Genomic DNA, 57671 nt, shown 5'->3' on the forward strand with positions numbered 1-57671 from the left:
GCCGAGCCGCGCCTCCCGGCCCACGACGGACGACGCGAGGGACAAGACCGACGCGACCACCACGGAGCCGCCCACCGACACCGGTGCGCAGTTCGTCCAAGAGGAAGCGCACGGCCTCTTCCGCACCATCCGCGCGAACCGGGCCGTGCTCCTCCGGCTCGGCAGCGGTGCCGGCCTGATCGGCGCGCTCCGCGCCGGCCGCCAGGTCATCCTGCCGCTCTGGGCGGTCAGCGTCGGGCTCGACGACTCGACCGCAGCGCTCGTCATCGGCATCGCCGGTGCGGTCGACTTCGCGCTCTTCTACACGAGCGGGCAGATCATGGACCGATGGGGCCGCCTGGCGAGCGCACTCCCCTGCATGGTCGGGCTCAGCATCAGCTACTTCCTGCTCGCGTGGTCCGGACACCTCGACGCCCGGGTGGGCTGGTTCGTCGCGATCGCGATGGGGATGTCGCTCGCGAACGGGGTCGGGTCGGGCATCCTCATGACGCTCGGCGCGGACCTCGCGCCGCGGGACCACCCGGCGCCGTTCCTGGGCGCCTGGAGGTTCACCGGCGACTTCGGGCAAGCCGCTGCACCGCTCCTCATCTCCGGCGTGACCGCCGTCGCGTCGATCGCCGTCGCGAGCGGGGTGATGGGGGTGCTCGGCCTGGTCGGCGCGGGCATCCTGTTGCGGTACGTGCCGCGGTACCTCCCGCGGAAGCTGCGCTGACCGTCCGCCGAACGGCCGGTCGGGGCAGCCCAGGAGGCGCGGATCCCGTCCGGCGCGCGGGCGGCGCTCGGTAGACTGCCGCTGCTCGCGGGAGTGGTGGAATCGGTAGACACGCAGGATTTAGGTTCCTGTGCCCCTGGCGTGAGGGTTCGAGTCCCTCCTTCCGCACCAGAAGTTGCGTCCTCACGCATCTCATACCACCGAGGGACGTTGCCGTCATCGGCGGACGGTACCCTCGTCCTGCGGGACGCCTCCCCGTGTCCCCGCCTCCACGACCGGAAGAACCATGCACTCCGTCGCACTCGCCCTGATCCCCTGGCTGGATCCGCAGTACATCCTCGACAACTTCGGGGCCATCGCCGTGTTCGTGGTGTGCGCCATCATCTTCGCCGAGACCGGGCTGCTCGTCGGCTTCATCTTCCCGGGCGACAGCCTGCTCGTCATCACCGGCCTCTTCGCGTTCGACCGCGGTGGCGAGATCGGCGGCATCCCCGTCTGGATCGCCGCGCTGATGATCGCCGCGTCCGCGTTCCTCGGCGGCGAGCTCGGCTACTACATCGGCAAGAAGGCCGGCCCGCCCATCTTCGAGCGTAAGGAGAGCGGGCTGTTCTCCAAGGCGAACGTCGACCGCACGAACGCGTTCTTCCACCGGTTCGGGCCCCTCGCGGTGATCCTCGCCCGGTTCGTCCCCGTCGTGCGGACGTTCCTGCCGATCGCCGCCGGTGTGGGCCGGATGAACTACAAGAAGTACTCGCTGTACAACGCGATCGGCGCCGTCGTGTGGGGCGTCGGGGTGACGTTCCTCGGGTACTTCATCGGGCACATCCCGTTCGTCGCGCACATCGTCCGCGAGTACATCGACATCATCCTGCTCGCGGCCGTGGTCGTGACGGTCGTGCCGATGGCGCTGACGTACTTCCGGAACGCGCGCAAGGCGAAGCGCGACGAGGCCGCGGCCGAGGCGGGGACCGAGCCGCAGCGCTGACGGTCCGTCCTGCCGGACAGGAGGCGCGGTGCCGGCTGGCACCGCGCCTCCCGTCCGTCGCGGGCCGTGCCGGCCCGCGCCGGCCCGCCCGGACCGCTCGCGTCGCCGAGCGGGCGAAATACGTCCCCCTCGGCGCCTCCCGGCGGCATATTCCGCCCGCTCGCCGCACGCCCGCCGCGCCAAGCCGCCGCCCAGCCGCCGCCCGCTCCGCCGAGCGGGCGAAGTACGTCCCCCTCGGCGCCTCCCGACGGCCCTTTTCGCCCGCTCGCCGCACGCCCGCCGCGCTGAGCCGCCGCCCAGCCGCCGCCCGCTCCGCCGAGCGGGCGAAATACGTCCCCCTCGGCGCCTCCCGACGGCCCATTTCGCCCGCTCGCCGCACACCCGCCGCGCCGAGCCGCCGCCCGCTCCGCCGAGCGGGCGAAATACGTCCCGCTCGGCGCCTCCCGGCGGCACATTCTGCCCGCTCGCCGCGGGCCCGCGGCTGCGCCGGGCCCTCGCACAACCAAAGACAACCCGAGCCACGTCGCGACGTGGCTCGGGTTGTCTTCGGTTGTGCGGACGCGCGGCCGCGCAGCCGCGCGTCAGACGCCGAAGTACTCCCGCACCACCGGCGCGATCCCGCGGAACGCCTTGCTCCGGTGCGACAGCGCGTTCTTCTCCTCGCGCGTCAGCTCCGCCGACGTCCGGTCGGCGTCGTCCGGCCGGAAGACCGGGTCGTACCCGTGCCCACCGTCGCCGATGGGCTCGGTCGTGACCTCGCCGTTCCAGACCGCCTCGACCACGTGCTCGGTGCCGTCCGGCGTGACGAACGCCGCGGCGCACACGAACGCCGCCGTGCGCTCGACGACCCCGTCGAGGTTCCGCAGCAGCAGCGCGATGTTGTCCGCGTCGACCCGCGTGCCGGCGTACCGCGCCGAGTGGATGCCGGGAGCACCGTCCAACGCGTCCACCGCGATGCCCGAGTCGTCGGCGAGCGCCGGGAACCCCGTGTGCGCGACCGCCGCCCGGGCCTTGATGAGGGCGTTCGCGGCGTAGGTGTCCCCGTCCTCGACGGGCTCCGGGCCGTCGTACCCGACGAGCTCGACGCCGTCGCCCAGCGCCGACCCGAGGATCTCGCGCAGCTCGACGACCTTGCCCTGGTTGTGCGTCGCCAGGACCACCGTGCGGGAGGTCACGCGAGCCCCAGCACGGACTTCTGGATCGCCGCGAGTGACTGGTTGCCCGCGAGCCCGAGGTCCAGCAGCACGTTGAGCTCGTCGCGGTCGAAAGGTGCGTGCTCGGCGGTCCCCTGTACCTCGATGAACTTGCCCGAGCCCGTCGTGACGATGTTCATGTCGGTGTCGGCGGCGGAGTCCTCGGTGTACGCGAGGTCGAGCATCGGCTCGCCCTTGACGATCCCGACGGAGATGGCCTGCACGCTGTCGAGCAGCGGGGTCGCCTTCTTCGCCACGAACCCGCGGTCGCGCCCCCACTCGATCGCGTCCACCATCGCGACGTACGCGCCGGTGATCGACGCCGTGCGGGTGCCGCCGTCGGCCTGGAGCACGTCGCAGTCGATGACGAGCGTGTTCTCGCCGAGACCCTTCGTGTCGACGACCGCGCGGAGCGATCGGCCGATCAAGCGGGAGATCTCGTGCGTGCGCCCGCCGACCTTGCCCTTGATCGACTCACGCTGCATGCGCTCGTTCGTCGAGCGGGGCAGCATCGAGTACTCGGCGGTGACCCAGCCGGTGCCCTTGCCGGCGAGCCACCGCGGGACGCCGTTCGTGAAGGACGCGGTGCAGAGCACCCGGGTGTTGCCGAACGAGATGAGCGCGCTGCCCTCGGCCTGCGTGCTCCACCCCCGTTCGATCGTGACGGGACGGTGGTCGGTCGCGGTGCGGCCGTCGATGCGGAGCGTGTCGCTCATGGGGTCCTTTCGATGCGGGGCAGCGTGATGGCCCCGGTCTGGAGGTGGCCGACGCTGGAGACCTCGGGGCCGAGGAAGCGTCGGGCGAGTCGGATGAAGCCGTTCTTGTCGTCGCCGGTCGCCTCGAACGAGTAGGTCGGCGGCTCGGTGGCAGCGCGTTCGAGCCCGTGCTCGACGAGTCGTCGGTACACGTCGTTGGCGGTCTCCTCGGCGCTGGAGACGAGCGTCACGTCCGGGCCCATCACGTACTGGATCGCGGCGGACATGAGCGGGTAGTGGGTGCACCCGAGGACGAGCGTGTCGACGTCGGCTGCGCGGATCGGTGCGAGGTAGCCCGCAGCGACCTCGCGGAGCGCTGGGGAGGAGGTGTCCCCCGCCTCGACGAACTCGACGAAGCGCGGGCATGCCGCGAGGCTCAGACTGATGTCCGACGCGACCGCGAAGGCGTCCTCGTACGAGCGCGACGCGATGGTGCCGACCGTGCCGATCACGCCGATGCGTCCGGTGCGGGTCTGCTTGACGGCGGCGCGTGCAGCGGGCTGGATGACCTCGACGACGGGGATGCCGTACGCCTGCTCGTACCGTTCGCGGGCGTCCCGGAGCACCGCGGACGAAGCGGTGTTGCACGCGATCACGAGGGCCTTCACACCCCGTTCGACGAGGTCGTCCATCACCTCGAGCGCGTAGCGACGGACGTCCGCGATGGGCTTCGGGCCGTACGGCGAGTGCACGGTGTCGCCCACGTACCGGATGCTCTCGCGTGGCAGCTGGTCGATGATGGCGCGGGCCACCGTGAGTCCGCCGACCCCGCTGTCGAAGACTCCGATCGGTGCATCCGTCACGACACCAGCGTACCGAGCGTGCGGGCCCGCCCGCCCCGCGAGCGGGCGGAACACGCGCCGCTCGCCGCGCCAACACGACGGAATCCGCCCGCTCGCGAAAGCCGCCGGTCCAGGAGGCGCGACCCGCCCCCGCCAGGCCGCCCCGCGCCTCCAGGTGGCCCCCACCCCGCGAGCGGGCGAAACACGCACCGCTCGCCGCGCCGACGCAGCACATACCGCCCGCTCGCCTTCGTGCGGGCCCGCCCTCCCCGCGAGCGGGCGGAACACGCACCGCCTACCGCGACGACCCGGCACATACCGCCCGCTCGCGAAAGCCGCCCGTCCAGGAGGCGCGACCCGACCCCGCCAGGCCGCCCCGCGCCTCCAGGTGGCCCCCACCCCGCGAGCCGGCGGAACACGCACCGCCCGCCGCGACGACCCGACGGAATCTGCCCGCTCGCGCGCGCCGGCCGGCGGATCCGTACCTCCGAGCCCGGGCGACACTAGTGTCGGAGAGGTGACCAGCGCGCTCCTCACGGACCAGTACGAACTCACCATGGTCGACGCGGCCCTCAAGGACGGCACGGCCGACCGCCGGTGCGTGTTCGAGGTCTTCGCCCGCCGCCTGCCGGACGGGCGCCGCTACGGTGTCGCCGCGGGCCTCGGCCGGTTCCTGACCGCGCTGACGGACTTCCGGTTCGGCGACGACGAGATCGCGTTCCTGCGCGACCGCGGCGTCATCGACGCCGGGACGGCCTCGTACCTCGCTGACTACCGGTTCACCGGGGACATCCGCGCCTACCGCGAGGGCGAGGTCTTCTTCCCGAACTCCCCCGTCCTCCAGATCGAGGGCACCTTCGCCGAGGCCGTCGTGCTCGAGACCCTCGCGCTGAGCATCTTCAACGCCGACAGCGCGATCGCGAGCGCCGCCGCACGCATGGTCTCCGCTGCCGACGGTCGACCGCTCGCCGAGATGGGCTCCCGGCGCACGGGTGAGTGGAACGCCGTCGCCGCCGCCCGGGCCGCGTACATCGCGGGCTTCGGGGCGACGAGCAACCTCGAGGCCGGGCGCACCTGGGGCATCCCGACGATGGGCACCGCGGCGCACGCGTTCACGCTCCTCCACGACTCGGAGGAGGACGCCTTCCGGTCGCAGATCGACGCCCTCGGGACCGGCACGACGCTGCTCGTCGACACCTACGACATCGAGGCCGCGGTCGACACCGCGGTCCGGCTCACCGACGGCAAGCTCGGCGCGGTCCGCATCGACAGCGGCGATCTGCCGTCCGTCGTGGCGTCGGTCCGCGCACAGCTCGACCGGCTCGGGGCGACCGACACGAAGATCACGGTCACGAACGACCTCGACGAGTACACGATCGCGGCACTCCGCGCGGCACCGGTCGACTCCTACGGCGTCGGGACCTCCGTGGTCTCCGGATCGGGCCACCCGGCCGCGGGCATGGTCTTCAAGCTCGTCGCACACCGCGACGCGAGCCACCGCGACGCGAGCCACCGCGACGCAGCCGACGGCGGTGCGGCCGACGACGGCTGGGTCCCGGTCGCGAAGAAGTCGGCCGAGAAGGCCACCGTCGGCGGACGCAAGCAGGCCGGCCGCCGCCTCCGCAACGGCATCGCCACCGCAGAGGTCGTGCTGACCACGGGTCAGGTCGGGCCGGACGAGCGCCCGCTGCTCGTCCCCGTGGTGACGAACGGCGAGGTGGACCCGGCGTTCCTCGGCGTGCAGGGCGTCGAAGCGGCCCGCGCGCACCACAAGATGGCGAAGGCCGAGCTGCCCGCCGACGCGTCACGCATCGGTCGGGGCGACCCGGCCATCCCCACGCTCGTCATCTGAGCGTCGGCGTCACTCCGCCTTCATCTTCTCGTAGATCGCCTTGCAGTCGGGGCAGACCGGGAACTTCTCGGGGTCGCGCCCGGGGATCCACTTCTTCCCGCACAGCGCCTTGACGGGCTTGCCGGTCAGGGCCGACTGCAGGATCTTGTCCTTCTTGACGTAGTGCGAGAAGCGCTCGTGGTCGCCGGGCTCGATCGCCTCTTCCTCGAGGAGCTTCTCGAGCTCGCGGTCCATCACGTCGAGGCCGCCACCGGGTTCCGTCATGCTCATGCGTCCAGGGTACGACGACCGGGCGCGCGCCGCGACGGTCCGCAACGCGCGGGGGGCGTGGCCGACCCGTGACGGCCTGGAGGCGCGGGGCGGGGTCGACCCGCGCCTCCAGGCCGTCAGGTGGTCACCCCGCGAGGCGACCCGGCTCAGTTGCGCTGCGCTGCGGCCAGCAGGTCCGGCCCGTGGCGGTCGAAGAGGCGACCGCCGATCGCGACGCCCGCCGCCAGCACGACCACGCCGACCAGGACCCCGACGACGAGGGTCAGGACCCCCCACGGCTCCGGGCCGTCGACGAACGCGAGCACCGCGAGCCAGGCCGCGGGGACGGAGCAGACCAGGATGCCGACCACGATCGACGACTGCGCGACCGAGGCGAGGACACCGGCGGCCTGCGGCTGCTGGAAGGGGTGGTCGCCCGGTCGGACGGTCGGGTACGGCAGCAGGACGGACACGACGCTCGACAGCCCGAGGCCGGACAGGAGCGCGCTCGTGCTCACGCCGACCAGCAGCGGGAAGGCCGTCCAGTCGCCGAACAGCCACGCGGAGACCCACGAGCCGGCGACGAGTGCGGGGATGCCCACGGTGAGCACCGGCACGAGGCGACCGAGTCGGTCGCTCCAGCCCGGGGCTCCCGAGGCGACGTGCAGCCACACCGCGGTGTTGTCGTACGAGACGTCGTTGTGCGGCAGGAAGCCCGCGATGAGCGCCATCAGCGGCAGCGGCACCAGGGCGGTCCAGTGCCACGGCACGCCGGCCACCCCGAGCGGGATGACGACGAGCGGGACGAACACGATGATCAGGTAGGACGCGCGGTACCGCGGGTCGCGTCCCCAGTAGGTGAGGGCCCGTGCCGCCACCGCGCCGACGGGCGTGGAGCCGAGCGTGTCGAACCATCCGAGGCCCCGGTACCGACGGGTCCGCGCTCGGCCGTCGACGGTCTCGAGCGCCCGGCCGACCACGGCCCACCAGGCGAGGCCGAGCAGGGCCACGACGACCACCGCGATGACGAGCTTGACGATGCCCTCGCCCACACGGCCACTCGCGACGTCGGCCGGGACGGCCCAGGCGGCGCCCCACGGCGTCCATCCGGCGATGTCGGCGACGCGCTGCATCTCGGCGCCGGCCGGGTCGAGCCAGTCGACGCGGAGCAGGAGCGAGACGGCCGGGATCGCCAGCACGACGATGACCAGCGCGACCAGCCAGCCGGCGTCCCGCGACCGGTGCGGTCCGATCAGGGACGCACCGACGGCGCTGCCGACGCGGATGAGCAGGGCGCACGTGGCGATGGCGAGGAGGGCGGCGACGACGCCGAGGACGCCGACACCCGCACCGCGCATCCACGCGACCGACTGCGCGACGGCCACGACGGCGACCGCGACGACCGGGACCCCGATGAGTCCGGCGACCCCGAGCCCGACCGCCAGGTCACGTCGGCCGATGCCGAACACGGTGAAGCGCCGCGGATCGAACTGATCGCCGCGCCCGACGACGAGCGGGACGACCGTGAACGCGAAGGCGATGAGCGTGCCGACCGGGACGACGACCGAACGCGCGACCTCGGGTGCGGCGTCACGGAGCCCGACGACCTCGATCGCGACGAGCACCGCGGCGACGAGTCCCGCGAGGCTGCCGAGCACGACGAGGACCGACCGACGGGCGCTCCCGCGGACCTCGCCCGCGAGCAGGTCCGCCCTCAGCCGGAGAAGCTGTGCAACCATTCCATGCTCTCTGCCACGACGCGGCCGCCCGCGAGTTCGACGAACTTGTCCTCGAGGCTCTTGCGCCCGCGGACCTGCGCCATCGTGCCGGAGGCGAGGACCTTGCCGCCGACGATGATGGCGACGGAGTCACACGTGCGCTGCACGAGCTCCATGGAGTGGCTGGAGAGCACCACCGTGCCGCCCCCGCGCGTGTAGCGACGGAGGATCTCGGTGATGGTCGCTGCGCTCACCGGGTCGACGGACTCGAACGGTTCGTCGAGCACGAGCACCCGGGGCGAGTGGATGAGCGTCGCCGCGAGGGCGATCTTCTTCGCCATGCCCACGGAGTAGTCGGCGACCTGACGGCCGAGCGCCTCGCCGAGACCGAACGCCTCGGCCAGGTCACTGCTGCGCTTGCGCGCGGTGGCACCGTCGAGCCCGCGGAGGGTCGCCGAGTAGTACAGCAGCTGCGCGCCGGTCAGCCGGTCGAACAGCCGGAGCCGGTCCGGCAGCACGCCGAGGTCCCGCTTGGCGGCGGTCGGGTCGGCCCACACGTCGTGGTCGAGCACCGTCACGCTGCCGGCGTCGGGGCGCAGGAGTCCGGTGACCATCGACAGGGTGGTCGTCTTGCCGGCGCCGTTCGGGCCGACGACGCCGAAGATCGAGCCCTGGCGGATCTCGAGGTCGACCTCGTCGACGGCGAGGGTCTGGCCGTAGCGCTTCACGAGGCCGTCGGCGCGGAGGACGACGGGCTGCTGGGGCTGCTTGGCCGTGGGCGCGGGGCGCTTCGTGCCGCTCGGGCGCTTCTTCGCGGACTTGGTGTCGGGCGCCGCGGTGTCCGCTGCGGTGTCGGCTGCTGCCGTGTCCGCTGCGGGGTCCGTGGCGGTTGCGGTGTCCGTCGGGGTCGCGCGGTCGGTCGGGGTCGCGCGGTCAGTCGCGTCCGTGCCGGCGGTCACGTCCGTCTCGTCCGCCCCGTCGCGCGGTCCAGGAGGCACGGTGCCGGTCGTCCCCGCCGTCTGCGTCGGGCGGGTGGCACGTCCCTTGCCGCCGCGCGCCTTGGCAGGGCGGCGACCGGTGGTCGTCGGCGCCACCGCCTGCGCGGCGACGCGGTCCGCCCCCGTCTCCGTCTCCGTCGTCTCGGTGGCCGTCGTGTCGTCGGTCATCGTGTCCTCAGCGGAGGCGTCGTGTGCATCCCCGTCCCCCATGTCGTCGTCAGCGGCGTCTCCCGCCGCAGTGGCGTCGTCGTCCTCGGTGGCAGCGTCGTCCGAGGTGTCGTCGTCGCCGTCAGCGGCCGCTTCGGCCTCGGTGTCGGCGTCCGCTTCCTCGGTCAGCCAGGCAGCGTCCGACGTGGCGTACACGTCGTCGTCGTCCCCTGCTGCTGCGGCCACCGCCCCACCGTACCAACGCTCACCGGACAGCGGGGGACGCCTCGGGCGCGGTGTCCCGAATCCCCGGTGCTGTGTCACGAATTGAGCACGAAGCGGCCGAGACCGTACCCCGGTGGAGGGTCGTTCCGTATCATTCACCGAGGCACGACGAAGTGTTCACCACTTGGAAACCTGCCCCGGCCGGTGTCCCCGTGACGATCCCTCCCTGCGAATGCGCGCAGAGACGGCGGTCTTCCCGGGCAGATCGGATCTTCCGGGAGCACACTCGACGAGGCCCGCCCGTGCCCCAGGGCGCGCGGGCGGACACCGGAAGGGACCAGCATGACCACGCAGATCGTCATCCTCGCAGCGGGGATGGGCAGCCGCCTCGGGCGCAGCCTGCCGAAGCCGCTGACCGAACTGAGCGACGGCCGCACCATCATGCAGCAGCAGTTCGACAACATCCGTGCGGCGTTCGGTTCGAGCGCACGCGTCACGATCGTCGTCGGCTACAAGTCGGAGTACATCGTCGAGGCCTTCCCCGAGGCGAACTTCGTCTACAACGAGTCCTACGACTCCACGAACACCTCGAAGAGCCTGCTCCGCGCCCTCAAGGCGACGGGCAAGGGCGGTGTGCTCTGGATGAACGGCGACGTCGTCTTCGACCCGCGTGCCCTGGTGCGTGCGGCCGACATGATCGACGAGGACCGCTCGTTCGTCAGCGTCAACACCGACAAGGTCTCCGACGAAGAGGTCAAGTACACCGTCGACGCCGAGGGCTTCATCCACAAGCTGTCGAAGCAGGTCGTCGGTGGCCTCGGCGAAGCCGTCGGCATCAACTACGTGTCCTCGAAGGACAAGCAGGCGCTCATCCGCCAGCTCGGTCGCGTCGACGACCAGGAGTACTTCGAGGGCGGCATCGAGGCTGCCATCGCTGAGGACGGGCTACTCTGGAGCCCGATCGACATCTCCGACCTCTACGCGGTCGAGATCGACTTCGCCGAGGACCTCGAGCGCGCGAACAACCTGTTCGCCTGAACCAGCGTCAAGACCCCCTCGGCGGTTCCGCCCGAAGGGAAACCGTGACCACAGCGAGTGCGCCGACCGCGCCCGCGGCTGCCGCACCAGCGGCGTCCCGGAGCGCCGGTCGGCGCTATCGTCATGCCCTCTGGCTGCTGACGATCCGAGACCTCCGCGTCCGCTACTCGACCTCGGCGCTCGGCTACTTCTGGTCGATCCTCGACCCGCTCGTGATGTCGGCGATCTACTGGTTCGTCTTCACACAGGTGTTCCACCGCGGGTCGGTCGGCGAAGAGCCGTACATCGTGTTCCTGCTGTCGGCGCTGTTGCCGTGGATGTGGTTCACCGGTGCCGTCTCGGACTCCACGCGGGCGTTCATCAAGGAGACCAAGCTCATCCGGTCGACGACGATCCCGCGCAGCATCTGGGTCGCCCGGGTCACGGCGTCGAAGGGCATCGAGTTCCTCCTCAGCCTGCCGGTCCTCGCCGTGTTCGCGATCGCGACGGGGGCGCACTGGCACTGGGAGATCGCGCTCTACCCGCTCGCGATCGTGCTGCAGTGCGCGCTCGTGTACGGGCTCGGCCTGATCGTCGCGCCGCTCGTGGTCTTCTTCCGTGACCTCGAGCGTGCGGTGAAGCTCGTGCTCCGGTTCCTCTTCTACGCATCGCCGATCATCTACGGCACGTCGGCACTGCCCGACAAGCTGCACGACCTCGCGGCCTTCAACCCGCTCAGCGGCATCTTCGGCATCTACCGCGCGGCGTTCTTCCCGTCGCAGCTGAACTGGTTCGAGGTCGGGGTCTCCGTCGTCGTCACCGTCGTCGTCCTCGCGATCGGACTCGTCGTGTTCCGCCGCAGCGAGCACCGCGTCCTGAAGGAGCTGTGATGACCGCCACCGAGCAGACCAGCCGCAGCGCGACGGTCGCCCCCGTGATCTCCGTCCGCGACGCCGGCATCCGGTTCAAGCGCAACCGTCGGGCGAGCCGGAGCTTCAAGGACCTCTTCGCCGGCAGCAACCGCCGCAAGCGCGCGGACGAGTTCTGGGCGCTCCGGGGTGTGTCGTTCGACGTCCGCCCGGGTGAGGCGATCGGGGTCGTCGGCCGCAACGGTCAGGGCAAGTCGACGCTGCTGAAGCTCGTGGCCCAGGTCATGCTCCCCGACGAGGGACGCATCCACGTCGGCGCCGGGGTCGCACCCCTGATCGAGATCACCGGTGGCTTCGTCGGAGACCTCTCGGTCCGCGACAACGTCTACCTCACGGCGGGACTGCACGGCATGTCCCGGGCGGAGATCCGCGACGCCTTCGACGAGATCATCGAGTTCGCCGAGATCGGTGACTTCGTCGACACCCCGTACAAGCACCTGTCGAGCGGCATGAAGGTGCGCATCGCGTTCGCGGTCATCTCGCGCCTCGACGAACCGGTGATCCTGGTGGACGAGGTCCTGGCGGTCGGCGACAAGGGGTTCCGCGAGAAGTGCTACAAGCGGATCGAGGAGCTCCTCGCCGGCGGCCGCACGCTGTTCTTCGTCTCGCACAGCGACAAGGACCTCCGCCGCTTCTGCGAGCGTGGGCTGTACCTCGACAAGGGTCGCCTGCAGCTCGACGGCACGATCGAGGAAGCTCTGCAGCGGTACTCGTCCGACTACGCCGTCTGACCACCGATCCCCGTCCACAACCAGGGCCCCCAGGGCCGCTCTCCACAGCCGCCCCTCCCCCGAGCCGAACCGGCCCCCGGACGTCAGACCCTCACCCTACGGTGACGGCATGCACCACCCGACACCGGCCTACCCCGTCCCGTTCTCGATCGACCGTTCCCGTGCTCCGCGCCGCTACGACCTGCTGAACACCGGCGACGAACCCGTCGACGGCATCACGCTCACCCACCTCGGCAGCGGCTACTGCCCGCCGCTCGCCGTGCACCGGCTCGAACCGGGTCGGTCGCTCTCGATCGCCGTGTTCGGCGCCACCGCCGACGACACGGGCGTGGTGATCGTCCGCTGGCGTCGACCGGACCGCTCCGAGTACCTCTGGCGGATGTCCCTCGTGGGTGACGCCCGTGCTGCCTGACCGTCCTCGTCGTGCCACCGCCGTCCGGTGGGTCCGGGTCGGTCCCTCAGCCCTCGCCGCGCGCTGCCGCGACGGTCTGCCAACGAGCGAGCAGCCGTTCGACCGCGTCGTGCAGCCGCTTCGTCGCCGCACCCGGCGTCGTGTCCCCGAAGTACCGCTCGACCCAGTGCTGCAGCTTCGCGAGCTCGGCGGCGTCGTTCGCCGCGGCGTCGACCCGCGCGACGACGTCCTGCGCATCGGCCGCCGTCAACCAGTTGGCGTCGCTCAGGTACCCGCGCTCGTCGACGTCCGCCTCGGGCGCGACCGGCCGGGTCACGATGAGCGGCTTGCCCACGGCGAGCCGGTCGTAGATCATCGCGCTGATGTCCGTGATCGCCACGTCCGCTCCGGCGAGCTGCCATCCCAGCTCGGCACCGTCGTCGTACACGTGGTGGGCGCCCGGGTCGGCGGCGTTGGCGCTCGCGATGGCAGCGACGATCCGCTCGTGCGCCGCCTTGTACGCGGCGTCGCGCACACCGCTGCGGGGGTGCGGTCGGTAGACGAGCCGGTGCGTCGGCGACGCGAGCACCCGTTCGGCGATCGTGGTGCCGTGGCTCGCGATCGACCCGTAGGCGGCCGCTGCGCGGTCTCCCTCCCACGTCGGCGCGTAGAGCACGACCGTGCGGTCGTCGGCCGGGTACGGCGCGGCGCCGGCGAAGTGGTCGGCCTGCGGGCGACCGATCGAGATCGTCCGGGCATCCAGGTCGTAGTCCCACAGGGCGTCCGACAGCCGTCCACGAGCGGCGTCACCGGCGATCAGGGCGTAGTCGTACGCCTTGAACTGGTTCGTCGTCATGTACATCTTGTCGCTCTCGCCGTGGTTCACGAAGACGTGCCACATGCGCCCGTACCGCATCATCTGGAAGTTGCGGGCGTTCTGGTTGACGTAGAAGACGATCTTCGGGGCCTGCTGCTCGACGAACTGCTCGAGGTCGACGACCTGGCGCGCGTAGACCACGGGCACCGGAGACTCGTCGAGCAGGGTGAGCATGGTGCCGGGGCTCCGCGCGATGATCGCGACCGGGTGGGTCGCCGCGAGTTCGGCGAGGGGGGCGTACCACTGCCGCACCTGGTACATGTTCACGGGGCCGTCGGCGAAGTAGACGGCGATCTCCACGGTGCCCGGAGCAGGGGCCGCCACCGACGGCAGTCGGCGTGCGAGTTCACGACGGCTGCGTCGCGACTTGAGCAGGCGGTCGGCGAGCCGCAGGGCCGTGCGCGCGTCGCTGATGATCGGCATGGTCTCTCCTCCTGGGTCCGGGGACGGTTCGATGCGGGCGGGTCAGACGACGGGCGGACGGCCGGCGAGCGTCATGCGGCCGATCGTGAGCCAGCCCATCACGTGCACGGGGCCGCAGTCGCTCCGCCAGCCTTCGCGGACGCCACCGAACCAGGTGGCGAGCCGCTGCGGGTGTCGCCACCAGCGCGCGACCTGGATCGCGGCCCACGACCCGACGTACAGCGGTCGGAGCACCGCCGGCAGGTTGCGCCGAGCCAGCCAGACCCGGTTCCGGGCGTTCAGCCGGTAGTACTCGGTGTGGCGTGCCGGGTCGATCGCGGGGTGGTGCGCGACGAGGTCCCCGGCGTACCAGGTCCGTCGGCCGGCATCCCACACGCGCCACGCGAGCTCGATGCCCTCGTGCGCGTAGAAGTACTCCGCTCCCCAGCCGCCGGTCGCGCGGTACACGTCCATCGGCAGGACGACCGCCCCTTCCCACACCGAGAACACCGGCGACGAGTGGTCGGGCTCGCCCTTGCGGATCCGCGGGATCCACCGCGTCGGGTTCGCGGCACCGGTGGGGTCGACGACCCGGGGTTGCACGAGACCGAGCGACGGATCGCGCTCGAACAGGCCGATCGCGTCGCGCAGGAACGTCTCCGACGGCACCGAGGCGTCGTCGTCGAGGAAGAACACGTAGTCGCCGTCGACCACCTCGGCCCCGGCGTTCCGCCCGGCGGGGATGCCCACGTTCTCGGGCAGGCCCAGCGCTCGGACGCCCTCGGGCAGACCGGTCGGCTCCCAGCCGTTGCCGACGCACACCACGTCGAGGTCGACGTCCTGCTGCGCGAGCACGCTCTCGAGTCCACGACGCAGGTCGTCCGGGCGGGTCCCCTGCGACAGGCTCACCACGGCGACACGGGGCCGCTCGCGGTGCGGGACGGCGTGACGACGGAGCGTGCCCGGGGTCACCCGCGGACCCGCTTCGACGAGATGATCGCCACGAAGTGCCCGAACGTCGCCAGCACCGCCAGCGGCAGGAGCGCGCCCACCAGGATCCGGTCGGCCAGGGGATGACCGATCACGAGCGCCAGCAGCGCGAAGACGAACGCGAGGATGCTCAGCTCGACCGAGTGGTACAGGCGGTGGAACGGCAGGAACCGCGCGGCGCGACGCAGCGTCGCGAGCCGTCGTCCGGACGGGGCGGTGCCGGCGTCGCGACGGTCGACGAGCTTGTCGAGCCCGGCGTTCGCGCGTGCGACGTGCACCATGTCGTTGAGCGCCTTGTTGAGGACGATCACCAGCCCCAGCGCGCAACCGATCGTGGTCCACATCCAGTCCGCACCGTGGATCGGCCACGTGGCCGCACGGACGCCGAGTGCGATGGGGATGAGCCCCTCGGTCGTGTAGTGCCCGACCTTGTCGAGGAACACGCCGGCGGGCGACCGGGTCCCCCGCCACCGGGCGACCTCGCCGTCGCAGCAGTCGACGAGCATCTGCAGCTGCCCGAGCACGAGCGCGAGCGCCGCGCCCCAGATGCCCGGGATGAGCAGGGCGGCCGCGACGCTCCACCCGACGAGGATCATCAGGCCGGTCACCTGGTTCGCCGTCACGCGGGTCTTCAGCAGCACCCACGTCAGGTACGGCGAGACGTCCCGCAGGTACAGCGACGCCGTCCAGTGCTCGGCGTTCGCCCGCGACCGGACCTCGTCCGGTTGGGCGACGGCACGGAGTTCGGCGATCGAGGTGGGGCGGGCGTTCCCGCGGCCGGTCGTGTCATCGGTCAAGAGGTCAGGTCACCGTCCCGTGTGCGTGGTCAGCTCGGACGTCCGGGTCAGGAAGCCGATGATGAAGCCGAGTCCCCACCCGACGTGGATGCACGGCAGCACCACGACGAGCCAGAGGAGCGTCGGCAGCCCCGACCGCCGGGCGACCGCGACGGCCCCCAGCACGACGAAGACGATGTAGACGGCGGGCACCACGAAGCCGAGCAGCGCCCACGCCGCCCCCGTCCCGAGTGCGGCGCCGATGATCCCGACGATGCCGGCGACGATGCCGAGCGCCATCGCGGCGACCATGGCCGGGGGCACGAAGTAGCGCAGGCCGTTGTTGGCGGGGAACCGGCGGGCGAGCTCGCCGCGCCACAGCCCCGTGGCGACGAACTGCCGGACCAGACGCTTCAGGCTCGGCCGCGGGCGGTACGTGACGACGAGCTCCGGGGTGAACCACACCGTGCCACCGGTCTGCCGGAGCCGCCGGTTGAGCTCCCAGTCCTGGCCGCGCTTGATGCCCTCGTCGAACAGCCCGACCTCGAACAGTCGGTCACGCCGGAACACGCCGAGGTACGCCGTCTCGGCCGGACCGGCCTGGCCGCCGACGTGGTGCGGCGTGCCACCGAGCCCGACGCGGCTGCCGTACGCCAGCGCCACGGCGCGTTCGAACGGGGTCCGCCCCTCGGCGCGCATGATCCCGCCGACGTTGTCCGCGCCCGACTCCTGCAGCACGCGCACGGCGATCCGCGTGTAGTCCTGCGGCAGCACCGAGTGCGCGTCGACACGGACCACGACGGGGTGCACGGACGCGCGGATCGCCACGTTCAGCCCGGCGGGCGTGGAGCCGGCGGGGTTCTCGATCGCGCGGATCCGGGGGTCGGCCGCGCTCATCTCGGCGACGAGTTCGTTGGTGCCGTCGATCGACGGGCCGAGGGCGAGGATGACCTCGAACGGACCGGAGTAGTCCTGCTCGAGCAGACTCTGGACGGCTGCCCGGACCTCGGTGACCTCGTTGAGGACGGGCATCACGTACGAGACGCCCGGCAGGGGCTGTCCGTCTGTCTGCATCGGTACCTCGGGGTCCTCACCTGGGTGCACGGGACGCACCGCGGACGGTGCCGCCCCGCAAGAGCGACCCTGAGCCTATCAAGTCGCCGCGGGTCGTCGGGGCGACCGGCAGACGGACGGGAGGCGCGGTGCCAGCTGGCACCGCGCCTCCCGTCCGTCGCTGGTCGCGTCAGCCCTTGTAGGTGCCGAGCGTGACGTCCGCCTCGCGCGTCTCACCGCCGCGGATGAAGGTGATCGTGGTCTTCGCGCCACCGGCGAAGTACCGCACCTGTGCCGTGAGGTCGGTCGCGTCGGACACCGTCGCCGAGCCGATCTTCGTGACGACGTCGCCCTTCTGCAGGCCGGCCTTGGCCGCCGCGCCACCGGACGACACCGACTTGATGAGGCCGCCCATCTGCGTGGCGTTCGCGTCCTCGGCGGCGTCGCCCACGGTCGCACCGAGCAGCCCGTGCGTGGCCGAGCCGTTGTCCTTGATCTCGTTCGCGACCCGCTTGACGAGGTTCGACGGGATCGAGAAGCCGACGCCGATGCTGCCGGACTGGCTCGACGACGAGTCGGACGAGCTGCCCGCGCTCGCGATGGCCACGTTGATGCCGATGAGCTTGCCCTTGGAGTCGAGCAGCGCACCACCCGAGTTGCCGGGGTTGATCGACGCGTCGGTCTGGATGACCGGCAGCGAGACGGTGCTGTTCGTCGACGAGTCGCTGCCGTTGCCGCCGTTGCCCCAGAAGTCGAAGGGACCGCCGCTCGAGCCGTTCCCGCCCTCGTTCGAGTCGCCGCCCTCGGTGGGAGCGCTCGAGGTGACCTGGATGCTGCGGCTCAGGGTCGAGACGATTCCGTCCGTCACCGTGTTCGACAGGCCGAGCGGTGCACCGATCGCAACCGCGGTGTCGCCGACGTTGAGGTCGGACGAGTCCGCGAAGCTGATCGGCTTCATGTCGGTCGCGTCGATCTTGATGACCGCGAGATCGACCGTCGGGTCCGTGCCGACGAGCTTCGCCGGGTAGATCTTGCCGTCCGACGTCGTCACCGTGATCGTCCCGTTGGAGCTGTCGCCGTCGAGCGTCACCACGTGGGTGTTCGTGACGATGTAGCCGTCCTTGCTGAAGACGACGCCGGAGCCGGTGCCGGCCTCGCTGCTCGACGAGACGTTGATCGTGACGACCGAGGGGGTCGCCTGCGCGGCCACCGCGGTGACGACCGTGGCGTTGTTGTAGTCGTTGACGGTGAGGTTGCCGCCGCCCTGCGCGCTCGAGGACCCGACGACGTTGCTGCCGCCCTGCGTGTTGGACGCGGCGAGCCAGCCGGCGCCGCCGCCGACGAGGCCGGCGATGACGACGCCGGCGATGATCGGGAGGGCGAGGCGGCCGCGACCGGTGCCGGTGCGGCGGCCGCGGGCTGCGGCTCCGGCGCCCGCTGCTCCGGCTCCTGCGGCTCCGGCTCCTGCTGCTCCGGCGGCTCCGGTGTCGAAGTAGTGGCCGTTGCGCTGGTTCGAGCCGTCGACGTCGCCGAATGCGCTCGTGGGGGCCTGGGCGGACGGGGCTCCGGCGTACTCGGAGGCCGATGCCGGCGCCGAGGTCGGCGGGGCGTACTCGCCGTAGCGGGGCTGCTGGCCGTATTGCGCCTGCTGTCCGTACTGCGACTGGCCGTACTGCTGCCCGTACTGCTGCTGGCCGTACTGGGACTGGCCGTACTGCTGCTGGTCCTGGCCGTACTGCGACTGGCCGTACTGCTGCTGGCCGTACTGGGACTGCTGCGCGTGGTCGGTGCCGTACGGGGTGCCGTGCGCGCCGTACCCGGCCGGCGCCTGGCCGTACTGGCTCGTCTGGCCGTACTGGTTGGTCTGGCCGTTCTGGTCCGGCTGGCCGTACTGGCTCGTCTGACCGTACTGGCTCGTCTGGCCGTACTGGCTCGTCTGGCCGGTGTCGGAGTCGTGCTGGGACAGCGTCGGGTACGGCGCCGTGTACCGGTCGGTCGGGTGGTCGTTCGAGGCCGCGATGACATCGGTGTCGCTCGCGGGAGCGATCACGTCGGTGTGGTCCGCGGAACCGTCGTTCGGCGAACGGTCGCTCGTCGGAGCATCGCTGCTCGGAGCGTCGTCGCGGAACGCGTGGTCGAAGTGCTCGGAGTCGTTCGGCGAAGCGTCCTCGGATGCGGCCTTCGCGGCCGCGTCGTCCGGACGGATGTCGTCGCCCTGCCCGTTGGGCGTGGTGTCGGTCATGCTGGACGTGCTCCTTTCAAGCTCGTGCAGTCTGTCGCACCCACCTGAGCGGTGCTCCTGGTGACGCTGCAAGCGACCTATGGCGATCTTATGCGTGGGCTGTGCGGCCGTTCCCGAGATGCCCTCGGCCCGGCCGCTAGGTTGGGGTCCGTTCAGCGCCGCGAGTGCGGTCGACACCTCGGAGGGAACCACATGCGTCACGCAGGACCCTGGTTGCGAGCAGCAGAGGGAGCGATGCTCCTCGGCCCGGACGGCGTCCCCGCGCCGACGGTGTTCGCCGAGATGAGTACGCTCGCGGCGGCCACGGGCGCGGTCAACCTCGGGCAGGGCTTCCCGGACGAGGACGGTCCCGCCGAGGTCCTCGAGGCAGCGGTCGCAGCCATCCGCGACGGCGTCAACCAGTACCCGCCCGGACGCGGGACCCCGGACCTCCGGGCGGCCATCAGCGAGCACCAGGCTCGGTGGTACGGCCTCGAGGTCGATCCCGACCGCCAGGTGCTCGTCACCGCCGGCGCGACCGAGGCCCTGGCCGCGACGCTCCTCGCCCTGGTGGAGCCGGGGGACGAGGTCATCACCTTCGAACCGTTCTACGACGCGTACGGTGCGCTCATCGGTCTCGCCGGCGGCACCCAAGTGACGGTGCCGTTGCGGGCGCCCGACTTCCTCCCGGACGAGGACGCCCTCCGCGCCGCGTTCTCCGACCGGACCCGTGCGGTGCTCGTGAACACCCCGCACAACCCGACCGGCCGTGTCCTCCCGACGGAGGTGCTCACCACGATCGTCGAACTGGCCACGAAGTACGACGCCGTGATCGTCACCGACGAGGTGTACGAGCACCTGACCTTCGACGTCCCGCACGTCCCGATCGCCACCCTGCCCGGTGCCGCCGATCGCACCGTGACCATCTCGAGCGCTGGGAAGACCTTCAGCACCACCGGATGGAAGATCGGCTGGCTCACGGCGGCGCCGGCGCTCGTCGACGCGATCACCACCGTGAAGCAGTTCCTGACGTTCGTGAACGGCGCGCCCTTCCAGCCCGCGGTGGCGACCGGACTCCGGCTGCCGGACAGCGTGTTCGCCGGCATCGTCGCCGAGCTGTCCGCCAAGCACGACCTCCTCGCCGCGGGACTCCGAGCGGCCGGCTTCGAGGTGATGCGCCCGGACGGCGGGTACTTCGTCATCGCCGACACGGCCGCACTCGGGTACGAGGACGCCCGGGCGTTCTGCCTGCAGCTCCCCGAGCTCGCCGGGGTGGTCGGTGTCCCGGTCTCGGCGTTCGTCCGACCCGATCATGCCGACGGCTACCGGTCACTCGTGCGGTTCGCCTTCTGCAAGCGGCGCTCGGTGCTCGAGGACGCCGCCGCTCGGCTCGCCGGTCTCGCCCTGCGCGGCTGACTCCCCCGCGGGCGGGCGGGCGGACCGGACCCGCCCGCCCGCCACCGCGAGCGGGCGGTATCAACCCGACCCGCGCCTCCAGGCCCACGTATTACGCCCGCTCGGCACCGGCGCGACCGCGGCGCCACCGCGAGCGGGCGGAACAGTGCCCGTCCGCGCCTGCCGGGCGGCGCATTTCGCCCGCTCGGCACGAGCACCGCCGCGCCCCAACGCGAGCGGGCGGAATCGACGCTGCTCGCGCCTCCAGGCCCGCACATTTCGCCCGCTCGGCACGGGCGCCACTGCGCCCCACCACGAGAGGGCGGAGTCGACGCTGCTCGCGCTTCCGTGCCCACGCATTTCGCCCGCTCGCCGCGAGCGCCACCGCGCCCTAAAGCGAGCGGGCGGAATCGACACCGGTCGCGCGTGCCGAGCGGCACGTTTCGCCCGCTCGGCACCAGCGCCAGGGCGAGTGGGCGGAATGGGATCCGCTCGCGCCTCCAGAGCGGCGTATTTCGCCCGCTCGCGGGGGCGCACACGCGCACGCCTCCTCGGCGCACCGCCGCGCGGGTCAGGGGCGGGGCGTGACCTCGTAGCGGCGGAGCGCCAGCGACGGGTTCGTGCGGCGCACGGCGTCCGTCACGGCGGTGTCGATCCCCGCGACGAGCATCCCCGGGACCGCCCCGGCAGCGGCGACCGCGACGCCCGAGGGGTCGAGGACGACCGAGCCCCCGATGCCGATCGGCGGCGTCTGTCCCACCCCGACCACCCACACGGTGTTCTCGACGGCACGGGCGGTGAGCAGCGTCCTCCAGTGGTGCTCCTTGCCGGGGCCTCGGACCCACTCGGCGGGCAGGACCACGACGTCGGCGGCGCCGTGTTCGGGTGCGGCGAGGCGCCGGGTGACCTCGGGGAACCGCAGGTCGTAGCAGGTCTCGAGGCCGACGCGCAGCCCGCCGAGCTCGAACACCGGCAGCTGTTCGGGGTCGCCGGACTCGATGTGGTCCGACTCCTTCGAGCCGAACGCGTCGTAGAGGTGCACCTTCCGGTACGTCGCAGCGATCGACCCGTCGGGCAGGACCGCGACGAGGGTGTTCCGGAAGCGGTCCGGGACGTCAGCAGCTTCGGCGACGCCGACGACGAGGGCGATGCCGACCTCGCGGGCGACGGCCTGCAGCCCGGTGACGAACGGACCGTCGAGCGGTTGGGCGGCGGCCACGAACCGGTCGTCGATCTCGGCGGTGAAGTACGAGGTGTACTCCGGCGTGACGAGGAGGTCGGCATGTCGGGCGGCGGCGTCGACTGCCGCGGCGCGGACGGTCTCGAGGTTCGCGACGGGGTCGTCCACGGGTGCGAACTGTGCCGCGGCGACGGTGAGGGTGCCCATCCGCCGAGCGTACCGGGCGGCCCGAGACTCGGCTCCGCGGACGTTCCTCGCGCAGCGCAGGCGCGAAACTGTCCGCCCGGCCGAGACTCGGTGCCGCCACCCGCACACGCGCCGCACACGACGAAGGCCCCGGTCCGACTGGACCGGGGCCTTCTCTGTGACGCTTGGTTGCGGGGGCAGGATTTGAACCTACGACCTCTGGGTTATGAGCCCAGCGAGCTACCGAACTGCTCCACCCCGCGGCACGTTGAACAGCCTACACGGGGCCGTGGCGGGGCACAAATCGAGTGCCCCGCCACGGTGTGTCTAGTTCCCGCCCTCGGCCTCGGTGGCGGCCTGGATCGCGTCCTGCAGCCGCTGGTCGGCCTCGGCAGCGGCGACCAGGTCGTTGTCCGCGTAGGCGTCCTGGCGGTCCTGCAGCGCCTGCTTGGCGTCGTTCAGGGCCTTCTGCAGCGCCGCGTTGTCGACCGTGCCGGAGCCGGACGAGCCCGAGGACGCACCGGAGTCGGAACCCGACGAACCGGAGTCCGACGAACCCGAGTCGGAACCCGACGACGCACCCGAGTCACCCGAGCCACCCGACGCACCGGAGTCACCGGCCGACGCACCCGAGTCGCCACCGAAGAGGCTGTTGAGCGCCTCGTCGAGGGTGTCCTCGAACGCGATCTTGTCGCCGAACGCCACGAGCACCTTCTGCAGCAGCGGGTACGAGCCGCTCGACGTCGACTGCACGTACACGGGCTGCACGTAGAGGAAGCCGCCACCCACCGGGAGCGTGAGCAGGTTGCCCTGCTTCACGGTCGAGTTCCCGCGCTTCAGGATGTTCAGCTCCTGCGAGACGGTCGAGTCACCGTTGAAGAGGCTCTGCACCTGACCGGGCCCGGGGATGTTGTCCGTCTTCGGCATCGTCAACAGCGTGAGCTTGCCGTAGCCGGACCCCTTCTTGCCCTTCCCCGCGCCTCCGGCATCGGAGTCCACGGCGAGGTACCCGGTCAGCACGTTCCGGTTGTTCGCCCCGGCCGACTGCTGTGGGATGTAGGTCGTGTACAGCGTGTACGCGGTCCCCTGCCCCGGCACCTTCATCGTGAGGTAGTACGGGTCCTGCAGGTTGCCCTTGGCCGTCGTCGTGGTGGTCGCCCCGAGCGCATTCGTGCCCGAGTTGGTCGTGGTCGACGCGTCCGAGGTGTCGGTGTCGTTCGTCCCCGAGGTCGGTTCCTGCGGCACGTTCCAGGCGTCGTCACCCGAGTAGAACGAGTTCGCGTTCGTGACGTGGTAGGTGCCGAGGATCGACCGCTGCACCTTGAACAGGTCGGTCGGGTACCGCACGTGGTCGAGCAGCTCCGCGCTCATGCTCGACACGGGCTTCGTCGCCGTCGGGAAGATCTTCTGCCACGTCTTGAGCACCGGGTCCTTGGTGTCCCAGGCGTAGAGCGTCACCTTGCCCGTGTACGCGTCGACCGTGGCCTTCACCGAGTTCCGGATGTAGTTGACCTGGTCGGTCCGGTACGCCGAGCTCTCGGCACCCGCGATCGTGTCGGAGAGGCTCTGGCTCTGCGAGTACGGGTACGCGTCGCTCGTCGTGTAGCCGTCGACGACCCACTGGATGCGGTGGTCGACGATCGCCGGGTACGCGTCGTTGTCGAGGGTCAGGTACGGCGCGACCTTCTGCACGCGCGTGATCGGGTCGCGGTCGTAGAGGATCTGCGAGTCCTGGTTCACGGCGTTCGACAGCAGGATCTGCTCGGACTGGAACTTCGCGGCGTAGACCAGCCGGTTGAAGAAGTTGCCGATGCTCGGGCCACCGTCGCCGGCGTACGTCGTCGTGGCGTTGCCGCCGCTGTCGTCGTTCTCGTCCGAGCCGGACGGGTAGTCGAGCTCGACGTTCTTCGAGCCCTTCGGCGCACCGACGATCGAGTACGCCGGCGAGGTCTCGCCGAAGTACACGCGCTGCTGGAAGTCGCCGAGGGCACCGTTGGACGGGATCCCCGACTCGAGGAACACCGGCTTGCCGTCGCTGGCGCGCTGGTTGCCGTACGCCGCCGTCACGCCGTAGCCGTGCGTGTAGACGAAGGCACGGTTGTACGGGGTGTTCGCCTGCGCGCTGAGGCCGTCGAGGTCGATGTCGCGCACCGCGATGACGGTGTCCTCGGTCTCGCCCTTGACGTCGTAGCGGTCGACGTCGAGCTCCTTCGGGAACTGGTAGTACTGCCGGTACTGCTGCAGCTGGCTGAAGGTGTCCGAGACGATCTTCGGGTCGATCAGGCGGATGTTCGCCGTCGTCTGGGCGTCCTGCGCGAGGGCGCCGGAGCTCGCCTCGGTCGTCGCGTCGTAGTTCTGCTCCTGGACGCCCGCGACACCGTAGGCGTCACGGGTCGCCTTGATGTTCCGCTCGATGTACGCGGACTCGAACGTCCGCTCCGAGGGCTTCACCTGCAGCCGCTGGACGATCCAGGGGTAGATGCCGCCGATGACGATCGCCGCGACGAGCAGCAGCCCGGTGCCGACGATCGAGATGCGCCAGCGGCCGATGACCGCGGTCACGATGAAGAGGATCGCCACGATCGCCGCGATGCCCGCCATGATCTCGCGGCCCGGGATGACGGCGTTCACCTCGGTGTACTGCGCACCGGTGATGAGCGAGTTCGACTTCGTCAGCGCGGCGTACTGGTCGAGCCAGAGGCTCACGGCCTGCAGCGCGACGTAGACGGCGGCGGTGATCGCGAGCTGGATGCGCGCGGCCTTCGAGATCCGGACCTCGCGCCCGCCGAAGCGCATCGCGCCGTACAGGTAGCACGCGGCGAGCGCGGCCAGCCCGGCGATGAGCACCACGGCCGACGAGTACGCCACGATCGCGCGCCAGAACGGCAGTTCGAACACGTAGAAGCCGATGTCGAGCCCGAACTGCGGGTCGGTCTTGCCGAACGGCGTCCGGTTGAAGTATTCGAGCACCATGGTCCACCGGCCGGCGGTCGACAGCCCGGCGAAGATGCCGAGCACGACCGGGATCCCGATCATGACGGCACGGCGCAGCGGCTCGATGACCTGCTGGTAGCGGTCGAGCTGGGAGTTGAGCTTCGCGTAGACCGGCCGGAACCGGAACGCGATCGCGATGCTCGCGTAGACGGGCACCGCCATCCCGAGGAACCCGGCGAGGAACATCAGGGTCCCGGCGATCCACCGCGTGGTCAGGACCTGCTGGAAGCCGAGCTGCGCGAACCACGCGTAGTCGGTGTACAGGCTCGCGAAGATGAAGAAGGCGATCACCAGTGCGGCCAGCACGATGATCGTGACCACGATCGGGACCCGCGGCGAACGCCGCCCCGAGGTGGACGAGGTTGTCGTCACTTGATGTGCTCCAGACGTGTCGAACCGGCGGGCCCGGCGCGGCGGGCCGTCAGTGCATCGATCCTATGTGGCGCGAGCACCCCTGAAACTGTACGGAGACTCAGGATGGTGGGTCGCGCCTCCTGGAACACGGTTCGGGAGGCACGGATCGCGACGGCCGCGGACGTCGCCCGGAGCGCGTGGCCGGGTCTACGACGTGCAGCGCGCGAGCTTCGCGGTGCTCTTCCCGGAGGCGATCGTCTGCAGGTCGGTGACCGCCTGGTCGAGCGTGGCGACCTTGTAGACGTCGAGTCCGTCCGGGACGTGGCCGACGACCTCGCCGCAGTTGTCGGCCGGCGCGAGGAAGACGGTCGCGCCGGCGTCCTTCGCGCCGTAGAGCTTCTGCCGGATGCCGCCGATCGCGCCGACCTCGCCGTCGGCGGTGATCGTGCCGGTGCCGGCGACGTGCTTGCCGCCGTTGAGCTTGCCCGGCGTGATCTCGTCGATGATCCCGAGGGCGAACATCATCCCGGCCGACGGGCCGCCGACGTCCTGGAGCTCGATGGAGACGCGGAAGGGGAAGTCGTACTGCTCGGTCACGCCCACGCCGATCAGGGCCGTGCCCTGCTCGCTCCGCGGCGTGAGCTCGACCGTCTTCTCGGCGCCGTCGCGTTCGACGACGACCGTCGCCGGACCCGAGGTGCCGTGCTTCGCGACCAGCTCACGGAGCGAGGTCGCGTCGGCGTTCTCGGTGAGCGAGGTCCCGTCGAAGGAGCGGATGACGTCGCCCTTCTCGATGACGCCGTCGGCTGCCGAGCCCTTCTGGACCGTGCCGACCTCGAGGTCGGTGGGCAGCTCGTACCCCTGCTGGATGAGGGCCGCGGCCACGGCGGACTGCTGCGACTGCTGCATGTCGGCGGTGTCCTGCTGGTTGACCTGGTCGGTGGTGACGCCCTCGGGGTAGATCGCGGACGCCGGGATGACCGCCTCGGACTTCGTGAAGAGCGCCCGGATGACGCTCGTCCAGGAGGGGCGGTTCGTGGCGTCGCCCTGGATGCCGACGGTGAGCATGTCGAGCGCGCCGGCGGTGGGGTAGGTCGGGTGGCCGTCGACCTGGATGAGCTTGACCTGCTTCGCGTCCTTGCCCGTGCCCTGCTCCTGGGTCCCGATGGTGTTGTACACCGGGCCGGGGACCTCGATCAGGTAGGGGCTCGGCAGCAGGCTGGCGAGGAGCCCGAGGACGACGGCACCGATCACGAACGCCCAGCCGACGGTCCGGGAACGGGGACGACGACGGGGCTCGGCGGCGAAGAGGGTCACGAGAACGTCCTTCCACGGGGGCTGTTCGCCCTCGGCGCAGCGGTTCGGGCGTTCCCACGGGGGCGTCCCAGGCGCGGCCCCGTGAGCAGCGATTAGCGTAGTCGTCATGCCTGATGAACCGCAGCCGGGGCCGGACGACGACTTCCAGGAGATGCTCCGGAAGCTCCTCTCCGGCGAGGGCCAGATCGACCCGTCGCAGCTCGCCGGTGCCGCCGGACTGCCGAACGACCCGGCCTTCGTCGCGAACCTGATGAGCCAGCTGCAGCGTGCCGCGCAGTCGGGCGGTGACGGCATCGACTTCTCCGTCGCGTCCGAGCGCGCCACCGCGATCGCACGTGAGGGCGGCCACCCGGTCGACCCCGCGACCTCGCAGGCGGCCGACCAGGCGTTCCAGGTCGCGGCGCTCTGGCTGGACGAGGCCACCTCGGTCGCCGAGCTCACCGCGACGCCGAGCCTCTACACGCGCGAACAGTGGGCGAAGGCGACGACGCCGGTGTGGGCGCAGATCGCCGAACCCGTGGCGCTGAGCATCTCGAACGCCCTGACCGAGGCGATCGAGCAGCGTGCCCCCGAGCAGCTCAAGGCGATGCTCGGCGACGTCTCGAAGGCGATGCGCGGCGTCGGCGGCGCACTGTTCGCGATCCAGCTCGGCCAGGTCGTCGGGCAGCTCTCGAAGGAGGTCGTGTCCGGCGGCGACGTCGGCGTGCCGCTCCTCGACGAGCAGGTCGCCGCACTCCTGCCGCAGAACGTGGCCGAGTTCGCCGAGGGGCTCGACGTCCCCGAGGACGAGGTCCGCATCTACCTGGCCGTCCGGGAACTCGCGCACGCACGGCTGTTCCGTTCGGCCCGCTGGCTCCGCCTGCACATCATCTCGTCGATCACCGACTACGCGCGGGGCATCCACATCCCGTTCGACCGCGTCGAGGAGCTCGCGTCCGAGATCGACCCGACGAACCAGGAGCAGCTCCGGGACGCCCTCGCGTCCGGTGCCCTGATCCCGCCGCGCACCGAGGAGCAGGAGGCCGCCCTCGCCCGCCTCGAGACGATGCTCGCGCTCGTCGAGGGCTGGGTCGACACCGTGACCGCCGCCGCCACCGAGCGTCTGCCGAAGTCCGGCGCGATCGCGGAGATGGTCCGTCGTCGCCGCGCTGCCGGCGGTCCGGCCGAGTCGGCGTTCGCCACCCTCGTCGGTCTCGAACTGCGTCCCCGACGCCTCCGCGAGGCAGCGGCGATGTGGCAGCGGGTCACCGACGAGCTCGGCACCGAGCAGCGCGACGCGCTCTGGTCGCACTTCGACGCGGTCCCGACCTCGGACGACATCGACGCGCCGGACGCCTTCGTGGCCCGGCTGCGCAACCCCGGCCGCTCCGCCGAGGACGACGAGTTCGACAAGGCGCTCGAGGACCTGCTCAACGACGCCACCGGTGACCGTCCGCGCGAGGACGAGTCCGGCAACGTCGACGAGGGCGACGCTCCGAAGTAGTTCTCCACAGATCCGCCGTCCCTGCCCCGCGAGGGCGCCTGGTCCGCCAGCGTTGGGGCATGGGCATCCGAATCGATCCGACCCTCGAGTTCGTCTGGCGCGACCCGACCACCGTCCAGCTCGGGGTCGATCCGCCGCGCGCCGTCGTACCGGTCCCGAGCACGGCCGAGGAACGGTTCCTGTGCGCACTCCGTCGCGAGACCGGCCGTGACGCACTCTCCGGGGTCGCCGCGGCGAGCGGGTGTCCGCCTGGTCTCGCCGCGCGTGTGCTCGGGGACGCCTCGCCCGCGGTCGTCGACGTCCTGCCCGAACCGCTGGCCCGGGTCGAGGTGCACGGCACCGGGACCCTGCCGGACGCGGTCGCCGAACTGCTCTCGGGCGAGGGCGTCACGGTCGCGCGCACGACCGCGCCACGTGGTGGACCGGTGACCGTCCCCGACCCGGATCCCCAGCTCGCCGTGGTGGTTGCCGACCACGTCGTCGACCCGGCGGTCCGCGCGGCCTGGACCCGGCGGGGCACCGCGCACCTGCCGGTCGTCGTCGGGGACGGACGCGTGCGCCTCGGGCCGTTCGTCGTCCCGGGTGCCGGGCCGTGCCTCCAGTGCGTCGAGTACGCGCACGTCGACGACGACCCGTGCTGGCCGGCCATCGCGGCGCAGGTGTGGGGCCGCCCCGCGGCACCGCTCTCGCCCTACCGGATCGCGGCGGTCGCGGCGGCGGCGACCCGGATGCTCCTCGAACGGCTGCCGTCACGCACCCAGCACCCCGGTCCGGACCAACTGGTCTTCGACCGCGACGACCTGTCGGTCAGTCGACTCCCGGTGACGTTCCATCCGCGCTGTTCGTGCCGAGCGCTGCCAGGAACCGACTCGCCATCCGGGCTCCCCCACGCGTGGAACCCTGTCGCGACCACGTGACCGTCACCGACCGGCGGGCACGGGTCAGCCCGACGTAGAAGAGCCGGCGTTCCTCGTCGACCTCGGCGTCGGTGGTGGCGTACGAGATCGGGAGCAGCCCCTCGGCCGCACCGATCACCACGACGTGCGGCCACTCCAGGCCCTTGGACGAGTGCAGCGTGGCGAGGGTCACGGCGTCCAGCTCCGGCTCGTGGTGCGTCGCGGCACGGTCCACCAGGTCCTGCGTGAACTGCTGCATCGTCGTGCCGGCGGGAGCGTCCTCGGCGAGGCCCATGATCGCCTGCAGCGCTTCCCACTGCTCGCGCACGGCGCCGGTGCCCTCCGGTGGCGTCGGCGTCCACCCGCTCACCTGCAGCACGAGGCCGACCCGCCGGGTGAGCTCGTCGTCGGTCTGCCGGACGGCCTCGCCCCGCATGTGGTGCACCGCGAGCTTCACCTCGGGGCGGTCGAAGAAGCGGGTGCCGCCCTGGACCCGGTACGGGATGCCCGCGCGTCCGAGCGCCGACTCGACCGCGGCGGCCTGGGCACCGAGGCGGTAGAGCACCGCGACGTCCCCGTAGGACGCGCCCGAGGCCGGGTCGGCGACCAGCGACGCGATGGTCCGGGCGACCGTCTGCGCCTCGTCGCCGTCGTGCACGCACGCCAGCACCTCGGGCCGTGGTCCGGGCTCGGTGTGCTGCGCGACGAGGTCGAGGGCGCCCGGTTGCCCGCGCATGAGCGCGTTCGCGGCGTGCACCACCTCGCGCGTGGAGCGGTAGTTCCGCTCGAGCCGCAGCACGGATCCGCGGGGGAACTCCGAGCCGAAGCCGAGCAGGTAGCGACTCGACGCCCCCGCGAACGAGTAGATCGTCTGGCTGGCGTCGCCGACGACGCAGACGTCGTCCCGGCCGCCGAGCCACGCGCGCAGCAGGTCGTGCTGCACGGGCGAGACGTCCTGGTACTCGTCCACGACGAAGAAGCGGTACTGCTGCCGGACGTACGACGCCACCCGGGGTTCGGACTCCACCATGCCGAGCGTCGCGAGCAGGACGTCCTCGAAGTCGAGTTGCCGCCGGTCGTCCTTGAGCTGCTCGTACGCGCGCATGAGGTCGAGGACCCGGCGCGGCGCGGTGTCGCGCGGCATGACCCGTTCGGCCGCCGCGGCCTCGTACTCGTCGTACGAGAGCATCTGGACCTTCCGCCACTCGACCTCGCCGGCCAGGTCACGGAGCGTCGGGGTGTCCACCCGCAGGCCGACCGTGTCCGCCGCGTGCGCGATCATCCGACCCTTGGACTCGACGATCTTCGGGGCGTGGCCGCCGACGGTGTCCGGCCAGAAGTAGCTGAGCTGCGCCATCGCCGCGGCGTGGAACGTGCGGGCCTGCACCGTGCCCGCCCCGAGGGAGCGCAGCCGCGACCGCAGTTCGCCGGCCGCCCGGGTGGTGAAGGTCAGGGCGAGGACGTGGTTCGGCGCGTAGGTGCCGGTGGCGACGCCGTAGGCGATGCGGTGCGTGATGGCGCGGGTCTTGCCGGTGCCGGCGCCGGCGAGGACGGCAACGGGACCGAGCAGGGTCCGGGCGACGGTGCGCTGTTCGGCGTCGAGGGCGGCGAGGAGCTCGTCCGGCGACGGCGGTCGGAGCGGCTCGGCCCCGGCCCCGGCCCCGGCCCCGGCGGCGGCGCTGCTCACGGCAGGTCCAGCGGCCCGCCGTACCACTCTTCGATGATGGCGCGGGCGATCGACGTCTTCCCCGGCAAGAGCAGGGTGTCGCCCGCACGCTCCCGGATCTCGTCGCGCGAGAACCACCGGACGTCGAGGATCTCCACGCCGTCCGGCCGGGCCGTCGTCGGGTCCCCGTCCACCGCACGGGCGCGGAAGCCGAGCATGAGCGACGCCGGGAAGGGCCACGGCTGCGAGCCGAGGTACTCGGGTTCCTCGACGCGGACGCCGGACTCCTCCCAGACCTCGCGCCGGACGGCGTCCTCGAGCGACTCCCCCGGCTCGACGAAGCCCGCGAGCAGCGAGTACCGGTCCGCGTCCCACGCCGCGTTCGACCCGAGGAGGATCCGGTCGTCGGCGTCGGTGACCCCGACGATGATCGCCGCGTCGGTGCGCGGGAAGTGCTCGTGTCCCTCGGGATCGCGGCGCACCCAGCCGCCGGTGACCACGTCGGTCGCGGACCCGGTGCGGGGCGAGAAGCCGTGCACGGCGTGCCAGTTCGCCATCGCCACGGCCTCGACCGCGAGGCCCTGGTCGCGCGGCGACAGCTCGGTCCCGAACATCCGCAGGCTCTCCCACGCGTCGTCGGCCGGTTCGATCCGGGCAGCGGTCTCGGCGTCGAGGAACGCGGCGACGAACCGGGTGCCGGCGGGCGCATCGGGGGCGTCGGACACGGCACGACCGAGGTACAGCGTCACCGCGTCGTCCGGCACGGCATCGGCGGAGACGAAGCGGAGGGTGCCGTCGGCGTTCCGCAGCATCTCGGAGCCGCGGACGGGCAGGTACCGGGTCGACGGGTCGTCCCGCAGCACCCGGTCGAGGTCGTCCGTCGTGCGGAACTCCGCGTCGCGGTCGAGGTCGTTGCGGGAGAGGGGCAGCCTCGCGGCGAACTCGACGGTCACGGCAGGGGGCTCCTCGGGTCGGATCGGGTCGGCGGTGCGGGAGCCCGGGCTGCCGCGGGCCAGCGTGGCGCACGCTCGACCACCGGCTGCGGACCTACCCTGAGGGGCATGGCGGGATCCCAGTTCACTCTAGCCGCGTTGGCGACCACGGCCGTCTCAGGCCTCGTCGTCACGGGCACGCGCACGCTCGGCTCGGCCGCGTCCGGGGACTACGAGTCGGCCGTCCTCCGCGACGCCGACGGCGCCTGGTCCGCGATCCGCCGCCCACGCAACCAGCGGGCCGAGGCCCGACAGTCCGCCGACCTCGTCGCGATCCGGGCGCTGAGCGCCGGGATCCGCACGCGCCTCCCGTTCGGCGTCGCCGAGTACCGCGGACAGGCGCCGATCGGCTCGACCCGCGCCATCGTCACCTCGTACCTGCCCGGGACGCACCCGAAGCTGCAGGCCCTCGTCGAACGACCGGAGCTCGCGACCAGCGTCGGCCGGGCGATCGCAGCGATCCACCAGCTGCCGACGAGCTTCGTCACCGACGCCGGGCTGCCGTCCCTCACCCCGTTCGAGGTCCTGCGCTCCGCCGTCTCCGTGATGGACCGCGCGGTCGCCACGAAGCTCGTCCCGGCGGCGCTCAAGGAGCGGTGGGAGGGCGCGGCACGCGACCAGCAGCTCTGGCAGTTCACGCCCACCGTCGTGCACGGGTCGCTCGGCACCGAGACGATCCTGGTCTCCGGTGACGACGTCTCCGGCGTCATCGACTGGGGCGAGCTGCGGCTCGGCGACCCGGCGAAGGACCTCGCGTGGGTGCTCGCCGGCCGCAAGGACGCGTTCGACACCGTCCTCAGCGCGTACGAGGCGAACGGCGGCGGGCGGGACCGGCAGCTCGCGCAGCGCGCGCGGGTGCACCACGAGCTCGAGACCGCGCAGTGGCTGCTGCACGGCGTGCAGGTGAAGAGCACCGAGGTCGTCGACGACGCGGTCGCGATGATGCACCGGCTGGTGGACGCGGTGCAGACGCCGAGCGCGGCACCGCTGCAGTCGGTCTCGCCGGAGACGATGGAGATCGGCGAGGTCGAGCAGCTGCTGTCGTCGACCGAGCGTCGGCACGGCTGACGCGCTCCGGCGCAGCTGACGCGCGTCGGCGCGGCTGACGCGTGTCGGCCCTGGAGGCGCGGCTCGTCCCCGCCCCGTTGCCGGCGGTCCTCCGTGCCACCGGTCCGGATCGAACCACGGTTCCGACATCGAACCAGCGTCCGCGCGTGGTTCGACGTCGGATTCGTGGTTCGACCTGCGGGCCCGCGTCAGCGCGGCCGGCCCGGCGCCGAGCCGGCGTCCGCGCGGCCGGCGCCGGGCCGGCGTCAGCCGATCGCATCCCGCCAAGCGCGCTCGAGTCCGGCGCGGTCGAGGAGTTCGCGCGGCCGGACCTCGAGGTCGTCGGCCACGAAGTAGAACACCGCGTCGACCTCGTCGATCGGACGCCCGGTGAACTCCGCGTAGGCGACCCGGTACAGCGCGAGCTGCAACTGCCGCTTCGCCAGGTCGTCGTCGCCCGACGGGGCCTTGCCGGTCTTCCAGTCGACGACCTCGGCCCGGCCGTCGATCTCGTAGACCGCATCGAGCTTGCAGACGACGCTGTGGCCGAGGAACGGGATGTGGATCTCGCGCTCGACCTCGATCGGTGTCAGCTCGGCCCACCGTGACCGGGCGAAGGTCGCCTGGAAGTCGGCCAGCCGCCGGGCGTCGTCGTCGGTGACCGCGACGTCCGCCGAGGCGTCGACCACGTCGTCCGGGTCGAGGTCGAGTTCGTCCGGCCAGGCGTCGAGCGTCTCGAGCGAACCGCCGCTGCGGGCACGCTGCTCGACCCACTGGTGGAAGAGCGTGCCGAGGCGGGTGGCGCGGTACGGCCGCTCCGGCATCGGTCGCCGCAGCCGCTCGGCCACGGCGTCCGGTTCGGCCAGGTAGTCCTTGAACCCGGACGCCGGGACGCGGTGCGGGACGACCACCCGGTGGCGGGCCGACCGGTTCGCGGCGCGCTCGGCGAGCAGCAGGTCGATGTCGGCGCTGAACCGACCGGCCGCCCCGGGGTTGGCGTTCCGCACGCGGTCGGCGGCGGCGACCACCCGGGCGGCGCGCTGCCCGAACGGCACGTGCGGCCAGGACTGCGTGGCCCCGGCGTCACCGAGGGGGTTCTCCTCGTGCTCGGTCGTCTCGGGCACGGCGGCGGCGTCCACGACACCGGAGTCGACGACGTCCCGCAGGTACCGACTCGGCTCGGTCGGTCGGACCCCGCCCGCCCAGAACGAGCCGGAGACGAGCAGGTCGTGCTTCGCCCGGGTGAGCGCGACGTAGGTGAGGCGACGCTCCTCGTCCTCGTTGCGGGCCTTCACCTGTTCCTTGTAGGCGTCGATCGCGAGCGTGACGTCCTTCTGCGTGTCGTGCCCGCGCCAGTCCAGTCGCGGCAGCTCGTCGGCGTCTCCCCGGAACTCGTACGGCAGCCGGCCGAAGCCGATCCACCCGGACGAGCCCTCCAGCGGGCGGGCCGGGAGCGCACCCTCGACCAGTCGGGGAACCGCCACGGCGTCCCACTCGAGGCCCTTCGACCCGTGGATCGTCAGGATCTGCACGGTGCCGGCCTCGGGCTCCTCGGAGCGGGGACCCATGTCGTCACGACGGGCAGCGGCGTCGATCCAGCCGAGGAACGCACCGAGGTCGGCCCGGTCGTCAGTCGTCACGAAGCCCGCGAGCTCGTCGATGAAAGCGTCGAGGAACGCCCCGCTCCCCTGCTCGTGCGCGGCGACCTCGATGTCGAGCCGCATCTCCTGCACGACGAGCGTGACGAAGTCGACGAGGTCGCCGCTGGCCCGGGACCGGAGCGCCTGGAGCTGGCGGCCGAGGTCGCGCATCCGGAGGCGTCCGGTCTCGCTGATGTCGGCGAGCGCGCCGTGCTCGTCCGGGGCGGTGGCGACGAAGTCGAGGGCGTCGACGATCGAGCCGTGCTCCCCCGCGGCGACCGATGCCCGGAAGGCTGCGGTGACGTCGTCGTCGAGTCGCTGCTGGGTGTGGTCGCGGCCGAACAGCCAGCGGGCCAGGGCGTGCAGGGCGGCGATGTCCGCGGCGCCGATCCGCCACCGGGCGCCGGCGAGCAGCCGGATGAGGTCGTTGCCGGCGGCGGGGTCGTGCAGCACGCGGAGGCACGCGACGAGGTCGACGATCTCCGGCCGCTGCAGGAGTCCGCCGGTGCCGAGCACGTGGAACGGCACGCGACGGTCGCCCAGGGCGGCGGTGAACGCGGCGAGGTCCTTCCGCGAGCGGAGCAGGAGCGCCATCGACCCCGTCGGGTCGGCGGCGCGGCGCGCGGCGAACCACTCCGCCACGGCGGCGGCCTCGTCCGGGAGGGTCTCCGGGAACACGGCGTGGACCGTCCCGGCGTCCGCCCCGGGTCGGGGGACGAGGCGCTCGACGTCGACCTCGGACGCCTCGGACAGGGGCGCGACGACGGCGTTGGCGCCGGCGAGGACGTCGACCGGGTTCCGCCAGCTGGTGGAGAGCGCGAAGGTGACGGGGCGTGCGGCGTCGGCGCCGTCGTCGGACGTCCCGCCGAAGTCCCGCGGGAACCGGGCGAGGTTGGCGGCACTCGCCCCGCGGAACCCGTAGATGGACTGGTGGGGGTCGCCGACCGCCATCACCGGGTGCCCGCGGAAGAGCCGGGCGAGGAACCGCGTCTGCACGACCGAGGTGTCCTGGTACTCGTCGAGGAGCACCACGCCGTACCGCTGCCGGAGGTCGGTGACGACGCGCGGTGCCGACTCGGCCGCGGCGAGGGCGAGGGCGATCTGGTCGGAGAACTCCACGAACCCGCGGTCCACCTTCTGCCGACGGAACTCCTCCACCAGGTCGACGAGGGGTTCGAGGGCACCGATCGCGGCGACGGCGTCGGTGATCACCTTGTACGCGCCACCGCGGGCGTTCCCCGGCAGCTGGAGCAGCTCGGCGAACTCGATCGCGAACCGACGCAACCGCTCCGGCTCGACGAGGTGCTCGGACACCGCGCCGGCGAGCGAGACGACCGCGGCGGTCACGGTGTCGACGTCGCGGTCGAGCCCGGCCAGCCGGTCGTCCCGCGCCGCGACGACGACCCGGCGCGCGAGCTGCCAGGCGGACGGTTCGGTGAGCACCTGGGACTCGCCGTCGCGGCCGACGAGCAGGGCGTTCTCGCGGAAGACCGAGTTGGCGAACGCGTTGTAGGTGGACACCGTCGGCGCCTCGAACGCGTCACCGGCCTCGAGCAGCCCGACGTCCTCGAGCGCGCGGATGCGGTCGTTGATGCGGACCGACAGCTCGCCGGCGGCCTTGCGGGTGAAGGTCAGGCCGAGGATGCCGTCGGGGCGGACCATCCCGTTCGCGAGCAGCCAGACGACCCGCGACGCCATCGTCTCGGTCTTCCCGCTGCCGGCTCCCGCGACGACGAGCGCCGGGGTGAGCGGGGACTCGATGACGGCGCGCTGCTGCGCCGTGGGGCGCGGGCGTCCGAGGGCGTCGGCGATCGCGTCGGCGTCGTGCCGCGGCGGCTCGACGCGGTCGGGGTCGGCGGTGCGGGCACCGTCGGGGCCGAGCAGCTGTTCCTCGTTCACCAGGTCACCTCGCCCACGACGTGGATCCGGCACTCGACGCCGGTCCGGGCCTTCTCGCAGTGGTCGTCGACGTTCGCCAGGAAGGTCCGTCCGGCCATGCCCGTCGCCACGGTGTGCAGCCGCTGGCGGTAGGCCCCACGCGCCTCGTCGTCGAACGCCTGCTGCGTCCGCTCGGAGTAGGCACGGCCGCTGCGGGCGTTCTGCACGAACACGAGCCGGGCATCGGCCATCGCCGAGCCGGCGGGGACCCCCTCGACCGCGCCGTCCTCGACCGCGAGCTGGTACGCGCCGAGCTGGGGGTGTTCGGGCATGTCGTTCTTCTCGCTCGGCATCGAGCGCCCGGTCTTGAGGTCGACGACGCTGACCCGGCCGTCCGGGTCGACCTCGATCCGGTCGATGCTGCCGCGCATCCGCGCCGGCCCGGTGACGAGCGCGAACGAGGTCTCGGCGCCGAGCAGTCGGCGTCCGGCGCTCGCGAAGGTGCGGAGGTAGTCGCTCAGTCCCTCGATCATGCGACGGGTGCGGGCGCGTTCGCGATCGGCGATCCACGGCGACTCGAACGTCAGCTCGTCCCACCGGCCCTCGACGTGCTGCCACAGGGACTCCACGTCGACGGCGGTGGCGTGCTCCATGGTCTCGTGCACGATCGTCCCGATGCCCATCGCGGGGCTCGGGGCGCTGCCGCCGAAGGTCTGCACGAACCAGTGCACGGGGCACTCCTCGAAGGTGCCGATGCGGGAGGGCGAGACCGACACGGTCGGGGGCACGGGCTCGCCGCCCTCGTGCTCGGGTGCCGGCTCGGCGTCGAGGTCGACGAGGGGGTCGTCGGTCGAGGGCTCGGCGAGCCCGTACCAGTCGTCCGGAGCGGCGCCGGGGACCTCGGCCTCGGCCAGGCGCGCGAGGGCGGACGCGGCCTCGTGGTCGCCCGAGGCCACCACGCGCCGACGGAGCGACCCGGCGAGGCCGCGCAGGGACAGCGGGTGCACGGTCGGCTGCCGGTCGGGCGGCACGGGCACGAGGCGGACGAACGGCGAGGGCGCCTCGTCGTCGTTCGCCACCGTCCCGATGATCACCTGGGTGGTGGCGCGGGACACCGCACGGGCGAACAGACGGAGTTCGTCGGCGATCACGGCGGCGCGGTCGTCGATCGTCTCGTGGTCGATCCCCGCGGCGGCACGGACCAGGCCGTCGGGGTCGAGCAGGCTGCCCCGTACCCGGGTGTTCGGCCAGACGCCGTCCTGCAGCCCGAGCACCACGACGACGTCGCACTCGAGCCCGATCGTGGCCGAGGGGGTGAGCACGCGGACCCGGCCGGCGGTGCGGTCGGGGCCGATCGAGTCCTCGGGCAGGTCGGCGCCGAGCAGGTCGTCGACGAACACCCGTGCGGGGGCGTCCGGCGTGCGCTCGACGAACCGCTTCGCCGCGGTGAACAGCCCGACCACGGCGTCGAGGTGCCGGTCGGCCTCGGCCGCACCGACCCCGCCGGCAGCCGACTGGCCGCCCCAGGCGCCGGCGAGCCCGCTCCGTTCCCAGAGGCCCCAGAGGATCTCCTCGATGCTCGCACCGGACTCGGCGTCCTGGTGCGCCTGCACCAGGCTCCGTGCGAGCCGCGTCGCGCGTCGGGCGAACCCGGCGTCGACGGTCGCCAGGCGCTCGGGCGCCCCGAGGGCGTCCACGAGGAGTTCGTCGGCCGTGCGGGTACCGCCACCGGCCAGTTCTTCCCGCCGCAGCGCGAGGCGGAGTCGCCGCATCGCCAGGGTGTCGAGCCCGCCGAGCGGCCCGGTCGCGAAGGACGTGGCGAGCACCGGGTCGAGCGGGAGGACCCCGAGCGCGACGGCCGCGGCGTCGAGCAGGGACCGCGCCGCGGTGTCGTCGCGGGGTCGGACGGGCGCGGCCCCGGCGGTCGCGGGGACCTCGGCCACGGAGAGCGCGCGGACGAGCTCGGGGATCGCGGCACCACTGCGGGTGACGACGGCCATCCGGTGCCACGGGACGCCGTCGAGCAACCGGTGTTCGCGGAGCCGCCGGGCGATCGCGACGACGAGCGCAGCACGGCTCGCGCCCTCGAGGTGCAGGACGGCGTCGGAGCGGGCGTCCGCCGTGGTCGCCACGGCGGTGCGCTGCCGTCCGGCCGCGGCGGCACCGATGCGCGCCGTGATGCCCGAGACGAACGCGCGGACGGGTGCCGCGTGCCGGTGCACCGTGCCGAGGACCAGCTCGTCGACGCGGTCCACACCGAGCCGGGAGGCCAGGCGGCCGAGCACGTCGGGCTCGGCCCCGCGGAACGCCGACGCGGCGATGTCGGGGTCACCGAAGGCGACGATCTGCACGCCGGAGCGGGCGAGCGCCCCGAGCAGCGCGATCTCCCCCTCGACGAGCTCCTGCGTGTCGTCGACCACGACGAGGCGCAGCGCGGCGACGCTCGCCGGGACCTGCCCCCGCAGGACGGCGGCCGTGGCGTAGGCGACGAGTTCGGCGGCGTCGAGGCTGGTGGCGCGGAACGAGGTCACGGCGGCGCGGTACTCGTCGACGAAGTCCCCGACGGCCCGCCACTCCGGACGCCCGGTGTCGTCCCCGAGTTCGCGCATGTCCTCGGGTTCCACGCCCGCGGCGACCGCCCGCATCATGACGTCGCGCAGGGCGGTGCGGAAGCCGGCGCGTTCGCGGACGACGGCGGTGATCGGTGCCGGCCAGTCCGGACCCGTGCCGTCGGTCTCGTGCCCGTCGAGCAGGTCGGCGATGATGCGGTCCTGCTCGCCACCGGTCAGGAGGGTCGGGGTCTCGAGGCCCTGGACGGCCGCGGCGTGCGCGACGAGCTGGAAGGCCAGCGAGTTCACCGTCCGTGCGAGTGCACCCGGCATCACCCGGTCGACCGAGGCGGCGAGTCGGTCGCGGAGCGCGGTCGCGGCCGTGCGGGCGCTCGTCAGGGCGAGGACTGTGGCGTGACCGTCGGGCGAGATCGCGTCGTCGCGCGTGAGCCGTGCCGCAACCAGCCGCGACAGCGTGGTCGTCTTGCCGGTGCCCGGTGCGCCGATGACCGCGGCGTGCCGACCGTCCGGCAGTGCGAGCACGGCGGCCTGCGACGGGTCGGACGCCAACGCCCGCGCGACGCCCGTGGCCTCGGGTGCGGGCGTGAGCGTCGTCTGGGGCACCCTCGTACGGTAACCGCAGCGACCGACAGTGCGCCTGCGGCGAACGCCCGATGGCCGTCGGGGCCGCTCGGATACGCTGTGCTCGTGGACATCAAGATCGGCATCACCAACAGCCCGCGCGAGATCGCGTTCGAGACCGCCCAGACCGCCGACGAGATCGAGAAGGCCGTCGCGGCCGCGCTCGACGACAAGGCGACGCACCTCTCGCTGCAGGACGACAAGGGCCGTCGGTTCATCGTCCCCGTCGCGTCCCTCGCCTACGTCGAGGTCGGCGCGGAGGAGTCCCGTCGCATCGGTTTCGTCGCCTGACGTGGAGCTGCTCTTCGCGGTCCTCGGCGGGCTGATCCTCGGGGCCGTCGCGCACGTGGTCCTGCCCTGGCGGTCGAGCCGTGGTTCCCTGCTCGGCCCCGCGGTCGGCGGCATCGTCGCCGCGGTGCTGTGGGAGGCCCTGACCTGGGCCGGCTGGCAGTACGACGCGACCTGGATCTGGGTCGTCGCCCTGGTCGGTGCCGGTGTGGTCGCCCTCGTCGCGGAGTGGGTCCTCGGCAAGCGCCGTACGGCTGCCGACGCGGCGTACTACGAGCGCGTCAAGGCCTCCGGCGCCTGACCCGGGGGCCGTCAGGCCGTCAGGCCGAGCGCGTCCATCCGCCGCGTGTGCGCAGCGATGAGCTCGGTCCAGACCGGCTCGAGCCGTTCCTGGTCCTCACGCGCGTGCGATGCGAGCGCCGACCGGGCCACGAGCAACGTGTCCCCGACGAGCCGCCGCCCCCACATCGCCAGTCGCGACCCGACCTGCGGGTCCTCGGCGATGCGTTCGGTGAGTTCCTCGACGACGGCGGCTTCCTCACGCGCGTCGAACACGGTCTTCAGGCGCTGCCGGACCTCGGCCGGGAGCGACCGGAGCAGCGAGCCGAACAGGTCGTTGAGGATCCCCGCGGTGACGTAGCCCGTGAGCATCGACTCGTACCAGTCCGCGCCGCTCGTGCGCTCGAGGAACAGGTCGATCGCCTCGCGGTGGGGGGCCATCAGCGCAGCCGGGTCACCGCCGGTCCGTTCGATCTCGGCGACGATGGCGCGGTGCCGCTCGAGCGCCGTCGTCGCGAGCACGCCGGTGACGAGCCGGCCGGACAGGGTCGGCGCACCGGCCCCGGCGCGGCCCATCGTCTCGTAGAGCGAGAGTTCGAGGTACGCCGCCTGGCCCAGGTAGACGTCCAGCTCGGGGCTGACGTCGTCGAGCTGCAGACGTTCCACGGGCGAGGCGTTCCGCGGGTTCCGCGACGCGAGCCACGCGGACGCGAGCTCAGCCGCGCGCTTCCGGTTCCACCACGACACCACGGCTCCAGCATAGGGGCCTGGAGAACCGAGCCCGACCCGCCGGTAGACTGGTCGGGACTTCCACCAGAACTAAGGTGATTCTTTGACTTTCGCAGACCTCTCCATCGAGCAGGACATCGTCGACGCGCTCGCGACGAACGGCATCCTCGAGCCCTTCCCGATCCAGCAGCAGACGATCCCGCTCGCCCTCACCGGCCAGGACATCATCGGCCAGGCCAAGACGGGTACGGGCAAGACCTTCGGCTTCGGCCTCCCCCTCATCCAGCGCCTCGGAGCCGACCCGGCGCCCGGCGTCAAGGCCCTCGTCGTCGTGCCGACCCGCGAACTCGCGGTCCAGGTGACCGAGGACCTCGAGCTCGCCACCTCGAACCGCCCGACGACCATCGCGGCGATCTACGGCGGCAAGGCGTACGAGGGGCAGATCGAGCAGCTCAAGGCCGGCGCCCAGATCGTCGTCGGCACCCCCGGGCGCCTGATCGACCTGCAGCGCCAGCGCCTGCTCGACCTGTCGCACGTGCAGGAGGTCGTCCTCGACGAGGCCGACCGCATGCTCGACCTCGGGTTCCTGTCGGACATCGAGCGCATCTTCCAGGCCATCCCCGAGGTGCGGCACACGATGCTGTTCTCGGCGACGATGCCCGCGCCGATCGTGGCGCTCGCCCGCCGCTTCATGAGCCGCCCGGTGCACATCCGCGCGACCGACCCCGACGAGGGTCTGATGCAGGCGAACATCAAGCACCTCATCTACCGCGCGCACTCGCTCGACAAGGACGAGGTCATCGCCCGCATCCTGCAGGCCGAGGGGCGCGGCAAGACCGTGATCTTCACGCGCACGAAGCGCGCGGCCGCGAAGCTCGTCGAGGAGCTCAAGGACCGCGGGTTCAACGCCGCAGCGGTGCACGGCGACCTCAACCAGGAGCAGCGCGAGCGTGCCATGGCCGCCTTCAAGGCCGGCAAGCGTGACGTGCTGATCGCCACCGACGTCGCGGCCCGTGGCATCGACGTGGACGACGTCACGCACGTGATCAACCACACCATCCCGGACGACCCGGACACCTACCTGCACCGTGCCGGGCGCACCGGCCGTGCGGGCAAGACCGGCATCGCGGTCACGTTCGTCGACTGGGACGACCTGCACAAGTGGACGCTGATCGACAAGGCGCTCGAGTTCGGCATCCCCGAGCCCGTCGAGACCTACTCGTCGTCGCCGCACCTCTTCGAGGAACTCGACATCCCCGCCGGCACCAAGGGCCGTCTGCCCGGCGCTTCGGCGCACGCGGCATCGGCCGGCGGCCCCGCCGAGAAGCAGTCCGGCGACCGTCCGCGCAGCGGCTCGCGTCCGCCCCGCACCCGGACGCGGTCCGGCTCGGGTTCGGCATCCGGTTCCGGCAACGGCTCGGGAGGCGCGGCACGGTCCGCCTCGCAGCCTGCGGACGCCGAGTCCCCGGCCCAGTCCGGTGGTGCCGAGGGCGCACCGGCCGACGGTTCGACGGACGGCGCCGCGAAGCGTCGTCGTCGGCGTCGCCGCCGCGGGAGCGGCAGCGGCTCGTCCGAGGCGACCGCCTCGGCGCCGCAGGGGTCGTCGGACGGCGAGTAGCGCCTCCAGGCCGTCACCGAAGGGTCCGTCGCCGACGCGACGGGCCCTTCGTCGTCCCCACCCGCCGGAGCGGCCGCGCTGGTCAGGCCAGGCGGGAGCCGACGCCGACGACGGGCGCGCTGCCGGTCGCCTCGGAGCGGATGGCGTCGAACGTCGCCAACGCCGTGCGGTGCTCGCCCAGCCGGTTCGGCTTGCCCGTGCCGTGGTAGTCGCTCGACCCGGTCACGAACAGGCCGTACCGCGTCGCCCAGTCGAGCAGGGTGCGCTTGCCGTGCGCGAGGTTCTCGCGGTGGTCGACCTCGAGCCCACCGAGCCCGGCCTCGACCAGCTCGCGGAGCATCGGCTCGTCGATCACGATCCCCCGCGACGACGCGGCGGGATGGGCGATGACGGGCACGCCGCCGGCCTGTCGGATGAGCTCGACGCCCCGGAGCGGGGACGGCGCCTCGTGCGGCTCGTAGTACCCGGAGGCCGGGTGCAGGATCCCCCGGAACGCCGCGCTGCGGTCGGCCTCGAGCCCGCGGGCGACGAGGGCGTCGGCGATGTGCGGGCGGCCGATCGTGGCTCCGTCGCGGGACTGCGCGAGCACGTCGTCCCAGGTGATCGGGTGGTCGCGGCCGATGCGGTCGACCATCCGGCGGGCCCGCGCGAGGCGTCCGTCGCGGATCCGTTCGGTCTCGGCGACGAGCGCCGGGTCGGCGGGGTCGACCAGGTAGCCGAGCACGTGCACGCTGCGGTAGCCGACGCGGGTGCTCAGTTCGAGACCCGGGAGGAGCGTGACCGGCAGGTCGCGGACGGTCGCCGTGGCCTCGTCCCACCCCGCGGTCGTGTCGTGGTCCGTCAGCGCGACGGCGTCCAGTCCGGCGGCTGCTGCCGCCCGGACGAGGTCCGCGGGTCGCTCGGTGCCGTCGGAGACGCTCGAGTGCGCGTGCAGGTCGATGAACGGATCGGGCACGTCGACAATGCTATCCACAGGTGAGCGGGCGCACAGGCCGCGGAGCGACGGGCGGTGCGATGATGGGTGCATGTCCGACACCACGCCCCGCGCGACGAGCAACCGTTCCACCACCCCCGGATCCTCGACGTTCAAGGACTACATCGGCTCGCAGTGGGCCGATCGTGACCGTCCGCTGCCCGAGCCCCGCGAGCAGGCCGCCTTCGCTGCCGAACGCCGCGCGAAGCTCTCCGAGCTGCACCCGGGCCGGACGATCGTCGTACCGGCCGGCCAGGCCAAGGTGCGGTCGAACGACTGCGACTACCCGTTCCGCCCGCACTCCGCGTTCGCGCACCTGACCGGCTGGGGCACCGACACCGTCGTCGGCTCCGTGCTCGTCATGACGCCGAACGGCTCCGGGCACGACGCCACGCTGTACTTCCGCGCGACCGCCGGCCGCGACTCCGAGGAGTTCTACGCCAACCCCGAGATCGGGGAGTTCTGGGTCGGCCCGCGCCCCTCGCTGGACGAGGTCTCGGCGGACCTCGGTCTCGCGACGGCCGACCTCGGCGCGTTCGACGCCGTGCGCGCCGGGCTCGACGCCTCGGCCCTCGTCGTGCGCGACGCCGACACCGACCTCACCCGTGGGCTCGACGACCGGATCGGCAGCGCCGTCGGTGGCGCGCCCGAGGCCGACGGCGTGCCCGCGACGGACGACGCCCTCGCCCGCGACCTCTCCGAGCTGCGCCTCGTGAAGGACGCGTACGAGGTCAACGAGCTCCGCAAGGCCGTGAACGCGACCAAGGCCGGGTTCGACGACGTCATCGCCGACTTCGACGCGGTCTTGACGCACCCCCGCGGCGAGCGCATCGTCGAGGGCACGTTCAACCGCCGTGCCCGTGCCGACGGCAACACCGTGGGCTACGACACGATCGCCGCCTCCGGCCACCACGCCTGCATCCTGCACTGGACCCGCAACGACGGCGCCGTCGAGCCGGGCGACCTGATCCTCATCGACGCCGGGGTCGAGGTCGACTCGTTCTACACGGCCGACATCACCCGCACGCTCCCGGTGAGCGGCACCTTCACCGACGTGCAGCGCCTCGTGTACGAAGCCGTGCTCGAAGCGGCGGACGCGGCCTTCGCCATCGTGAAGCCCGGCATCACCTTCCGTCAGGTGCACGCCACCGCGATGGAGGTCATCGCCCGCAAGACCGCCGAGTGGGGCTTCCTGCCCGGCAGCGCCGAGGAATCGCTCCAGCAGGACAACCAGTTCCACCGTCGCTACATGGTGCACGGCACGAGCCACCACCTCGGCCTCGACGTGCACGACTGCGCGAAGGCCCGGCGTGAGATGTACATCGACGGCACCGTGCAGGCCGGCATGGTCTTCACGATCGAGCCCGGCCTGTACTTCCAGCAGGACGACCTCACCGTGCCCGAGGAGTTCCGCGGCATCGGCGTCCGCATCGAGGACGACATCCTCGTGACCGAGGACGGCGCCGAGAACCTGTCCGTCGGCATCCCCCGGACCCCCTCGGAAGTGGAGGGGTGGATCGCCCGCTCCGGCCGCTAGCCTGAGCGGGTGACGACACCGGAGGTCTCCCCCAGCCCCAGCGAGAGCGCGTTCTCGATCGACGTCGAGCACTTCGACTCCCCCGACGCCCAGCGGCTCCGCGCCGCCCAGCGCCTGGAGATCGACCGTGCGTACGGCGGCGACACCGAACCCGGCGACAAGCCGACGGCGGACTCCATCGCGGTGTTCTTCCTCGCGCGGGACGACGACGGTACGCCGCTCGGCTGCGGCGGGCTGCGGGTCGTGCAGGACGGCATCACCGAGATCAAGCGGATGTACGTCCGGCCGGAGTCCCGGGGTGCCGGTGTCGCGGCGGCGCTGCTGCGTCGGTTGGAGGACGCTGCGCTCGACCTCGGGTCGCCGGCGCTCGTGCTGGAGACCGGGAACGAGCAGAAGCGTGCGATCGGGTTCTACGAGCGCGAGGGGTTCACGCGCATCGCGAACTTCGGGCCGTACGTCGGGGTGCCGACCTCGATCTGCTACTCGAAGGTCCTCTAGCCCGGGCCCCGAGCGGGCGAAGTACGTCCCGCTCGCAGCGCCTCGGCGGCCGTTCCCGCCCGCTCGACGACCCGCGCGCGGCGTGTCCCGCCCGCTCGACGGCCCGCGCGCGGCGTGTCCCGCCCGCTCGACGACCTGCGCGCGGCGTGTCCCGCCCGCTCGAGGACCCGCGGGCGCCGGGACGGACGCCGCCGAGGTCGCGGGAACGGCCGCTCCCCGCGACGGGGAGCGGCCGTTCGTGAGACCTCGGCGGACGTGAGCGGCGCGTCGTGCGACCTCGGCCCCGGCCTCGCCCCCAGCTTCGACCCCGGCCCCGATCCCGGCCCCGGAGCTCGGCGGCCGCCGGCGACTCAGCGTGACTCGTCGTCCTTCGGGGGCGCGGACTCCGCGGACTCGGCGGAGCTCGGCGCCGGCGGCGTCGCCCCGGTCACCCGCTCCCCGTAGCGCGGCGGCTCCTCCGCACGCGGCTGCTGTGCGGACGCGGGTGCTGCCGGCGCGGGAGCGGTCGCCGGGGTCTCCCCGTAGCGCGGCCCCTCGTTCGTGCCGTAGCGCGGCGTCCCCGTCTGCGCGCCGGAGGGCGGCGTGCCGGGCTGCTGCGCGCCTCCTGGCTGGTGGTGCGGTGTGGCGTGCCCACCGTACGGCGATCCCTGCTGACCGGCGCCCCACCCGCCGCCGGACCCGGCCGACTGCCCGCCGGAGCCGGGAGCACCGGAGCCGGCCCCGGGCCCCGGACGCCACGGCTGCTGCGGCGGCTGCCCCTGGAACCCGGCCCCCGGGCCGCTCTGCGGTCCCGGTGCACCCGGCGTCCCGGGGTTCCAGTGCGTGGTGGGGGCGAGCCCGGCCTCACCGAGGATGCGACGGGCCTGGCCCACGAGCTGCGGCTCGACGACGATCTGGTAGTTCGTCGCGAGGACCTGGTGCACGCTCGTGAAGTCCCGCTGCCGCTTCGTGATCGCGAACGAGACGATGCCGTAGAGCATGCCGAACGCCGCACCGATGATGGCGGCGGCGAGGATGAGGCCACCGGCACTCGGCGAGAAGAGCGTCAGCACGATGCCGAAGAAGATGCCGAGCCAGAGGCCGGACAGCGCGCCGGCGATCGCCGCACGGCCGTACGTCATCTTGCCGGTGACGCGCTCGACGGTCTTGAGGTCGTTGCCGACGATCGAGAGCTGGTTGACCGGGAAGTCGGCCTCGGCGAGCTTCGCCACCACGCGCTGGGCGTCGGGGTAGCTGTCGTAGGTGCCGAGGACGTCGCCCTTGGGCAGCGTCGGGAAGGCCTGGGCGGTCCGGCCGCCGAACGGGCTCTGATTGCTCACACAGCCATCATTCACCGCACACCTTGCAATCGCACGTGCACTCTCAGGGAAGCCGCCGACCGCCACGGCGGATCCGGCCAGACGCACCGACTACGCTGGGTCGGGTGAGCGCCACGAAGGTCTTCGTCGCCCGCCTCGCCGGGTGCTCCGTCTTCGACCCCGCGGGAGACCGCGTCGGCCGCGTCCGAGACGTCCTGGTGGTGTACCGCCGGGCCGATCCGCCGCACGTCGTCGGTCTGATCGTCGAGGTCCCGGGCAAGCGCCGGATCTTCGTGAGCATCGGCCGCATCACCTCGATCGGTGCCGGGCAGGTCATCACGACCGGCCTCGTGAACATGCGCCGCTTCGAGCAGCGCGGTGGCGAGGTCCGGGTGATCGCGGAGATGCTCGGCCGCAAGGTCCTCATCAAGAAGGAGCGCATCCGCGCCACCATCGAGGACGTCGCGATCGAGGACCGCGGGCAGGGCGACTGGGAGGTGTCGCAGCTCTTCCTCCGCAAGCCGAAGACCACGCCCTCCCCGTTCGGCAAGGGCCCGACGACGTTCGCGACCTGGAACGAGGTCACCGAGGACGAGCTGCCCGGCGAGGCCCAGTCCGCCGAACACGTGATCGCCGCCTACTCCGACCTGCTGCCGGCCGACCTGGCGTCGACGCTGCTCGACCTGCCCGAGGAACGGCGGTTCGAGGTCGCCGAGGAACTCCCCGACGACCGGCTCGCCGACGTGCTCGAGGAGATGCCCGACCAGCAGCGGATCGAGATCCTCACCCGGCTCGTCGACTCCCGTGCGGCCGACGTGCTCGACCACATGCAGCCGGACGACGCGGCCGACGTCCTCGCCCAGTTCTCCGACGAGCGCAGCGAGGCCCTCCTCCAGCTCATGGAGCCGGAAGAGGCGCAGGACGTCCGCATGCTCCTCGAGTACGAGCCCGACACCGCCGGTGGTCTCATGACGACCGAGCCGGTGATCGTCTCCGCCGACGCCACCGTCGCCGAGGGGCTCGCGCTCGTCCGCCGCCACGAACTCGCGCCGGTGCTCGGCGCCGCCGTCTGCGTGACGCTGCCGCCGTACGAGCCGCCGACCGGCCGGTTCCTCGGCCTCGTGCACTTCCAGCGGATGCTCCGCTACCCGCCGAACGAACGACTCGGCACGCTCATCGACCAGCAGACCGACCCGGTCCGCGTCGACGCGAGCGCGGCCGAGGTCACGCGCATCATGGCGACCTACAACCTGCTGTCCGTCCCCGTGGTCGACGATGCCCACCGTCTCGTCGGGGTGGTGACGATCGACGATGTCCTCGACCACGTCCTGCCGGACGACTGGCGAAGTCAGGGCGAGGGGGAACCCTCACCGCTTCCGCGCCAACGCCCACGCAGGACGCCCGTGACGACGGGAAGGAGGACCACCCGTGGCCCGAACGGATGACAACCGCCGCGATCGCGAGCGGACCGATGCTCGACTCGACTCCCCCAAGGGCATGCGCACCCGCGTCCTGCCGACCCGGCGCCGAGGTCGCGGTGACGCCTTCGGTCGCGCGACCGAGGGCATCGCGCGTGCGATGGGAACGCCCTGGTTCCTCGTCGGCCTGACCCTGTTCTGCGTCGTCTGGATGGGCTACAACACGCTCGCCCCGAAGCCCTGGCAGTTCGACTCCGCGGCGATCGGCTTCACGGCCCTGACGCTCGTGCTGTCCCTGCAGGCGTCGTACGCGGCACCGCTCATCCTGCTCGCCCAGAACCGGCAGGACGACCGCGACCGTGTGCAGTTCGAGCAGGACCGGCAGCGCGCCGAGCGGAACCTCGCCGACACCGAGTACCTCGCCCGCGAGGTCGTGGCGCTCCGCCTGGCGATGCGGGACATGGCGTCGAAGGACTTCATCCGCGCCGAGATCCGCTCGCTGCTCGAGGAACTCGACCGGCGCGACGCCGAGGACGCCGGCTTCGCCGACGAGTCCGGCACGACGGCCCGTGGCTGACGGCGGCCGGTCGGACGAGCAGCTGGGCAGCGCGGTCCTCGCCGCGCTCGGCCGCGTGATCGACCCCGAGATCCGCCGGCCCGTCACGGAGCTCGACATGATCCGTGGTGTCGACGTGCAGCCAGGAGGCGCGGTGCGCGTCGACCTGCAGCTCACGATCGTCGGGTGCCCGGCCGCCGACACCATCGAGCGCGACGTGCGTGCGGCCGCCGGTTCCGTGGACGGCGTCTCGAGCGTGGCGGTCGACGTGTCCGTGATGGCCCCGGCGACGCGTGCCGCGCTCACCGAACGACTCCGCGCGGGGAGACCCCGGGGCGTGCAGTTCACCCCGGACTCGCTCACCCGGGTGATCGCGGTGACGAGCGGCAAGGGCGGCGTCGGCAAGTCGACGGTCACCGTGAACCTCGCCGCCGCCCTCGCGGCCCGCGGGCAGCGCGTGGGCATCGTGGACGTCGACGTGCACGGCTTCAGCGTCCCCGGGCTGATGGGGCTCACCGACGCCGCGGGCGTGGCCCCTCGCCCGACCCGGGTCGACAGCATGATCCTGCCGCCCGTCGCGCACGACGTGAAGATCGTCTCGATCGGCATGTTCGTGGACGACGTCTCGACCGCGGTGTCCTGGCGCGGTCCGATGCTGCACCGCACCGTCTCGCAGTTCCTCACCGACGTGTACTTCGGCGACCTCGACGTGCTCCTGCTCGACCTGCCGCCCGGTACCGGTGACGTGGCGATCTCGGTCGGCCAGCTGCTCCCCCACGCCGAGGTCCTGGTCGTCACCACGCCCCAGGCGGCCGCTGCCGACGTGGCCGAACGGAGCGGGATCGTCGCCCGTCAGACCGGGCAGCGGGTGATCGGCGTCGTCGAGAACATGGCGGGCCTCGTGCAGCCCGACGGGTCCGTGCTGCACCTCTTCGGCGAGGGCGGTGGCGCCGAGACCGCCCGCCGGCTCTCCCGCGACCAGGACACCGCCGTCCCGGTGCTCGGCAGCGTGCCGTTGTCCGTGCCGCTCCGCGAGGGCGGCGACGCCGGCGTCCCGGTGGTGCTCGGCGCTCCCGAGGACCCGGCAGCGGTGGCGCTGGCGGCGATCGCGGACCGCATCGGCACGATGGGACGGGGCCTGTCGGGCCGGAAGCTCGGGCTGTCGCTGTCGTAGGGTCGAGTGCATGAGCACTGATCACGTCAGCGTCGACTGGGAGCAGGCCCGCGACACCAACCGCGCGAACTGGGACGACCGGGTGCCCATCCACGAGGGCGCCTACGAGATCGACGCCCTGACCGACCCGGACCACCGCTCGACCGTCATCCGCGACGACCTGCCCGCACTGCGACCGTGGCTGCGAGACGGCTCCGTCGCCGGCCTCGACCTCTGCCACCTGCAGTGCCACATCGGCACGGACACGGTCTCGCTCGCGCGTGAGGGAGCCCGCGTCACCGGCGTCGACTTCTCCCCCGCGGCGCTCGCCTCGGCCGCCGGGCTGTCGGCGCGCCTCGGCCTCGACGTGACCTGGGTCGAGACGGACGTCCTCGACGCCCGGGCCGCGGTGGTGGGCGACTTCGACGTCGTCTACACGAGCATCGGGACGATCTGCTGGCTCGACGACCTCGACCGGTGGGCCGCCCAGGTCGCAGCACTCCTGCGACCGGGCGGCGTGTTCTTCATCCGCGACGGCCACCCCGCGCTGTACGCGCTCGACGAGGACGCCGACGGGCTCGTCACCCGCTACCGGTACTTCGCGGACGGCTCCGCCCAGCAGTGGGACGACGCCGGCACCTACGCGGGCGACGGCACGGTGTCGAACACCCGCACCTACGAGTGGCCGCACCCGCTGTCGGAGATCGTGAACGCCCTGCTCGGCGCCGGGCTCCGGCTGCGCCGACTCGACGAGGGTCGGACGCTGCCGTGGCGGTTCAGCCCGCGCATGGTCGACACCGGGGACGGCTCGTGGGAGTGGCCCGGCGAGGACCGCGACCGCCTCCCCACGACCTTCACGATCGTCGCGTCGAAGGACTGATCCGCCAGCCGATCGACGCTGCCTGTACGTCCTTTCATGGACAGGTCGTTCCACCGCGGAGCAATATGCAGGGGTATTCCACAATGCTCCTGCGGAATCGGGTCCGCAGGGGCTCCACCCGTGTCCGGCAACGCCGCCGGACCGAGGACAGGAGAACCGTGTGAACAGCAGGACCAGACTCAGGATCGGACTCGTCGCGGCCCTCGCGGCTGCACTGGCGGGCGGGTCCGTCGCAGCAGCACCGGCCATGGCGGCCACACCGGCGTGCGCCACCGCGTGGAGCGCGGGCACCGCCTACAGCGGCGGCGCGACGGTGAGCGAGAGCGGCACGAACTACACCGCGAACTGGTGGACGCAGGGCGACGACCCCGCGACCCACTCCGGCGCGACCGGCAGCGGCCAGCCCTGGACGTCCACGGGAGCCTGCGCCGGCACCGGCGGCGGCGGTACGACCAACCCCGGCGGCGGCACCACCACCCCGGGCACCGGCGGCAGCGGCGGGACGGCGAAGGGCCTGGTCTTCAGCCCCTACAAGGACGTCACCGTGAACCTCGACTGGAACACGAACGTGATGAACACCGCCGTCACCGGCACGCGCATCCCGGTCGTCGGGTCGAGCAACAGCCTGGTGTCCACCCGGGAGCCGGGCCTCAAGGCGATCACCCTCGCGTTCGCCACCGGCACCTGCGGCAGCGAGAACTGGGGCGGTGTCGCTGCGGACGCGTTCGCGAGCGCCAACATCCCGAAGCTCGACGCCGCGGGCGTGAACTACATCGTGAGCACCGGCGGTGCGGCGGGCTCGTTCAAGTGTTCGGGCACCGCGCTGCAGAGCTTCATCGCCCGGTACGCCACCCCGCACATGATCGGCGTCGACTTCGACATCGAGAGCGGGCAGTCCGCCGCCGACGTGCAGAACCTCGTCAACGCCGCAGCGCTCGCGCAGTCGAAGTACCCGGGGATGCGGTTCTCGTTCACCCTCGCGACCCTGGCCGCCAGCGACGGGAGCTTCGGCGGCCTCAACAGCACCGGTGACGCCACGGTCAAGGCCATCAAGGCATCGAGCCTGACGAACTACACCGTCAACCTCATGACGATGGACTTCGGCCGCGCGACGACCGCGAACTGCGTCCTGTCCGGATCGACCTGCGAGATGGGCAAGTCCTCGATCCAGGCCGTCACGAACCTCGAGCACACGTACGGCATCGCACCGTCGAAGATCGAGGTCACCCCGATGATCGGCGTGAACGACGCCTCCGACGAGGTCTTCACCCTCGCCGACGTCGACACGCTGTCCGCCTACGCGAAGGCGAACGGGCTCGCCGGGGTCCACTACTGGTCCCTCGACCGTGACACCCCGTGCTCCTCGACGACGGCGATGTCCACCTGCAGCTCCGTCCCGAGCGCTCCGGCCCTCGCGTGGACGGACCGCTTCCTGGCCGACCTGCAGTAGTCGCCACCGTCAACGGACTGGAGGCGCGGTGCCAGCTGGCACCGCGCCTCCAGTCCGTCATCGGCTCACGTGACGTCGCGTCAGGTCGCTTCGGCGTCGAACGGTGCGGCCTCGCCGACGGCGAGCGGCACCACGGGTGCCGTCGCGCGCACCTTCGACGCGGTCACCTGCGCGGTCTGCACCGCAGCGGCGCTGCTGCCGGAGTCGAGCAGCGCATCACGGATGATCCGGCGCGGGTCGTACTGCCGCGGGTCGAGCTTCTGCCAGTCGACCTCGTCGAACTCGGGGCCCATCTCGTCGCGCATCCGGTCCTTCGCGGTGTCGGCGAAGCGACGGACGGCCTTGACGAACTCGGCGAGCTTCTGGGCGTACTGCGGGAGTCGCTGCGGACCGAGCAGGAGGACGCCGATGATCCCGATCACCAGGAACTTCTCGAAGCCGTCGAACACGGTACGAGCGTAACCCGTCCACACCCCGGAGCACCCGTAGAGTTGTCACCCGAACGGAGTGTGCGTGTCAGAGAAAGAGTCGAACTGGAAGTTCGCCGAGGACATCGTCTCGGAGTCCGAGGTGATCGCCCGAGCCAGGGAGCACTCCCTCGAACTCGGGGTCGAGGCGATCTCCCCCGCCATCGGCGCACAGATCGGGGTCGTCGCGGCCGCCTCGCGCGCCACGAGCATGATCGAGATCGGCACCGGCCTGGGGGTGTCCGGGCTGTACCTGCTCGGCGGCGCACCGTCCGCCACGCTCACCACGATCGACATCGAGGTCGACCACCAGCAGTACGCCCGTGACGCGTACATCGCCGCGGGCACCGCCCCCGCCCGGATCCGACTCATCCCGGGTCGGGCGAACCAGGTGCTGCCGCGCATGAACGAGGCCTCGTACGACATCGTCCTCGTCGACGCCGACCCGGAGCACGTCATCGAGTACGTGGAGCACGGACTGCGGCTCGCTCGGCTCGGCGGGACCGTCCTCGTGCCGCACGCGCTCTGGCGGGGCCGGGTGGCCGACCCGGTGAAGCGTGACAGGGCGACGACCGACTTCCGGCTGCTGCTCACCGAGGTGTCGACGTCGGGTGCGGTCATCAGCGCGCTCTCCCCCGCCGGAGACGGACTGCTGCAGATGACGAAGGTCTCCGCTTAGTCGGTGTCGTCTCGGTCGGAGTCGTCGTGCCCGAGGTGGCGCAGGTAGCGCTCCGGGGACTCGAGGAACGACCGCTGGTGCCGGACGAGGTCGAGGTCGGCCCACTCCGTGCGCCGCAGGCCCCACTCGCCGACCTCGTGGATCGTCGCGCCGGGGAAGGCTGCGAGCACCGGTGAGTGCGTCGACATGAGCACCTGCCCGACACCGCTCTCGACGATCGACTGCAGCAGGCCGATGAGCGCCAGGCAGCCGGAGAACGACAGCGCGGACTCGGGTTCGTCGAGGATCCACAACCCGGGCCACCGCGCACGGTCGATCACGAAGTCGAGGAAGGACTCGCCGTGGCTGCGCTCGTGGAAGACCGGCTCGGGCCGGGACAGGTTCGGGTGTTCCTCGAGGTAGGTGAAGAACCCGTGCATGGTCTCCGCCCGGAGGAAGAACCCGCCGCGGGGCGCCCCGAAGTCGCGGCGGACGGCGATGTGTTCGCACAGGTCGGACTCGGAGGCGCGGGTCGAGTGCTGCGATCCGGTGCCGCCGCCCTCCGGCCCCATGCCGAACTGCAGCGCGATGGCCTCGACGATGGTGGACTTGCCGACGCCGTTCTCCCCGACGAACACCGTCACGGGGTCGAGGTCGAGGCCCTCGTCGAGGAGCTGCCGGACGGGGGCGAGTGTGGCGGGCCAGACGTCGCGGGGCATCGGGTCGGGGTCGCAGTACTCCTCGACGCGACGGATCGGCAGGTGGGTCCTCGGCACGGAGCCCATCCTGCCGTGCCACGCCGACATCGGCGCCGGGCGGGACGGACGGAGGGCGGGCGGACGGAGGGCCCGGAGCGTACGCGCTCCGGGCCCTCCGTTCTGGTGCGTCGACGTACTAGGCCGAGACGACCTCGGCGAGTGCGTCGTGGAGTTCCTTGGCCTCGGCATCGTTGACCGAGACGACCAGGCGGCCTCCACCTTCGAGCGGAACCCGCACGATGATGAGTCGACCCTCCTTAACAGCCTCCATCGGCCCGTCACCGGTCCTCGGCTTCATGGCTGCCATCAGATGTCCCCTTTCGTGCAGTACATGCACCCCCATTATCTCGTATCGATGGGGGAACTGCGAAACCGCCCAGGTTGGGGGTCGTGGATCGCGACGTTCTCGCGGTTCCGAGTGGTCACCTTGGCGTGTGCCGTACATCCGCTCCAAACGCCGTCAACCGCTCGACCCCGCCGTCGAGGCCGTCCCCGTCGGCGTGCGCGTCGCGGGGGCGTTCTCGTGGCGGATGCTCGTCGTCGTCGCCGCCCTCGCCGTCGTCGTGGCACTCGTGGTCCTGCTGCAGGACATCGTGGTGCCGTTCCTGATCGGCCTCATCGTGTGCGCCCTGCTCGCGCCGTTCTCGCTGTTCCTGCAGCGCCACCGCTGGCCGAAGTGGCTCGCGGTGCTGTCGTGCTTCCTCGCCGTCGTGATCGTGATCGGCGTCCTCGCGCTGGTCGTCACGGCGCAGATCCGGTACGACCTGCCGTCGCTCGAGCACCGTCTCGACCACAACGTGCAGTCGCTGCAGAGCCTGTTGGCCACCGAGCCGTTCGGCATCACGGCGTCGCAGGTCACGAAGTGGCTGTCCGACGGCACGAAGTTCCTGCAGACCCACGCGTCGTCGATCGCCTCGGGTGCGGCCGAGGCCGGGAGCGGGCTCGTGCACCTGCTCGAGGGCCTCTTCATCGTGGTGTTCACGACGATCTTCGTGCTCGTCGACGGCCCGCGCATCTGGTCGTGGGTGGTGCGGCTCTTCCCCCGCCGGGCGCGCGGTCGCATCGACGTCGCCGGGCACGCCGGCTGGAAGACCCTGACGAGCTTCATCCGCGTCCAGCTCGTCGTCGCGGTGACGGACGCGCTCGGCATCGTGATCGGCGCCCTCGCGCTGCAGGTGCCGCTCGCGATCCCGATCGGCGTCATCGTGTTCTTCGGCGCCTTCGTGCCGGTCGTCGGCGCGATCGTCGCGGGCGTCGTCGCGGTGCTCGTCGCGCTCGTGTTCAACGGCTGGGTGCCCGCGCTGGTCATGCTCGGCATCGTGATCGCCGTGCAGCAGCTCGAGAGCCACGTCCTGCACCCGTTCCTCACCGGGTCGGCCGTGCGCGTGCACCCGCTCGGTGTCGTGCTCGGCGTCACCGCGGGCACGACGATCGCCGGCGTCGTCGGGGCGTTCTTCGCGGTGCCGTTCATCGCGACCGCGAACGCGATGATCCATGCGGCGGCGTCAGCCGACCCCGAGGCGGTGGCGCGGGGCGCCGAGGACCGCGAGGCCGACGTCGATCACGGCGGGGTCCAGTCGTAGCCGTCGATCCACCAGCAGTAGTACATCCACACCCACTGCAGCGCGATGCAGACCACCACGACCGCCACCCGGTACACCCGTGACCGCGGCAGCGCGACGATCCCGAGCAGCGGGGCGATCGGCAGCAGGATGCGCCAGGTGCTCGACTGCGGGAAGAACACGGCCAGCAGGTACACCAGGTAGGCGACGCCCCAGAGCCGCAGCTCGAGCCCGATCCGCCGCGCGGCCGGCAGGGCCACGAACGCGGCGAACCCGACCACCACGACGGCGAGCAGGATCGCGCCGGCCGGCTGCCCGAACCACCACCCGAAGCCCTGCACCCACGGCGCGAACGGGACGAGTTCCCGCCACCCGATGTACGACGACCGCCACGCCAGTTCGGTGTCCGTGTACGCCCGGGGCACCCCGGTCACCGCCCAGGCGATCGCCGGCCACGCCAGCCCGACGATCCCGGACACGACCGCGACCACCGCGGGTGGGACGAACCGCTGCACGGTGAGCGGCGACGACGCGCGGACCCACGACGGGCGGACGAACCACGCGGCGAGGAACAGCACGATCAGCAGCGCGAAGGCCAGCCCGGTCGGCCGGGTCATGCCGAGCAGCAGGACGACCGGGAGCATCGACCACCAGCGGCGGTCCACCATCAGCAGCAACGCGACGAGGAGCAGGAACAGGCCCATCGACTCGGCGTACGCGACCTGGAACATCGCCGAGACGGGTGCGACGCAGAACAGCACGGTCGCGAAGGTCGCCCGAGCCGGGTCGAGGAACCGACCCATCAGCCGCCGGAACACGAGCGCCGCTCCCCAGCCGAACAGGAGCGAGACGGACACGGCGACGAACTCGAAGGACGCGCCCGTCAGCGCCATCAGGCCCCGCACCAGGAAGGGGTAGGCGGGCATGAACGCCCACGCGTTCTCGGTCACGTGTCCCGTGGCGTCGATCGGCAGCGTCGAGGGGTACCCGGACGCGGCGATCACCCGGTACCAGGCGCCGTCCCAGATCGACGAGAACGACAGCAGGCCGGGGTGCTGCACCGTGAACGAGTTCGCCGCCTGCACGCTCGCGAACGCGGCGAGCATCGTGCCCGTGACGATCCGCGCGAGCACGTACACGACCGTGATCCGCAGCCACCACGGCACGACCCGGTAGCGGGCGTGCCACCGGGCGCGGGCAGGGCTCAGCCGGGTGGACCCGGCCGTGGTCAGGCCGTCAGCCACCGACGCAGACCGTGCTCGACCGCGGTGATCTGGTCGACGGGGACCTGCTCGTCGTCGTGGTGGGCGAAGACCGGCTCGCCGGGTCCGTAGTTGACCGCGGGGACGCCGAGCGCCGAGAAGCGTGCGACGTCGGTCCACCCGTACTTCGGGCGGGGCGCGGGACCGCCGACGGCGGCCACGAAGTCCTGCGCCATCGGGGCGTCGAGTCCGGGGCGGGCACCGGCGGCGAGGTCGACGATCTGCACGTCGTAGCCGTCGAAGAGCTCGCGGATGTGGGCGACGGCCTCGTCCGCGCTGCGCGACGGGGCGAAGCGGTAGTTGACGTGCACCATGACCTCGTCGGGGATGACGTTGCCGGCGATGCCGCCCGTGATGCCGACGGCGTTGAGGCCCTCGCGGTAGTCGAGCCCGTCGACCGTGACCGTGCGCGGCTCGTAGGCGGCGAGCGTGGCCAGGATCGGCGCGGCCTTGTGGATCGCGTTGTCGCCGATCCAGCTCCGGGCGCTGTGCGAGCGCTTGCCGGAGGCGCGGACCTCGGCCCGGAGGTTGCCGTTGCACCCGCCCTCGATCTGCGCGCCGGAGGGCTCGCCGAGGATCGCGAAGTCGCCTGCGAGGAGCTCGGGACGCGTCCGTGCCAGGCGCCCGAGGCCGTTCAGCGCGTCGCTCACCTCTTCGTGGTCGTAGAAGACCCAGGTGACGTCGACGTTCGGCTCGGCGAGGTCGTACGCGAGCTTGAGCTGGACCGCGCAACCTGCCTTCATGTCCACCGTGCCGCGGCCCCAGAGGATCTCGGTGCCGTCCTCGGCCGTCCGGAACTCGGTCGGCAGGTTGCCGTTGAGCGGCACGGTGTCGATGTGCCCCGCGATGACCACGCGGCGGTCACGACCGAGGTTCGTCCGTGCCACGATCGCGTCGCCGTCGCGGATCACCTCGAGGTGGGGCAGCGGCGTCAGGGCGGCCTCGATCGCGTCGGCGAGCGGCCCTTCGTCACCGGACACCGACTCGATGTCGCAGATGGCACGGGTGATGTCGATGGACGAGGCGGTGAGGTCGAGCGGCTCCGGCATGCGGGAAGCCTACCGG

At 72.1% G+C, this 57671-nt stretch carries 49 protein-coding genes and 2 tRNA genes (1 of these 51 cut by a window edge); 24 read left to right on the forward strand and 27 right to left on the reverse strand.

Features of this window, described 5'->3' with window-relative positions; genetic code table 11:
• From BM028_RS01610 to BM028_RS01620, 3 genes are all read left to right on the forward strand, one after another.
• Window positions 1-712, forward strand: the 3' portion of a protein-coding gene (locus BM028_RS01610) for an MFS transporter (protein ID WP_092384158.1). Its footprint begins 596 nt before the window's first position; 712 of the gene's 1308 nt are visible here — the last part of the coding sequence; the start codon falls outside the window, past its left edge; the stop codon is at window positions 710-712.
• 87 nt (window positions 713-799) lie between these two features.
• Window positions 800-883: transfer RNA gene (locus BM028_RS01615), tRNA-Leu, on the forward strand.
• 115 nt (window positions 884-998) lie between these two features.
• The gene (locus BM028_RS01620; RefSeq protein WP_070416665.1) at window positions 999-1697 is read left to right on the forward strand and encodes a DedA family protein; all 699 of its coding nucleotides are present in this window, start codon (window positions 999-1001) and stop codon (window positions 1695-1697) included.
• 581 nt (window positions 1698-2278) lie between these two features.
• On the opposite strand, the gene rdgB is transcribed toward BM028_RS01620, so the two are convergent.
• From rdgB to murI, 3 genes are read right to left on the reverse strand one after another with little or no spacing between them, the layout of a single operon-like run.
• On the reverse strand, window positions 2279-2872 hold the full coding sequence (gene rdgB / locus BM028_RS01630; protein WP_092384162.1) for an RdgB/HAM1 family non-canonical purine NTP pyrophosphatase: 594 nt from the start codon (window positions 2870-2872) through the stop codon (window positions 2279-2281).
• Entirely contained in the window at window positions 2869-3606 is a 738-nt protein-coding gene (rph, locus tag BM028_RS01635; protein WP_070416667.1) for a ribonuclease PH, read from the reverse strand. The genes rdgB and rph overlap by 4 nt, the downstream gene beginning before the upstream one ends.
• A complete protein-coding gene (gene murI / locus BM028_RS01640; protein ID WP_092384894.1) occupies window positions 3603-4448 on the reverse strand; it encodes a glutamate racemase in 846 nt (281 codons plus the stop codon). The genes rph and murI overlap by 4 nt, the downstream gene beginning before the upstream one ends.
• 496 nt (window positions 4449-4944) lie before the next feature.
• Between murI and BM028_RS01645 the strand changes: the two genes are divergently transcribed.
• Complete coding sequence (locus BM028_RS01645) at window positions 4945-6279, forward strand: nicotinate phosphoribosyltransferase (protein ID WP_083413754.1); 1335 nt, start codon at window positions 4945-4947, stop codon at window positions 6277-6279.
• A 9-nt stretch (window positions 6280-6288) separates the two neighbouring features.
• Here BM028_RS01645 and BM028_RS01650 read toward each other — a convergent pair whose 3' ends face one another.
• The 3 genes from BM028_RS01650 to BM028_RS01660 form a co-directional block, all read right to left on the reverse strand.
• Window positions 6289-6549, reverse strand: coding sequence for a DUF3039 domain-containing protein (locus BM028_RS01650; protein ID WP_092384164.1), 261 nt, complete (start codon window positions 6547-6549; stop codon window positions 6289-6291).
• A 146-nt stretch (window positions 6550-6695) separates the two neighbouring features.
• Window positions 6696-8267, reverse strand: coding sequence for a hypothetical protein (locus BM028_RS01655; protein ID WP_092384166.1), 1572 nt, complete (start codon window positions 8265-8267; stop codon window positions 6696-6698).
• Window positions 8243-9637: an ABC transporter ATP-binding protein gene (locus BM028_RS01660; protein WP_254789353.1), complete on the reverse strand. Its 1395-nt coding sequence runs from the start codon at window positions 9635-9637 to the stop codon at window positions 8243-8245. The genes BM028_RS01655 and BM028_RS01660 overlap by 25 nt, the downstream gene beginning before the upstream one ends.
• A 321-nt stretch (window positions 9638-9958) precedes the next feature.
• On the opposite strand from BM028_RS01660, the gene BM028_RS01665 reads away from it, so the two are divergent.
• The 4 genes from BM028_RS01665 (at window position 9959) to BM028_RS01680 (ending at window position 12705) form a co-directional block, all read left to right on the forward strand.
• Window positions 9959-10654: a phosphocholine cytidylyltransferase family protein gene (locus BM028_RS01665; RefSeq protein WP_070416669.1), complete on the forward strand. Its 696-nt coding sequence runs from the start codon at window positions 9959-9961 to the stop codon at window positions 10652-10654.
• A 44-nt stretch (window positions 10655-10698) separates the two neighbouring features.
• Entirely contained in the window at window positions 10699-11523 is an 825-nt protein-coding gene (locus BM028_RS01670) for an ABC transporter permease (RefSeq protein WP_070416670.1), read from the forward strand.
• A complete protein-coding gene (locus tag BM028_RS01675) occupies window positions 11523-12293 on the forward strand; it encodes an ABC transporter ATP-binding protein (RefSeq protein ID WP_070416671.1) in 771 nt (256 codons plus the stop codon). Before BM028_RS01670 ends, BM028_RS01675 begins: the two co-directional genes overlap by 1 nt.
• 109 nt (window positions 12294-12402) lie before the next feature.
• Entirely contained in the window at window positions 12403-12705 is a 303-nt protein-coding gene (locus tag BM028_RS01680; RefSeq protein ID WP_092384168.1) for a hypothetical protein, read from the forward strand.
• Between the two features lie 46 nt (window positions 12706-12751).
• Here the strand turns inward: BM028_RS01680 and BM028_RS01685 are convergent, their stop codons facing one another.
• From BM028_RS01685 to BM028_RS18680, 5 genes are all read right to left on the reverse strand, one after another.
• The gene (locus BM028_RS01685; RefSeq protein ID WP_092384170.1) at window positions 12752-13984 is read right to left on the reverse strand and encodes a CDP-glycerol glycerophosphotransferase family protein; all 1233 of its coding nucleotides are present in this window, start codon (window positions 13982-13984) and stop codon (window positions 12752-12754) included.
• A 42-nt stretch (window positions 13985-14026) separates the two neighbouring features.
• Window positions 14027-14935 carry a glycosyltransferase family 2 protein gene (locus BM028_RS01690; RefSeq protein ID WP_092384172.1) on the reverse strand — a complete coding sequence of 303 codons (909 nt, stop codon included), beginning with the start codon at window positions 14933-14935 and terminating at the stop codon, window positions 14027-14029.
• The gene (locus BM028_RS01695) at window positions 14932-15750 is read right to left on the reverse strand and encodes a CDP-alcohol phosphatidyltransferase family protein (RefSeq protein ID WP_071294999.1); all 819 of its coding nucleotides are present in this window, start codon (window positions 15748-15750) and stop codon (window positions 14932-14934) included. Before BM028_RS01695 ends, BM028_RS01690 begins: the two co-directional genes overlap by 4 nt.
• Window positions 15751-15759: 9 nt before the next feature.
• Window positions 15760-16803 carry a glycosyltransferase family 2 protein gene (locus BM028_RS01700; RefSeq protein WP_092384174.1) on the reverse strand — a complete coding sequence of 348 codons (1044 nt, stop codon included), beginning with the start codon at window positions 16801-16803 and terminating at the stop codon, window positions 15760-15762.
• A gap of 169 nt (window positions 16804-16972) precedes the next feature.
• Entirely contained in the window at window positions 16973-19024 is a 2052-nt protein-coding gene (locus BM028_RS18680; RefSeq protein WP_139219723.1) for a S1C family serine protease, read from the reverse strand.
• Between the two features lie 192 nt (window positions 19025-19216).
• Here BM028_RS18680 and BM028_RS01710 point away from each other — a divergent pair, with 192 nt between their 5' ends.
• A complete protein-coding gene (locus BM028_RS01710; protein ID WP_092384176.1) occupies window positions 19217-20419 on the forward strand; it encodes an aminotransferase class I/II-fold pyridoxal phosphate-dependent enzyme in 1203 nt (400 codons plus the stop codon).
• Window positions 20420-20969: 550 nt separating this feature from the next.
• On the opposite strand, the gene BM028_RS01715 is transcribed toward BM028_RS01710, so the two are convergent.
• The 4 genes from BM028_RS01715 to BM028_RS01730 form a co-directional block, all read right to left on the reverse strand.
• A complete protein-coding gene (locus tag BM028_RS01715) occupies window positions 20970-21785 on the reverse strand; it encodes a carbon-nitrogen hydrolase family protein (protein ID WP_092384178.1) in 816 nt (271 codons plus the stop codon).
• A 165-nt stretch (window positions 21786-21950) separates the two neighbouring features.
• Window positions 21951-22027 (reverse strand) — tRNA-Met (locus BM028_RS01720).
• A gap of 64 nt (window positions 22028-22091) precedes the next feature.
• On the reverse strand, window positions 22092-25079 hold the full coding sequence (locus BM028_RS01725; protein ID WP_175473631.1) for a UPF0182 family membrane protein: 2988 nt from the start codon (window positions 25077-25079) through the stop codon (window positions 22092-22094).
• Window positions 25080-25319: 240 nt separating this feature from the next.
• The gene (locus tag BM028_RS01730; protein WP_229085201.1) at window positions 25320-26429 is read right to left on the reverse strand and encodes a YlbL family protein; all 1110 of its coding nucleotides are present in this window, start codon (window positions 26427-26429) and stop codon (window positions 25320-25322) included.
• 106 nt (window positions 26430-26535) lie between these two features.
• Here BM028_RS01730 and BM028_RS01735 point away from each other — a divergent pair, with 106 nt between their 5' ends.
• Window positions 26536-27912: a zinc-dependent metalloprotease gene (locus BM028_RS01735; protein ID WP_070416680.1), complete on the forward strand. Its 1377-nt coding sequence runs from the start codon at window positions 26536-26538 to the stop codon at window positions 27910-27912.
• A gap of 59 nt (window positions 27913-27971) precedes the next feature.
• Window positions 27972-28829 (forward strand): hypothetical protein, encoded by an 858-nt coding sequence (locus tag BM028_RS01740; RefSeq protein ID WP_092384182.1) that lies wholly within the window; start codon window positions 27972-27974, stop codon window positions 28827-28829.
• On the opposite strand, the gene BM028_RS01745 is transcribed toward BM028_RS01740, so the two are convergent.
• Both BM028_RS01745 and nudC read right to left on the reverse strand, forming a co-directional pair.
• Entirely contained in the window at window positions 28720-30495 is a 1776-nt protein-coding gene (locus BM028_RS01745; RefSeq protein ID WP_092384184.1) for an ATP-dependent helicase, read from the reverse strand. The two genes, BM028_RS01740 and BM028_RS01745, sit on opposite strands and share 110 nt — an antisense overlap.
• Complete coding sequence (gene nudC, locus BM028_RS01750) at window positions 30492-31427, reverse strand: NAD(+) diphosphatase (RefSeq protein WP_092384186.1); 936 nt, start codon at window positions 31425-31427, stop codon at window positions 30492-30494. Before nudC ends, BM028_RS01745 begins: the two co-directional genes overlap by 4 nt.
• Before the next feature lie 108 nt (window positions 31428-31535).
• Between nudC and BM028_RS01755 the strand changes: the two genes are divergently transcribed.
• Entirely contained in the window at window positions 31536-32534 is a 999-nt protein-coding gene (locus BM028_RS01755) for a phosphotransferase (RefSeq protein WP_070416684.1), read from the forward strand.
• A gap of 245 nt (window positions 32535-32779) precedes the next feature.
• Here the strand turns inward: BM028_RS01755 and BM028_RS01760 are convergent, their stop codons facing one another.
• Together BM028_RS01760 and BM028_RS01765 are read right to left on the reverse strand one after the other, a co-directional pair.
• Window positions 32780-36052 carry an ATP-dependent DNA helicase gene (locus BM028_RS01760; protein WP_254789354.1) on the reverse strand — a complete coding sequence of 1091 codons (3273 nt, stop codon included), beginning with the start codon at window positions 36050-36052 and terminating at the stop codon, window positions 32780-32782.
• Window positions 36049-39204 carry a UrvD/REP family ATP-dependent DNA helicase gene (locus BM028_RS01765; RefSeq protein WP_175495955.1) on the reverse strand — a complete coding sequence of 1052 codons (3156 nt, stop codon included), beginning with the start codon at window positions 39202-39204 and terminating at the stop codon, window positions 36049-36051. Before BM028_RS01765 ends, BM028_RS01760 begins: the two co-directional genes overlap by 4 nt.
• Window positions 39205-39288: 84 nt before the next feature.
• On the opposite strand from BM028_RS01765, the gene BM028_RS01770 reads away from it, so the two are divergent.
• Together BM028_RS01770 and BM028_RS01775 are read left to right on the forward strand one after the other, a co-directional pair.
• Window positions 39289-39513 carry a DUF3107 domain-containing protein gene (locus BM028_RS01770; RefSeq protein ID WP_070419176.1) on the forward strand — a complete coding sequence of 75 codons (225 nt, stop codon included), beginning with the start codon at window positions 39289-39291 and terminating at the stop codon, window positions 39511-39513.
• Between the two features lies 1 nt (window position 39514).
• A complete protein-coding gene (locus tag BM028_RS01775) occupies window positions 39515-39811 on the forward strand; it encodes a hypothetical protein (RefSeq protein WP_070416685.1) in 297 nt (98 codons plus the stop codon).
• An 11-nt stretch (window positions 39812-39822) separates the two neighbouring features.
• Here the strand turns inward: BM028_RS01775 and BM028_RS01780 are convergent, their stop codons facing one another.
• Window positions 39823-40455 (reverse strand): ferritin-like fold-containing protein, encoded by a 633-nt coding sequence (locus BM028_RS01780; protein WP_254789355.1) that lies wholly within the window; start codon window positions 40453-40455, stop codon window positions 39823-39825.
• A gap of 166 nt (window positions 40456-40621) precedes the next feature.
• Between BM028_RS01780 and BM028_RS01785 the strand changes: the two genes are divergently transcribed.
• Window positions 40622-42136 carry a DEAD/DEAH box helicase gene (locus BM028_RS01785; protein ID WP_092384190.1) on the forward strand — a complete coding sequence of 505 codons (1515 nt, stop codon included), beginning with the start codon at window positions 40622-40624 and terminating at the stop codon, window positions 42134-42136.
• Between the two features lie 82 nt (window positions 42137-42218).
• Here the strand turns inward: BM028_RS01785 and BM028_RS01790 are convergent, their stop codons facing one another.
• Complete coding sequence (locus BM028_RS01790; protein ID WP_092384192.1) at window positions 42219-43091, reverse strand: PHP domain-containing protein; 873 nt, start codon at window positions 43089-43091, stop codon at window positions 42219-42221.
• Between the two features lie 70 nt (window positions 43092-43161).
• Here BM028_RS01790 and BM028_RS01795 point away from each other — a divergent pair, with 70 nt between their 5' ends.
• Window positions 43162-44646, forward strand: a complete 1485-nt coding sequence (locus BM028_RS01795; RefSeq protein ID WP_092384194.1) for an aminopeptidase P family protein — start codon at window positions 43162-43164, stop codon at window positions 44644-44646.
• A gap of 9 nt (window positions 44647-44655) precedes the next feature.
• On the forward strand, window positions 44656-45144 hold the full coding sequence (locus BM028_RS01800) for a GNAT family N-acetyltransferase (protein WP_092384196.1): 489 nt from the start codon (window positions 44656-44658) through the stop codon (window positions 45142-45144).
• Window positions 45145-45494: 350 nt separating this feature from the next.
• On the opposite strand, the gene BM028_RS01805 is transcribed toward BM028_RS01800, so the two are convergent.
• Window positions 45495-46463 (reverse strand): general stress protein, encoded by a 969-nt coding sequence (locus BM028_RS01805; RefSeq protein ID WP_092384198.1) that lies wholly within the window; start codon window positions 46461-46463, stop codon window positions 45495-45497.
• Window positions 46464-46567: 104 nt separating this feature from the next.
• On the opposite strand from BM028_RS01805, the gene BM028_RS01810 reads away from it, so the two are divergent.
• From BM028_RS01810 to BM028_RS01830, 5 genes are all read left to right on the forward strand, one after another.
• Window positions 46568-47887: a magnesium transporter MgtE N-terminal domain-containing protein gene (locus BM028_RS01810; protein ID WP_070416690.1), complete on the forward strand. Its 1320-nt coding sequence runs from the start codon at window positions 46568-46570 to the stop codon at window positions 47885-47887.
• Window positions 47871-48437 carry a DUF1003 domain-containing protein gene (locus BM028_RS01815; RefSeq protein ID WP_374115141.1) on the forward strand — a complete coding sequence of 189 codons (567 nt, stop codon included), beginning with the start codon at window positions 47871-47873 and terminating at the stop codon, window positions 48435-48437. The genes BM028_RS01810 and BM028_RS01815 overlap by 17 nt, the downstream gene beginning before the upstream one ends.
• Window positions 48430-49590 (forward strand): Mrp/NBP35 family ATP-binding protein, encoded by a 1161-nt coding sequence (locus tag BM028_RS01820; RefSeq protein WP_092384200.1) that lies wholly within the window; start codon window positions 48430-48432, stop codon window positions 49588-49590. Before BM028_RS01815 ends, BM028_RS01820 begins: the two co-directional genes overlap by 8 nt.
• A gap of 10 nt (window positions 49591-49600) precedes the next feature.
• Window positions 49601-50449: a class I SAM-dependent methyltransferase gene (locus BM028_RS01825; RefSeq protein ID WP_092384202.1), complete on the forward strand. Its 849-nt coding sequence runs from the start codon at window positions 49601-49603 to the stop codon at window positions 50447-50449.
• A 160-nt stretch (window positions 50450-50609) separates the two neighbouring features.
• A complete protein-coding gene (locus BM028_RS01830) occupies window positions 50610-51899 on the forward strand; it encodes a carbohydrate-binding protein (RefSeq protein WP_217647213.1) in 1290 nt (429 codons plus the stop codon).
• An 80-nt stretch (window positions 51900-51979) separates the two neighbouring features.
• Here BM028_RS01830 and BM028_RS01835 read toward each other — a convergent pair whose 3' ends face one another.
• Window positions 51980-52348 carry a twin-arginine translocase TatA/TatE family subunit gene (locus BM028_RS01835; RefSeq protein WP_070416695.1) on the reverse strand — a complete coding sequence of 123 codons (369 nt, stop codon included), beginning with the start codon at window positions 52346-52348 and terminating at the stop codon, window positions 51980-51982.
• Window positions 52349-52412: 64 nt separating this feature from the next.
• Between BM028_RS01835 and BM028_RS01840 the strand changes: the two genes are divergently transcribed.
• On the forward strand, window positions 52413-53045 hold the full coding sequence (locus tag BM028_RS01840) for an O-methyltransferase (RefSeq protein ID WP_070416696.1): 633 nt from the start codon (window positions 52413-52415) through the stop codon (window positions 53043-53045).
• Here BM028_RS01840 and BM028_RS01845 read toward each other — a convergent pair.
• Both BM028_RS01845 and BM028_RS01850 read right to left on the reverse strand, forming a co-directional pair.
• Complete coding sequence (locus BM028_RS01845) at window positions 53042-53800, reverse strand: AAA family ATPase (protein WP_092384902.1); 759 nt, start codon at window positions 53798-53800, stop codon at window positions 53042-53044. The genes BM028_RS01840 and BM028_RS01845 overlap by 4 nt on opposite strands.
• Before the next feature lie 118 nt (window positions 53801-53918).
• A complete protein-coding gene (locus tag BM028_RS01850) occupies window positions 53919-54089 on the reverse strand; it encodes a DUF3117 domain-containing protein (protein ID WP_017887054.1) in 171 nt (56 codons plus the stop codon).
• A gap of 127 nt (window positions 54090-54216) precedes the next feature.
• Between BM028_RS01850 and BM028_RS01855 the strand changes: the two genes are divergently transcribed.
• On the forward strand, window positions 54217-55365 hold the full coding sequence (locus tag BM028_RS01855; RefSeq protein WP_070416699.1) for an AI-2E family transporter: 1149 nt from the start codon (window positions 54217-54219) through the stop codon (window positions 55363-55365).
• Here the strand turns inward: BM028_RS01855 and BM028_RS01860 are convergent.
• Window positions 55344-56588, reverse strand: coding sequence for a hypothetical protein (locus BM028_RS01860; RefSeq protein WP_092384206.1), 1245 nt, complete (start codon window positions 56586-56588; stop codon window positions 55344-55346). The genes BM028_RS01855 and BM028_RS01860 overlap by 22 nt on opposite strands.
• Window positions 56573-57655, reverse strand: coding sequence for a succinyl-diaminopimelate desuccinylase (gene dapE, locus BM028_RS01865; RefSeq protein WP_092384208.1), 1083 nt, complete (start codon window positions 57653-57655; stop codon window positions 56573-56575). The genes BM028_RS01860 and dapE overlap by 16 nt, the downstream gene beginning before the upstream one ends.
• Window positions 57656-57671 lie beyond the last annotated feature (16 nt).

The sequence above is a fragment of the Curtobacterium sp. YR515 genome (assembly GCF_900113095.1).
In the GTDB taxonomy this organism is placed as follows: domain Bacteria; phylum Actinomycetota; class Actinomycetes; order Actinomycetales; family Microbacteriaceae; genus Curtobacterium.

Excerpts from the sequence above, each read along its gene's own strand:
- BM028_RS01620 (WP_070416665.1), top strand. The coding sequence starts at position 999 with ATGCACTCCGTCGCACTCGCCCTGATCCCCTGGCTGGATCCGCAGTAC.
- rph (WP_070416667.1), bottom strand. The coding sequence starts at position 3,606 with ATGAGCGACACGCTCCGCATCGACGGCCGCACCGCGACCGACCACCGT.
- BM028_RS01650 (WP_092384164.1), bottom strand. The coding sequence starts at position 6,549 with ATGAGCATGACGGAACCCGGTGGCGGCCTCGACGTGATGGACCGCGAG.
- BM028_RS01655 (WP_092384166.1), bottom strand. The coding sequence starts at position 8,267 with ATGGTTGCACAGCTTCTCCGGCTGAGGGCGGACCTGCTCGCGGGCGAG.
- BM028_RS01665 (WP_070416669.1), top strand. The coding sequence starts at position 9,959 with ATGACCACGCAGATCGTCATCCTCGCAGCGGGGATGGGCAGCCGCCTC.
- BM028_RS01675 (WP_070416671.1), top strand. The coding sequence starts at position 11,523 with ATGACCGCCACCGAGCAGACCAGCCGCAGCGCGACGGTCGCCCCCGTG.
- BM028_RS01680 (WP_092384168.1), top strand. The coding sequence starts at position 12,403 with ATGCACCACCCGACACCGGCCTACCCCGTCCCGTTCTCGATCGACCGT.
- BM028_RS01685 (WP_092384170.1), bottom strand. The coding sequence starts at position 13,984 with ATGCCGATCATCAGCGACGCGCGCACGGCCCTGCGGCTCGCCGACCGC.
- BM028_RS01700 (WP_092384174.1), bottom strand. The coding sequence starts at position 16,803 with ATGCAGACAGACGGACAGCCCCTGCCGGGCGTCTCGTACGTGATGCCC.
- BM028_RS18680 (WP_139219723.1), bottom strand. The coding sequence starts at position 19,024 with ATGACCGACACCACGCCCAACGGGCAGGGCGACGACATCCGTCCGGAC.
- BM028_RS01710 (WP_092384176.1), top strand. The coding sequence starts at position 19,217 with ATGCGTCACGCAGGACCCTGGTTGCGAGCAGCAGAGGGAGCGATGCTC.
- BM028_RS01715 (WP_092384178.1), bottom strand. The coding sequence starts at position 21,785 with ATGGGCACCCTCACCGTCGCCGCGGCACAGTTCGCACCCGTGGACGAC.
- BM028_RS01735 (WP_070416680.1), top strand. The coding sequence starts at position 26,536 with ATGCCTGATGAACCGCAGCCGGGGCCGGACGACGACTTCCAGGAGATG.
- BM028_RS01740 (WP_092384182.1), top strand. The coding sequence starts at position 27,972 with ATGGGCATCCGAATCGATCCGACCCTCGAGTTCGTCTGGCGCGACCCG.
- BM028_RS01755 (WP_070416684.1), top strand. The coding sequence starts at position 31,536 with ATGGCGGGATCCCAGTTCACTCTAGCCGCGTTGGCGACCACGGCCGTC.
- BM028_RS01795 (WP_092384194.1), top strand. The coding sequence starts at position 43,162 with ATGTCCGACACCACGCCCCGCGCGACGAGCAACCGTTCCACCACCCCC.
- BM028_RS01825 (WP_092384202.1), top strand. The coding sequence starts at position 49,601 with ATGAGCACTGATCACGTCAGCGTCGACTGGGAGCAGGCCCGCGACACC.
- BM028_RS01850 (WP_017887054.1), bottom strand. The coding sequence starts at position 54,089 with ATGGCAGCCATGAAGCCGAGGACCGGTGACGGGCCGATGGAGGCTGTT.
- dapE (WP_092384208.1), bottom strand. The coding sequence starts at position 57,655 with ATGCCGGAGCCGCTCGACCTCACCGCCTCGTCCATCGACATCACCCGT.